This window comes from Pedobacter sp. MC2016-14, from assembly GCF_020991475.1.
Taxonomy (GTDB): domain Bacteria; phylum Bacteroidota; class Bacteroidia; order Sphingobacteriales; family Sphingobacteriaceae; genus Pedobacter.
In genome coordinates this window covers 807,399-865,069 of sequence record NZ_JAJMPA010000001.1, presented here as the reverse complement: position 1 = coordinate 865,069, position 57,671 = coordinate 807,399, and the positions used below count along the sequence as shown (strand labels likewise).

The following is a 57,671-nucleotide window of genomic DNA, read 5'->3' as shown; positions in this document are numbered from 1 at the left end:
AGCATTCTTTTTTCTACTTTTGGGACCTCAATACCGTTTCGTTAAAACCGGGTCAGGCTTTAACGTATTACTTTGAAGTAGCGGACAACGATGGTGTAAACGGGGCAAAGAAAGTACGTTCAGAAATTAAAACCTATCAGGCACTTAGCACGAAACAAGTTGCGGAAAAGATGGAAGAAAGTGCTACAGCCTTAAAAAACAAAATGGAATATACCATTAAACTTGCCAGTGCTTTAGAAAAAGAAAGTAAAAAATTAGCAGAGGGCTTACTGGATAAAAAGCAGATTACCTTTGAAGATAAAAAGCAGATTGAACAACTGCTGCAAAAACAAAGAGACCTTCAGGAAGCAGTAAACGATATTAAAAAGAGGAATGAAAAAAACACCTTTGATAAGCAGGAAAACAAGCAACTAAAGGACGAACTGGCAGAAAAACAAAAGCAAATAGACCAGCTGTTTGACAATGCGCTGGACGAGAAAACCAAGGCATTGTTGCAAAAACTGCAGGCCCTGATGGATAAAAATAATAAAGACCAGACGCAACAGGAACTGTCTAACATGCAATCAGACAATAAATCGCTTAAGAAAGAACTGGACAGAATCCTGGAATTGTATAAACAACTGGAATTTGAACAAAACCTGCAGGATAAAACCACACGTTTAAACGAACTCGCCGCCGAACAAAAAGCCCTGGCTAAACAGACTGCTGCAGATAAATCTGCTGAACCCAAAGCATTAAAATCTTTACAGGAAGCGCAAAATAAGCTCACTGAACAATTTAATGGCCTTAAAAAGGAGATAGAAGACCTCGCTGAGAAAAACCAGCAGCTGGAACGCCCTAATGCTTTTGAAAATCCGGCTCAGGAAACTGAAAAAATACAGCAACAACAAAAGGATAGCGAGCAGCAGCTTAGTAAAAAAGACAAAAGTAAAGCGGCTGAAAGCCAGGAAAAAGCCGCAGAACAAATGGAACAGCTGGCTGATAAAATGAACCAGGAACAACAGGAAGGTGAAGAGAAGGAAACAGACCTGAATGCCCGGGAACTGCGCCATTTGCTGGAAAATCTCTTAAAAGTATCTTTTGAGCAGGAAAAAGTAATGCTTGCCTTGAGAAAAATGAACAGTAATGATCCCTCTTTTACCCCCAACGTTCAGAAACAGCGCGGCATTAAAGACAACATGAAGACCGTAGCGGATAGCCTCTTCTCCTTAAGCAAACGAGTACCGGAAATAGAAAAAACGGTTAATGATGAAATGGAGAAAATCAGGTTTAATATAGACAAAAGCCTGGAAGAGTTGGGAGAAAGACAAATTTCCCTTGCAGCGCGAAACCAGCAATACACCATGACAGCCGTCAATAACCTTGCCCTAATGTTAAATGAAACCCTGGAGCAACTGCAAAATGCGCAAAAAAATGCGAAAAGTGGAAAAGGAAAGGGTAAAAAGCAAAGCATGCAACAGTTGCAACAAATGCAGCAGCAATTAAACAAGGCAATGCAACAAGCCAAAGACAAAATGCAAAAAGAGGGCAATAAAGGTTCCGCTCCAAAAGGCACTATGGGACAGGAATTTGCAAAAATGGCGCAAGAGCAGCAAATGATCAGAGAGGCATTACAAAAGATTAACAGGGAGGACAATAAAAACGGAACCGGAAAAATGGGCAATTTGAACCAGACCATTCAGGACATGAAAACCACTGAAATGGAACTGGTAAATAAAAAAATTGAACAGGCAACACTGAACCGCCAGAAAGAATTACTCACAAAACTCCTTGAAGCAGAAAAAGCAGAACAGGAACAAGAACAGGACGGCAAGAGGGAAAGTAAAAGCGGAAAAGCATTTCCACCCTCTTACCAGAAAAAAATTACCGAGTTTAAAAATCAGCGGCAAAATGAAACTGAATTTCTTCAAAAACTACAGTTGAATTTAAACGACTATTATAAGAATCGGATAACAGAATATTTTAAATTACTAAATTCGGCCCCATAATCTAAGAACATGGGCAAAATTGCAATAAATTTCTATACTGAAGATGTTTCTTATACCCTAAAACATAAGCGGGGAATAAGACAATGGATTTATGATGCCATTATTGCCGAAGGCTATCAATTGGGCGAGCTTAGTTTCATTTTTTGCTCAGACGAGTATTTACTGGCTATAAACCAACAATACCTCAATCATGACACTTATACCGACGTCATCACTTTTGATAACTCAGAGGAGCTTAAAACGATTACAGGAGATATATTTATCAGTATACAGCGAATCCAGGAAAATGCGAAGACTTTTAAGAGCAGCACTTTTCAGGAACTTTGCCGCGTGATGATCCATGGCACTTTGCATTTATTGGGATACCCCGACAAAACAAAAGCAGCAAAAATTGTGATGACTCAAAAGGAAGATCACTTCCTCTTATTGAACACTTATCTAGCTTAAGCGTACCTGGTCCGGAGCAAACGCACAGAGAACGCACAGAGAACGCACACAGAACGCACAGAGAACACACACAGCCTGTGCGTTTGGCCTGGGATTAGTGTGCCTTTGGTTTGGCTTTGGCGTGCTTTTGCTCCCCTTATGGTTGGGAGGAATCCTGAAAGTGTTTGCAACACGTCATTCGTATACCTAATATCGCAGAGTACTCGAATTATTGCTTACTTTTGCAATAATTTCTTATCACACAAATCGTTAAAACTATACTTTGAGTACATTAATTGCAGCTGAAAACTTAGGCCATGCCTATCATGACGAATGGCTTTTTAAAAATTTAACGCTAGGTATCCAGACTGGGCAGCGCGTTGCGTTAGTTGGCATCAATGGTGCCGGAAAAAGCACCTTACTAAAACTTCTGGCCGAGCGTTTCAATCCATTGGAAGGAAAGATTGTAAAAAACAAGGCAGTTAAAATTGGTTTCTTAGACCAAGAACCCTCATTTCCAGATGGTTACAGTATTAGTGACTTTATTTTCTCGCTGGAAAACAAACAACAACAGCTTATTAAAGAGTATGAAGAACTCATAGAAGACCCAAATCCTGATGAAAAAACATTAAATAGGTTATACGAGGAACTAAGCGAGCACAATGCCTGGGAGTATGAGCACGAAATTAAAACAATTTTAAGCCGCATGGGCATTACGCATTTGCAGCAAAAAATAGCTACCCTTTCTGGCGGACAGAAAAAGAGGCTTGCCCTTGCCAAGTTGTTGATTGAAGATCCTGACATTTATGTGTTGGATGAGCCAACCAACCACCTGGACATAGACACCATTGAGTGGCTGGAAAGCTTACTGACTTCTGGCAATAAAACCATATTACTCGTTACCCACGACAGGTATTTTCTGGATAATGTATGCAATAACATTGTAGAACTTGACCGTGGTAAAATGTATACTTATAATGGTAATTATGCTTATTTTCTGGAACGCAAAGCGGAGCGCGAGGCGGCCGATGAAAGCACCTTTCAAAAGAATAAAAATTTATTAAAAAAGGAACTGGAATGGATGCGCAGAATGCCCCAGGCACGTGGCACGAAATCACAATCCAGAATAAATGCCTACTACGATCTTGACGAAAAAACGAAACAGCGATCGGACAACCAAAGCGTAAACTTAAACATGAAGATGGCCCGCCAGGGAGGAAAGATTTTGGAACTTGACCACATTGGTCAATCTTTCGATGGCATAAACATCATCAATGATTTTACCTACACATTTAAACGTGCAGATAGAATTGGTTTGGCCGGCAAAAACGGTACAGGAAAATCTACTTTACTAAATATCATTACTGGCTTTTTGGATCCTGAAAAAGGAAATGTAAGCAAGGGGGAAACGACAGTTTATGGATATTACAAACAAGGCGGTTTAGCCTTTAATGAAAAAGAACGCGTAATTGATATTGTAAAATCGGATGCCGAATATATTAAAATGGCAGATGGTTCTATGATTACAGCTTCGCAGTTGCTTACCCTATTTCTCTTTCCTCCAAAGAAACAACATGGAATGGTAGAGAAGTTAAGTGGTGGAGAAAAGAAACGTTTGCATTTGATGAAGGTCCTAATGCAAAATCCTAACTTCCTTATTCTAGATGAGCCAACGAATGATTTGGATATTGACACTTTAAATGTACTGGAAGAATTTTTAGAAAACTTTCCTGGGGTATTAATTCTTGTATCACATGACAGGTACCTTCTAGATAAAATGAGTGAGCAGTTATTTATCATGGAAGGAAATGGCGAAGTAACTATTTACAATGGAAATTACTCCGAGCACAGGCTTAGTTTAGAAACAGCGAAAGAAAAGCCAGTTTCAAAATCTGCGAAAACAGAAGCACCTGCAGCGACACCATCCCCTAAAAAATTAAGCTATAAGGAGCAGAAAGAGCTGGAAGATGCAGAAGTAAGAATGCAGGAACTAGAAGCTAAAATTGAAGAAATGACTTCTTCCCTATTAACGATTGATAGTGCAGATTATAAAAAAATACAGGAAGTAAGCGAGCAAATAACGACGCTTAAAAGCGATTTAGACCGCGTTATGAGCCGCTGGCTGGAACTTTCTGAAGATGTAGAATAAAACGTTCCACGTGAAACAAAGTACTGAGATCGTCTCTTTGAGGCCTTACGTTTCACGTGAAACATCCTAGATATACTGAATATGTTTAAAGAATATGATGTAATTGTAGTAGGTGCAGGACATGCAGGATGTGAAGCGGCAGCGGCCGCTGCTAACCTTGGATCGTCCGTTTTGCTGATCACAATGAACATGGAAACTATAGCCCAAATGAGTTGCAACCCCGCAATGGGAGGTGTTGCAAAAGGCCAAATTGTAAGGGAAATTGACGCAATGGGCGGCTACTCTGGCGTAATCGCAGATAAAACTACCCTGCAATTTCGGATGTTAAACTTGTCAAAAGGACCTGCAATGTGGAGCCCGCGTGCCCAAAATGATCGGAAAAGATTTGCTGAAGAGTGGAGATTAGCATTAGAAAGAACGCCAAATGTAGATTTTTGGCAAGACATGGTGAGCAGTCTTTTAATCAAAAACAATACCGTTGTGGGTGTAAAAACTTCCATCGGCGTAGAGATAAAAGGTAAAGCTGTGGTCTTGACTAATGGTACCTTTTTAAATGGATTGATCCATATTGGAGAGAAAAAATTCGGTGGCGGTCGTACCGGAGAAAAATCCGCGACAGGTTTAACCGAACAATTGGTATCGCTTGGCTTCGAAGCTGGTAGAATGAAAACCGGGACTCCACCACGAATTGATGGAAGATCCCTCAATTATTCACTGATGGAGGAACAATGGGGCGACGTAAATCCAGGAAGATTTTCTTATCAAAATGTACCGAGGCCAACTGAACAAAGATGTTGCTGGATAACCTACACCAATACTGCAGTTCATGAAACCCTTAAAGAAGGCTTCGAAAAATCACCTATGTTTACGGGTAGAATTAAAGGACTAGGTCCAAGGTATTGTCCATCTATTGAAGATAAAATCAACCGCTTTGCCGAACGCGAACGTCATCAGATTTTTGTAGAGCCAGAAGGATGGAATACTTGCGAAATCTATGTAAATGGATTTTCTACTTCCCTTCCTGAAGATGTACAATATAAAGCCTTAATTCAAATTCCTGGATTTGAAAATGCTAAGATGTTTCGTCCAGGTTATGCCATAGAATATGATTACTTTCCACCTACACAATTGTCATTGACACTGGAAACTAAAAAAATAGCCAATTTATTCTTTGCAGGACAAATTAACGGTACTACAGGCTACGAAGAGGCTGCTAGTCAGGGCTTTATAGCTGGGATTAATGCGCATCAGAAAGTTCATGACCTACATGAACTGATCATGAAACGTTCAGAGTCTTATATAGGTGTTTTAATAGATGATTTGGTTACCAAGGGAACAGAGGAGCCATATAGAATGTTTACATCCAGGGCAGAGCACCGTCTATTGCTTCGTCAGGATAATGCAGATATCCGCCTCTCTCCTATTGGTTTTGAATTGGGTCTGGTAAATCAGGAACGTATGGATCTTGTGAATGCCAAAGTAGAAAATTCTGACGCCATAGTTGCCTTCACAAGAAAACAAGGTGTCGAGATGTCTCAGGCTAATGCCTTGCTGGAAAGTTTAAATACGGCAGCGCTCACACAAAATGTAAAGCTATTTAGTTTATTAAGCAGGCCACAAGTAGGCATCGATGACATCAGATCAGTAAGTCCGCAATTCAATGACCTTCTTAATGCATACGATAAAGAAACCATTGAACAGGCTGAAATAAAAATTAAGTATGAAAGCTATTTTGAAAAAGAACAGGAAATTGTGAACAAAATGCAAAAGATGGAGGATAAAGACATCAATCCAAATTTTGACTATAGTCAGCTCATTTCACTTTCAAAAGAAGCGAGAGAAAAATTATTAAAAATAAAACCGCGAACATTAGGCCAGGCCTCAAGAATTTCTGGTGTTTCTCCTTCAGATATCTCAGTTTTAATGGTCCATATCAGTAAATAATATATAACTAATTAATAATCAATATTCTATATTGTAAAAAACCTCCTCTAAATTAGACCTCAAATAAAGCCATATAAAGCATTTTTAAAAATTGCAAGACATAATCATTAAAAAAGCGACAAAATTAAATAGAGCCCATTTAAATGACCAATACAAGGAACACATACTTTAGACCTACTTTTTTGATGCTATTTTTATGCATCGGCTTATATTATGGTTGTGCGAGCCCCCAAATGGTAGAAGGAGGCCCAAGAGACACCAAACCACCAGTTGTACTGAGCATGACACCAAATAATTTGGTTACCAATTTCAAAGCCAAAAAAGTGGTTATTGAGTTTGACGAATTTTTTAAACTGAATGATCAGTTTAAGGAATTTTCAGTTTCGCCTGATATGGAGCGCCTACCTACGCTCAAAATAAAAAAGAAAACGCTGGAAGTAGAATTTTTAGATACGCTTGAAAAGAATACTACTTACACGCTCAACTTTGGAAAATCTATTGCAGACATCAATGAAAGCAATGCCTTAAAGAATTTTACCTATGTATTTAGTACAGGTCCTCAATTGGATTCTTTGAGTATTACCGGAAAGGTAGTGAATGCCTTAACCGGACTTCCTGAATTGGACGCACTGGCATTCATTATTCCGATTGAACGTGATACCATATTTGGTAAAAGGAAACCCTCTATTTATTCAACCACAGACAGCAGTGGCAACTTCAAACTCAGCAATTTAAGAAAAGGAACCTATAGGGTATATGCCATTAAGGAACAAAGCAGTGATAAAATCTACCAACAGCTCTCAGACGAAGTGGCTTTTATAAAAGATTCTATTGTATTGAACCAAAATATAGATAGTTTAAAACTTAGAATATTTAAAGAAAATGCCACTACATTTAGAATTAATGACAGAAAGTTGAATACTGATGGAAGCATTACCATGAACTTTAATCAACGTTTAAAAAAGCCTTCTATCACCATACTGGAGCCATCAAATATAGATGTATCCAAAAAAATGAAATTCAATAAGACAAATGATTCCGTTAAAATATGGCTGATGGATTTGTCCTTTGATTCTACTAAAGTTAGCATTAGTGATGAGGGCAAATTGCTGCAAACTGTAAAGTTTACAAGGGGTAAAAAAGAAACTTATACCAGAAATATGACTCCTTCAGACAATCTGGAAGGTACCAGGCTTAATCCTAATCAGGCTTTAAAACTAACCTTTCCTATACCAATTGACAGCATAAATTTAAATAAGATTACTCTTTTAGAAGACTCTATTCCTAAAACCGGCCTGCAAATTACAAAAGACAGTACAGATTTACTTTCGGCCTATGTTTACTATCCATGGTTAGCCAAATACAACTATGACATAAAATTTGGCTCAGGAGCCTTCACCGGTATATTTAACGCCAAAAATAAAGAGTTTACTAAGATATTTGAGCTCGCAAACCGTGATGATTATGGTACTTTAAAGGCAAAAATGGTTATTCCGGAGCCTAATAAGAACTACATTTTACAAATCCTGGACGAAAGAAAAAATCTGATAAACAGTACGGTTATTCAAAAAGATACCACCATAACTTTCAGTAACTACAGGGCTGGTAAATACTTTGTAAGAATTGTATACGACCTTAATAAAAACGGAATATGGGATACTGGTAACGTAATCAATAAAACACAGCCTGAACCGATTTTTAATGAACCTAAAGAACTTTCTATCCGTGCCAACTGGGACAGAAACGAAACCATAAACATACCAAAAGAAGCTATCTAAACCAATCCGAATAGTGGATATAATTGTCAGGCAGCTTATTCAATAAAGCCCTTTGCTCTTCAGTAATGGGCTTTATCTTTTTTGCAGGTGCACCAGCGTAAAGATAACCAGACTCACAAATGGTTTGTTCCAGAACAACAGATCCTGCGCCAATAATACAATATTCTTCTACTACGGCATTATCCATAACAATAGCGCCCATCCCAATTAAAACATGGTCTTTTACAATACATCCATGAACAATTGCATTATGTCCCACAGATACCCTGTTACCAATTACTGTAGCATTTTTTAGATAGGTGGCATGTATCACAGCACCATCCTGGATATTTGTATCGTTACCTATGGTAATGGTATTTACATCTCCCCTAACCACTGCATTAAACCATACTGAACAATTATTTCCCATGGTAACATCCCCTACTATGGTTGCATTTGGGGCAATAAAATTATTATCGCCCCAGGCCGGCATTTTGCCTTCTACTGGTAATATCAAAGCCATATGTAACCTTTTAAAAAATGGTGTCAATTAATTCTGGTGCATGTAAAGGATAGTCCGTGGTGTAATGTAAGCCCCTACTCTCCTTGCGCGCTTTTGCAGATTTTATAATAATAAATGCCACTTGTATCACATTACGAAGCTCACAAAGTTTAACAGATACTTTATTTCCTTTATAAAACTCTTCTGTCTCCTCATACAATAAAAACAACCTGCGCATTGCCCTGTCCAGCCTAAAATCAGAACGGACAATTCCAACATAATCACTCATCAACTTCTGCGTTTCCCTAAGGTTATGGGTAACTAAAATATCTTCATTTGATTGTGTTACCCCCAATTCGTTCCATTCCGGAATATCATCAGGAATAATAGATTCATTAAAACGGGCAATTGCGTCTAAATAGATTCTATGTGCAAAAACGGGCGCCTCTAACAGCGAGTTCGATGCCAAACGGTTAGCTCCATGCAAACCAGTTGAAGAACATTCGCCACAGGCATATAAATTATTAATAGATGATCTTCCAAACTCGTCTACCAAAATACCCCCACACATGTAATGCGCTGCAGGAGTAACAGGTATATAATCTTTTGTCATATCTATACCTATGGATAAACATTTAGCATAAATATTAGGAAAATGCGAAAGTATATCTGACTTTTTTCTAGCCGTAATATCAAGATAAACGAAATCATCACCTGATTTTTTCATCTCCGCATCAACAGCCCTTGCTGTAATATCACGTGGTGCTAAGGAGCCTCTCTCATCATACTCGTACATAAATTCTTCCCCATTTCTCCTTCTGAGTACACCTCCAAAACCCCGAACGGCCTCTGATATTAAAAATGCAGGATACTCCCCAGGATTATAAAGCGCTGTAGGATGAAATTGAATAAACTCCATATTTCTAACTTTTCCCTTGGCACGATACACCATAGCCATTCCATCTCCAGTTGCAATTACAGGATTAGTTGTACTGGAATAAACGTGGCCAGCTCCCCCGGATGCCATTACTGTGACCTTTGCTAATATCTTTTCCACATCGTTATGTTCTGTATTAAAGGCATATATACCATAACAGTTGATATCTTTTGTGCTCTTATCCACAAACTCACCCAAATGGTGTTGTGTAATTAGCTCCAAACAGAAGTAATGTGTTAATATCTCTATGTTCGGATCCTCGTGAATTTGTTTCAATAAAACGCTTTCAATTTCATACCCGGTAACATCTTTATAATGGAGTACACGGTGCTCAGAATGCCCACCTTCTTTAGCCAGATCATATACACCGGCATTATCTTTATCAAACTTAATTCCGTAATCTATAATCTCTTGTATGCGCTGAGGTCCCTCTTTTACAACAATATCTACTATATCTTTATCGCATAAACCATCTCCGGCAATTAACGTATCTTCTATATGTTTTTCAAAAGAATCGTCTTTATCCACAACAACTGCAACCCCACCCTGTGCATATTTTGTATTGGATTCGTCTTCATTTGATTTGGTAACAATTAATACTTTTCCATGCCTGGCAGCCTTTAAAGCAAAACTTAAGCCTGCAATACCCGATCCTATAACTAAAAAATCTACTTTCCTCATTTAATCCTGCTAATTAAAGCGCTTTGTTAACAACGTTTATAAAATTGTTAAATACTTGTACAAATAAATAGAACAAATATTTTTGAATGTTTAAAGCTAAGCTAAAATGATAATTGATCAATATATTTTAAGTTATTTTTGAGCAACTTTGTGGAGTTTATTAACTTTTATAGACACAACAAATAATACACATCTTGATATTGATAAGTATTTAGAATGAAAAATATCTGATTGTAAATCAGTACAAAAATTAAAATAAAAAGCACTTTAAATGTTGGTAACTATAGAACAACTCATAAAGTAGACTAAAAAAAATGTACTTACAAACATTATCAACACACTAATAAACAATAGAAATCCATTTATATTAAATAATTATAATTAATTGAACTGTTGAAAGCGCTTACCTTTACACCAGGAAAAAAGAAAAAAAGTTTTGGTCGTGAATGCGACAGAATAATAGTTTAAATCTTTAGTGGTGTATAACCAGAACTAAAGAATAAAAAATACTATGCTGATGAATACAGATACATTAGAAGAATTGAACAGAAAAGGCTTTGTTGAGGAAAACATTGATCCTTCACTTGATCTTTTTGAGGAAATAGAGAAATTAAAGAAAGAAAAAAACGCTATTATCCTGGCGCATTACTATCAGGAACCTGATATTCAGGATATTGCAGATTATATTGGTGATAGTTTAGGCCTTTCTCAAGAGGCAGCTAAAACCGAAGCCGACGTGATTGTATTTGCCGGAGTTCATTTTATGGCAGAAACAGCAAAGATCCTTTCGCCGGATAAAAAGGTATTATTGCCTGACTATAAAGCTGGCTGCTCCCTTGCTGATAGCTGCCCTCCTCACCTATTTAAGATTTTTAAGGAAAAATATCCGGATCATATTGTAATCACTTACGTAAATTGTACGGCTGAACTTAAAGCAATGAGTGATATTGTTTGTACAAGTACAAACGCAGTGCAAATTGTTGAAAGTTTGCCGGCAGATCAGAAGATAATTTTTGGTCCGGATAAAAATCTTGGTGCCTGGGTAGCAAAAAAGACAGGTAGAGATCTTGTTTTATGGAACGGAGCTTGTATGGTTCATGAAATATTCTCCAGAGAAAAGATTACCCGTTTAAAAGAGAGACATCCGACAGCAAAATTTATAGCCCATCCGGAATGTGAAGATCAGGTTTTGCAAATGGCTGATTACATTGGTTCTACAACTGGATTATTAAAATACGCAATCAACAGCGATGCAAAAGAATTTATTGTAGCTACAGAAAGTGGAATTATCCATCAGATGGAAAAGGCCTGTCCGGATAAAACCTTCATCCCTGCTCCGCCAAATAACAATTGTGCTTGTAATGATTGCCCGTACATGAAGAGAAATACTTTGGAAAAACTGTACCTGTGTTTAAAAAATGGATATCCGGAAGTTACTGTTCCGGCTGATATCATTGTAAATGCAAGAAAACCTATTGAAAGAATGCTGGAAATATCAGCTGGTTTAGGCTTGTAAATACTTAAATAAAAAAGAAATTATGTTTGAAAATAGCGGAAGGACGGATCTGGCAGAACTAGGTGAATTTGGATTAATAAAACACCTGACGGAGAATTTTAAAATAAGACACGAAAGTAGCATAAAGGGTGTAGGTGATGATGCTGCCGTATTAAATTTTGATGGTAAGCAGGTTTTAATATCTACAGATCTCCTGCTTGAAGGGATCCATTTTGATTTGGCCTATGTGCCACTTATGCATTTGGGTTATAAGGCTATACAAGTAAATTTAAGTGATATTTACGCGATGAACGGTATTGCCACACAGGTAACTGTTTCTGTGGGTTTATCTAGTAAATTTCCTTTAGAGGCTGTAGAAGAAATTTATAAAGGTATTGAGCTGGCTTGTAATAAATTCAACATTGATCTGATTGGTGGTGATACGTCTACCAGTAAACAAGGGTTGGTGATTAGTGTAACGAGCATTGGCTATGCCGAGAAAGATGAAGTTGTTTACCGTAATGGAGCTGGAGAAGGAGATTTGCTCTGCGTTTCAGGCGATTTAGGTGGTGCATATGTAGGTTTACAAATTTTGGAACGTGAGAAATTGATTTTTCTTGAAAATCCTGATATACAGCCTGATTTAGAAGGAAAAGACTATATCATTGAGCGACAGTTAAAACCTGAAGGACGCAGGGATATTGTAGATTTACTTGCTCAGATTAAAGTATTGCCTACGGCAATGATTGATGTATCAGATGGTTTGGCTTCAGAAATTATGCACATTTGTCAGCAGTCGGACAAAGGCTGTACAATTTATGAAGATAAGCTGCCTATAGATCCTGTAACTTATGAAACTGCACGTGAATTAGGCTTGGACCCAACAATATGTGCACTTAATGGTGGTGAAGATTATGAATTGTTGTTTACAATTAAGCAGTCAGACTATGATAAAATAAAAAATGATGTAGACGTTTCTATCATAGGCCACATCACCGATAAAAATTCGGGATGTAAAATGGTATCTAAATCTAATGTTGTTCATGAGCTAAAAGCTCAGGGATGGAATGCCTTTAAATTATAAAATATCCTCATCAGCTAGGGTTGTATCTATAAATTTGGTGTCAATTTGCTTTGTTGCTTTGGCACCTAATTTTTTTATCTTTTCTGATGTACTGGACAGGTTTCCTGCACCTGTGGATAACTTGTTAATTGCTTTATCATAAGCATCCTGTGATTGTTTAATGTTGCGGCCAATGGCATCCATATCTGCTAAAAAGCCTACAAATTTATCATACATACTTCCGCTTAAACGCGCTATTTCCAGTACATTTCTATTTTGTCTTTCCTGTTTCCAAACACTTGCAATTGTTCTTAGCGTTGCAAGTAAAGTGGAAGGGCTTACAATGACTACTTTTTTATCCCAGGCATAATTGAATAATTCTGCATCATGTTGTACAGCTATGGAAAATGAGGATTCGATAGGAATAAACAACATAACAAAATCAGGAGAATTGATTTGATAAAGATGCTGGTAGTTTTTGAAGGACAATTCCTGAATATGGTTTTTAATGGAAAACAAGTGCTGCCTGATATAGACCTCGCGTTCTTCCTGTGTTGCTGCATTGACCATACGCTCATAAGCCACTAAAGATACTTTTGCATCTACAACCAGGTGTTTATCATCAGGGAGGTCTATGATTACATCTGGTTGAAGTCTGTTACCATTTTCACTGTTTAATGAAGTTTGGATTCGGTACTCCCTTCCTTTTATCAGTCCCGAACGTTCGAGAATACGTTCCAGTATGATTTCTCCCCAGTTTCCCTGTTTTTTATTGTCTCCCTTTAAGGCTTTAGTAAGATTGTTTGCATCTTCCTGGATTTGTTTACTTTGAACCATTAACTCAGAAATTACTCCTTTGAGTATATTCCGCTCGTCTGACTCACTTTTATACACCTTTTCTACCTTAGCCTCAAATGTCTTTATATTTTCTCTTAGCGGGCTTAATATGAGGTCTAAATTAGCTTTATTTTGTGCTGTAAATTTTGAGGTTTTTTCTTCCAGTACTTTGTTGGCTATATTTTCAAATTCGAGCTTAAAGCGAGTTTGTAGTTCTGCAATGTATTTTTCCTGTTGAAGTTGCTTTTCTTGTTGTGCCTGCAGGTTTTCTTCTGCTTTAACTGCCCTGCTGCGCTCATTCATAAAACTAATACGAAGATCAGACAAGTCGTCTTCAATTCTCATTTTCTCTGCTTTATGCCACTCCAATGTTTTTTGATGTTCATTTTCTTTTATTTCCATCAATAACCTGACGTTATTGTCTACTGGTTTTCTTAAAACGAGGTAAATGATAAAAGCCAGGATAATGAGCAGAAATAAGTATATGAGGTAATCCATTAGATTATTTTTTTAGCAAAAATCCATATAATTTAATGTTTTGACAAATAATTTAGTATTTTAAAGTTAATAGGATTGCTGTATTGATTTAAACCCACATTTATTTTTGCATACTGACAGATAATCAGCGAAAAAAATAGGAACAATTATTGATTTGCTTTTTCTAAATGTAGTACTGATGGAAATTTATTTGTTTTTAATTCTTCCTATTCTCCTTTTAAGCTTTTATGTACAGTGGAGATTTAAGCACAAGTTTGCTAAATATGCAGAAATGCAACTGAATTCGGGGTTTTCTGGAAAAGAGGTGGCAGAGCGTATGTTAAGTGATTACGGAATTTATGACGTAAAAGTTATGAGTACGGAGGGACAGCTTTCTGACCATTATCATCCAGGTGATAAAACAGTTAATTTAAGTACGGATGTGTATTATGGAAGAAGTGTTGCGGCTGCGGCTGTAGCTGCTCATGAATGTGGGCATGCAGTACAACATGCTAAATCCTATCATTGGCTTCAACTACGCTCTAAAATGGTACCGGTGGTTAGTATATCTTCTAATTTGCTGCAATGGGTACTAATGATTGGGGTCTTTTTAATTTTATTTACCGGAAATCCCGTAGTTCTTGCTGTTGGTGTGGTTGCGCTTGCAGTAATTACGTTGTTTACAATAGTTACTTTGCCTGTAGAATTTGATGCAAGTAATAGGGCCCTTTTATGGCTTAAAGAAAATCATCAGATTATGCAGACTGCAGAGGAGAACAGGCAGGCTAAAGATGCACTATGGTGGGCCGCAATGACCTATGTAGTGGCAGCATTGGGTGCAGTGGCTAACTTGCTATATTACGCCATGATGCTTTTTGGAAGAGGGCGTGATGACTAATTTAAGCGGTGTGGTGCTATGAGTTCAAATTGAGGAATTTCTACCTGGAAAACAGATTCGTCAGGAAATCTGGTCATTGAATAATAACCTTTCATACTGCCCATATCTGTAGTTAAATTACAGGCAGAAACATAACTGTGGGCATTTCCTGGCGCTATAATAGGCTGTTCACCAACAACACCGCTACCTTCTACTTCTCTCACAGAACCATTAGAATCAAAAATAGTCCAATTTCTTCTTTTTAACTGAATGTATTGATCTGTTAAATTTTGAATTTCAATTTTATATGCGAACAGAAAAACTTCATTCATGGGATTAGAAAACTCATCCTGGAAAACAGTTTCTACTGATATTTTTACGCCTTCTGTAATTCCTGTTACCATCGTATTATTTATTCAAGATGTTAAATTAGACCATTTGATATATGGGCTCAATATACTGAAATTTGTCTGAAATCTCATCCAATATGCTATGAATAATCTCAATATTATCTTCTTTTACAAGTAGCATCCTGTAGCTTTTAAAATCTGGTAGTCCTTTAAAATAATTGGAGTAGTGCCTTCTCATTTCAAATATTCCAACTTTAGGACCCTTCCAGGCAATAGATTTATCCAAATGTGTACGGCATACCGAAACTCTTTCTTCTACTGTCGGGCCTGCGAGTACCTTACCTGTAGCAAAGAAATGTTTAATTTCTCTGAATATCCATGGATAGCCGATAGCTGCTCGTCCAATCATAATGCCATCTACCTCATATTCTAGTCTCCAGTCTGCAGCTTTTCTAATGCTGTCAACATCTCCGTTTCCGAAAATAGGTATCTTAATACGTGGATTTCTTTTGATTTCCCGGATCAATGTCCAATCTGCTTCACCTTTGTATAACTGAGCCCTGGTGCGCCCATGTATGGTTAAAGCCTTAATTCCAATATCTTGTAATCGCTCTGCTACTTCTTCTATATTCTTGGTATTGTCATCCCAACCCAATCTGGTTTTAACGGTAACGGGCAGATGGGTAGCTTTAACTACCGCTTCTGTCATCTTTACCATTTTATCTATGTCTTGTAGTAAGGCAGAACCTGCACCCCTGCAGGCCACCTGTTTAACAGGACAACCATAATTGATATCCATTAAATCTGGCTTTGCCAGCGTAGCAATTTCTGTAGCTTCACGCATGTGGTCTATTTCACTGCCAAAAATTTGAATGCCAATAGGCCTTTCATATTCAAAAATATCAAGCTTGGCCCTACTTTTAGCGGCATCACGGATCAAGCCCTCAGAAGAAATAAACTCTGTATACATCATATCCACTCCTGCTTGTTTACAAACAAAGCGGAAAGGAGGGTCGCTTACATCTTCCATCGGGGCAAGCAATAAAGGGAACTCACCCAAGTCAATATTTCCTATCTTTACAGACATTTAATTATCTTAACCAGTTTATAAGTACAAAGGTACAAATAAAAATATATAAAGAATGGGTATTGGCCGCATGAAGGTTACTGATCATAGTCCTTATTTACAGTTGTTTATGTTAATTGTTTTTGCGGTTTTAGGAGCAATTGTATTTTCAGCTATTGCATTTTTGATTTGTTTTGTAATGTATGGATTTGATCTGTTTAATGCTTACAATGATTTTGTAAGCGGGGATATCCGCTTTCTTAATGGGCTGAAAATCTTTCAAATGGTTAGTACAATGGGATTATTTATTGTACCTCCTTTACTGCTATCCTGTTTTAACGGAAAGCAATTGAACGTATTTTATGGTTTTAAAAAAGCTGAAGCCGACTTGCTCCTGGTAATATTATTATTGGTGATCTTTTCAATGCCTTTAGTAGAATGGACAGCCTTATTAAACCAAAAAATGACACTTCCTGGATTTTTAAAACCCCTGGAAGCCTGGATGCGTGAAAAGGAAGATGCTTCTATGGAGCTTACTGTTGCCTTATTAACGGTTCATAAACCATGGGATATTTTTGTAAATCTATCGATGATTGCGCTATTACCAGCAATCGGCGAAGAATTGTTTTTTCGCGGAGGAATGCAACAAATATTCATCCGTATTTTTAAGAACACCCATATTGGAATATGGGTTACCGCATTTATATTTAGTGCCATACATGTTCAATTTTTTGGGTTTTTACCGAGGTTATTTCTAGGTGCTGCCTTTGGTTATCTGTATGTATGGAGCGGAAGTTTATGGTACCCGATGCTGGCACATTTTATCAATAATGGCTATGTAGTAGCTGTTTCTTTTATTATGCAAAAACACAATCTGCCTTTAAACAGTACAGAACCTACCATTTCATTGCAATGGTATGGCTATATAATTAGCTTTGTGCTCACAATTACATTATTTGAATATTTTAAAAATAAAACAGCAAAAACTAATGGAGAACAATTGGGTTAAGGTATTTACTACAGAGGATCCGCTTACGGCAGAAATTATTAAGCAGGGCTTGATAGCAGAAGAAATTCCTGCTGTGGTATTAAATAAGCAGGATTCAAGTTATAAAGTTTTTGGGTTACTGGACATTATGGTTCATGCAGACCACGTGGAAAAGGCTAACGCTTATATTTTAGAAAATAATATTTGATGAAAACCAGGGCCATAACTGCATTTTTTTTTACCATCGTGATGCTTGGATCCTTCTTTTTTGGAGCGTATACATTCAGCATTTTTTACCTTGCCCTTAGTACTATGGGCTTGATTGAATTTTATAAACTTATTAAAAGTCAGGGTACAAAACCTAACCGCTCACTCGGGGTTCTTTTGAATCTGGTTATCTTTTTAATGTTTATAGGAAATAACCTGTTTGATTGGGGATCTAAATACCTTCTTTTGTTAATTCCGGCGGTTTTTTTGGTATTTATCCTGGAATTGTATAAAAGGGAGAGAGAACCATTTGCAAATGTTGGGTATACTTTTTTGGGAATTATCTATGTAACCATTCCCTTTTGTTTGTTCTATACTATGGGGTTTATGAAGCACAGCTATAATTTTCATTTGCCATTTTCATTTATCCTGATGCTTTGGGCAAGTGATACCGGAGCATACTTGTTTGGAAGAAAGTTAGGTAAAACAAGGCTTTTTGAACGACATTCACCAAAGAAATCCTGGGAAGGATTTTTTGGAGGTGTATTTACAAGTGTGCTGGTTGCCTTTATCGTCTCAATGGTATTTACAGAAATAAATGCCTACATTTTAATGGGTATGGCGGTTTTGGTTGTGAGTTTTGGTACACTTGGAGACCTGGTAGAGTCTATGCTGAAAAGAAGTTTGAATGTAAAGGATTCTGGAACGCTATTACCTGGACATGGGGGTATTCTGGATCGTTTTGACGGCCTTTTAATCGGTGCACCTATGGTTTTTACTTATTTGTACCTGTTGCTCAACTAAGCTAATATCTTTTGGATTTTAAGGGCTGTAAGAGGTATTCTAAGCCATTAAGTTTTATCTCATAGATGGTAGACAGCATTTCACCCAATTTACCAGGAGGAAAGCCTTTACTTTGAAACCAGACAAGATAGGTTTCTGGTAAATCGCAAATTAACTTTCCCTTATATTTCCCGAAGGGCATGGGCATGGTAACCAGGTCTTTTAATAATTGTGGGTTCATGCTTTATTCTTTGGCTACCATTTGCAACATTTCAACGGCTTCATCAATATTGGCAAGGTTTTCAAATGCAATCCTTAAGGAATCTTTAACTTCTTTAAGATTGCATAACCTGGGATGTAGTTGCGCAAAAAGAAGTATTTTATTAAAGGTTACAGAGTCAAAGAACGCAGATTGTTTATCGGATATGAAATAACCTCTCAGCGTACCTTTTTTATAGCTAAGTTTTTCAAATCCAAGCTGTTTTGCCACCCATTGCAGTCGCAATACTTTCATCATTGTTTTTACCGGTCTTGGCACTTCTCCAAAACGGTCTTTCAAAGACAATTCAAATGCCTTTAAGCTATTTTCATCATCAATCTTTGAAAGCTCTGTATAGAGGTTATACCGCTCGGTAATATTGGTAACATAATCATCAGGTATGTAAAGCTCAAGATCTGTATCTACCTGCGTAAAATTGACAAATGGACGTGGGCTTTCATCTTTAAACAATTCTTTGAATTCATCGTCTTTAAGTTCCTGAATGGCTTCATCCAGTATTTTATGGTACATATCAAAGCCGATTTCGGCGATGAAGCCACTTTGCTCGGCACCTAAGAGGTTACCGCTACCCCGGATGTCTAAATCCCTCATGGCGATGTTAAATCCGCTACCAAGGTCTGAAAATTCCTCAATGGCACTCAATCTTTTTCTGGCTTCAGAAGTTAATGTAGAAAGTGGAGGGCTTAATAAATAGCAAAAAGCCTTTTTATTAGATCGGCCTACCCTGCCACGCATTTGGTGTAAGTCACTTAAACCAAACATGTGGGCATGGTTAATGATAATTGTATTTGCATTAGGTATATCCAATCCGGCCTCAATGATGGTGGTAGCTACTAACACATCTTTTTCGCCATTGATAAAATCCAGCATTACGTCTTCAAGCGCATCTCCGTCCAATTGTCCGTGTGCTATTCCTATTCTGGCTCTAGGTACGAGGGTTTGAATAATGCCTCCAAGCTGTGCCAGGTCGTTTACCCTGTTGTGGATAAAGAATACCTGACCACCCCGCTCCAGTTCAAACTGTACCGCCTCTTGTATAAGTTTGTCGTTAAAAACATGAAGTTCTGTATTTACAGCCTGTCTGTTAGGCGGTGGTGTACTCATAATAGACAAATCTCTTGCACCCATTAAAGAGAAATGTAGCGTTCGTGGAATAGGGGTTGCTGTAAGTGTTAAGGTATCTACATTTACTCGCAAAGCACGTAATTTCTCTTTTGAACTTACACCAAACTTTTGCTCTTCATCAATAACCATAATGCCCAGGTCTTTGAACTTTACATCTTTACTCAATAGCCTGTGGGTACCAATTACAATATCTACTTTTCCATCTGCAAGCAGCGCTAAAGTGTCTTTAATCTGCTTGTTGGTTTTAAAACGATTGATGTAATCTACGTTACAAGGGAATTCTTTTAAACGCTGAGAAAACGTTTTAAAGTGCTGTAGGGCCAAAATGGTGGTAGGTACTAGTACTGCCGCCTGTTTGCCATTGGCAACAGCTTTAAATGCTGCCCTAATGGCAATTTCTGTTTTTCCGAAACCTACGTCACCGCAAACCAGCCTATCCATAGGATATGGCGCTTCCATATCTTTTTTTACATCACTGGTGGCCTTAACCTGATCTGGTGTATCTTCATATATAAATGAAGCTTCAAGTTCGGTTTCCAGATAGCCATCGGGATCAAATGCAGTTCCTACCTGGGCTTTTCTTAATGCATATAGCTTAATCAGGTCCCTGGCTATGTCCTTTACTTTTTTTTTTGTAGTCTTTTTAAGTTTATCCCAGGCTTCCGTTCCTAATTTGTTCATTTTAGGCGCAGTTCCATCTTTACCACTGTATTTGGAAATGCGGTTCATGGAGTTGATGTTTACATAAAGTAAATCATTATCAGCATAGATTAAACGGATCATTTCCTGTGTTTTCCCGTTTACTTCCACTTTTTCTAATCCGGCATATTTTCCAATCCCATGATCAATATGGGTAACAAAATCTCCGGATTTTAATTCCCTTAGGTCTTTTAAAGTAATGGCCTGGCTGCGCTGGTAACCTCGTTTAAGTTTATATTTATAAAACCGGTCAAAGATCTGGTGATCGGTATAAAATGCGAGGTTTTGTGTGGCATCAAGGAAACCCTCTCTTAGTGGAAGGTTTACGGGCGTAAATTTAGCAGACTTATCAATATCATCTAAAATGGCATATAAACGTTCCGTTTGCTTGGTAGACGAAGTAAAAATAAAGGTTACTATGCCAGATTTTTCATTCTCTTTAAGGTTATGGATCAGAAGTGTAAAGTCTTTATTAAAAGATGGCTGAGGCTTGGTATCAAAAAGAATGACCTGTTCTGTGTGGTAAAAAAATTGTTTTCCAAACTCTACTATGGCGAAGTCATGCAGCAAATCTCCCAGCATCTTTTCGTCAGAAAAGGCAAATTTTGGATCTATCCATTGTTCATTTTGCTTCTCTGCCAATGAAAGGGCTTTCCAAAGTTCTGTTGCTTTTTTATACCCTCCCTTAACGATATCTAAAGTAAAGGCTACATCCTTGATCCAGATTTGGGTGTCTTTTTCGATGTAATCAAGTAAATTGATGTTGTTTTGTGTAAGATATTTTGACTGAACGTTAGGAATGATCGTAAAGCTCTTTACATCATCAACAGAAAGCTGACTTTCAATTTCAAAGGTCCGGATACTTTCAATTACATCTCCAAAAAATTCAATACGATATGGGAGATCGTGAGAAAAAGAAAAGATATCTACAATACCACCACGAACAGAATACTGTCCGGGTTCATATACAAAATCTGTACGTTCAAAGCTGTAATCAAATAAAAACTCACTGATGAACTCAATATTCAGCTTAGTATTTACATGAATTTCGAGTGTATTTTTCTCCAGCATGCTCCGGTCTATCACCTTTTCTGCCAGTGCTTCCGGATAAGTAACCACAATTTTTCCGTATTCAGAATTATGGTTCAACTCATTAATTACCTCTGCCCTGCCCAATACATTTGCGGTATCTACCTGGGTAAAGTCGAACGCTTTGCGAAAAGATGAAGGAAAGAGTAAGATCTCTTTTTCCAGTATGTTTTCGAGGTCAGATAAAAAATATGCAGCTTCTTCCCGGTCAGGTAAAATAAAAAGCTGAGGTTTGTGGGTTAAAAAATAGCAGGCTGCCGCAATTGTAGCATCAGCAGAGCCAACCAGTCCTTTTAACTGAGTTTTGCTTCCTTTACCCGAGTTGAGGGCTTTAGCCAATGCTTCAACACGCTCATCTGTTTTATACCTATTGATCAGTTCGCGGATGTTCACATCACAAATGTAAGATTATGATCCTTTAAAATGTAACAAAAAGGCGCATTAAACATCTTAAAAATATGAAAAGACTGCATCAAATTCCATTAGAGTTAATTTTTTGGGTTGTGGCGCTGGCTTTATTGGCTACGGCAAAACCCCATGGTTATGAAGATCATTTGTCTTTTACCTGGTGCCCTTTGGCGAATTTGGGTTTGCAGTGGTGCCCTGGTTGTGGACTAGGCAGATCCATCACTCAGTTGTTTCATGGAAACATTGCAGAGAGTTTAAAACTACATTGGTTTGGTATCCCTGCTTTATTAATTATTTGTATGCGTGTGTTTACACTGTTAAAATTGGAATGTAATAGGATATTTAATTTAAAAAATACGGAGGAAGATTATGTTTAATTCACCATTTATGACCTTGCCGGGCATCAGCCCTGAAGAGTATTCGTACCTGCAATCTGCCACTACAGGGTTTAATGAGCAGCAGCTTAGGGGCTTTTTAATGATCTACGGAAGCAAGAGACGTAACCCGGATGATATGGTATTGTATTGTATCCTCGGTTTTTTTGTTCCCGGACTTCCACGATTTTTACTAAATCAGGTGGGTATGGGGATACTTTATTTTTTTACCGGGGGTTTATGCTTTGTAGGGACTATAATTGACCTGATTAATCATAAAAGACTGGCATTTGAATACAATCAAAAAATGGTTTTTGAAAGTTTGCAAATGGTAAAAATGGGAAATATTCAATAGATTTAACCCATGAGATTATCTTTATTGACCAATTTTTTAGAGGAATATGCACCGCTGAATTATCAGGAGGATTATGACAATTCGGGACTGCTGGTGGGGAATGCAGATTTGGATGTAGTTGGTGCATTGGTGGCACTGGATTGCACAGAAGAAATTGTGGATGAAGCAATAGCTTTAAACTGTAATTTGATCATTACGCACCACCCTATTTTATTTAAGGGTCTAAAGAAGCTGAATGGTAAAAGTTATATTGAGCGGGTGGTGATCAAAGCCATTAAGCATAATATTGCCTTATATGCCGTACATACCAATCTTGACCACGTATACAATGGTGTAAATGGAATGATTTGCAAGAAATTGGGTTTAAAAAATCCAAGAATACTGAGCCCTAAGAAAAGCTTGTTAAAGAAACTCGTCACTTTTTGTCCTGTTGCCGAAGCGCCTGCGTTAAGAGAAGCGCTTTTTGATGCAGGTGCTGGAAAAATCTCTAACTACAGTGAATGTAGTTTCAACGCAGAGGGTACCGGAACATTTAATGGCAATGAGCAGTCTAATCCATTTGTTGGCCAAAAAGGGCAGCAACACCATGAACCGGAAATACGTATTGAGACCATTTTTATGGTGCAGGATGAGCGGAAGGTTTTGGTTGCTTTACTTGAAAATCATCCTTATGAAGAGGTGGCTTACGATATTTACGCCCTGGAAAATAAGTTTGATGCTGCAGGCGCAGGAATGGTAGGTTGGTTGGAGGAAGGCATGGAAGCCGGAGAATTTTTGAGGTTTGTGAAAGAAAAAATGCAGGTTAACGTGATCAGGCATACCAAACCCGGCGTAAAAAAAATCAAAAGAGTGGCGGTATGCGGGGGTTCGGGAAGTTTTTTACTCAAAGATGCCATCGCTTCGGGTGCAGATGCTTTTATCACGGCAGATTTTAAATACCACGAGTTCTTTGATGCGGAGCAAAAATTAATGATTACAGATATCGGACACTTTGAAAGTGAACAATTTACATCTCAGTTGTTGATAGATATTATTCGGGAAAAATTTCCTAACTTTGCAATCCGTTTAACGGAGCATAATACAAACCCAATAAATTATTTCTTTTAATGGAACAAACAGTAGAGCAGAAGCTTAAAGCTTTATACGAATTACAAACCCTTCACACAAAGATAGATAAGATACGTCAAATCCGTGGTGAATTACCAATGGAAGTGGCTGATTTGGAAGATGAGGTTGCAGGTTTAGAAACACGTATACAAAAATTCAAAGGAGAATTGGACGATACTGAAGATGCCATCGTAACTCGAAAAAACATGATTAAGGAAGCTCAGAACCTGATCAAGAAATATGAGACTCAGTTAAAAGATGTTAAAAACAACCGTGAGTACGATGCTTTGACTAAAGAAGTTGAAATACAATCATTGGATATTCAGGTTTCTGAGAAAAAAATCAGAGAGTTTGGTTTTGATATTACTAAAAAAACTGAAGTTTACGATAAGGCTTTAGCAGATCTTGAATCACGTAAGAATGATTTAGATATTAAAAAAGGCGAATTAGAAACCATTACTGCTGAAACTGAAAAAGATGAGCAAGGTTTAGCTAAAAAAGCAGAAAAAGCAGAAACGCTAATTGAAGAAAGGCTTTTAGTTGCTTACAATAGGTTAAGAAAAAATGCAAACAATGGTCTTGCTGTTGTAACCATTGAGCGGGATTCTTGTTCAGGATGTTTCAACCAGATTCCACCACAACGCCAGCTTGACGTTCGTCAGCGCAAAAAAGTGATTGTTTGTGAGCATTGCGGAAGAATTTTAGTTGATGAAGCATTGACCTTAGAACTGGCTAATGCCTAATAACTTATAAAGCTATAAATAAGAACGCCTGGGCAATTTGTCCAGGCGTTCTTATTTATAGCCATTTTGCTGAAGATTTATAAAGGGATTTAAAACTTATATACAAATGCATTAATGTGCATTCCTGCACCTACAGAGGCAAAAACTGCATATTGACCATCGTTAACTTTGTAGCCTCTCACCTGCTCTTTTAATACCAGGTCTAGCAACGTTGGGATGGTAGCTACAGAACTATTCCCTAGCCAGGAAATGGTCATTGGAACAAGATTCTCGGGAACAGTATCAAGATCATAAAGCTTAAAAAGGCGTTTCATGATGGCGTGGTCCATTTTTCCGTTAGCTTGATGGATGAAAACGGTCTTAACATCGTTGATGTCTATATGGGCCTTATCTAAGGCCTTTTTTACCACTTGGGGAACATTTAATACGGCGAACTCATATAGTTTCCTGCCGTTCATTTTCAGGTAAGCATTTCCGTTTGTTTCGTTGGGATTAGAGCTGGCACCCATCACCAGCAAGGAGCCAAAATTAGCCGCATAAGTTTGAGTTTTATGAGCGAGAAGCCCTATTGGCTCATCAGACTCTTTTGCTTCAAATATGGTGGCCCCAGCGCCGTCAGAAAAGATCATGCTGTCCCTGTCATGTCCGTCAATAATCCTCGACAGCGTTTCTGCGCCGATTACCAGGATAAGGTTTGCATCTCCGCTTTTGATAACGTAGTTGGCTTGAATGGCACCTTGTACCCAGCCAGGACAACCAAAAATGAGGTCATAAGCAACGCAGTCAGGGTTTAAGATATTTAGCTCTTTTTTTACTTTTGCTGCCAGGGCAGGCAATATATCCATCCTGTTGCTACCGGATTTTATATCCCCAAAGTTATGGCAGAAAATAATTTGATCTAATAATTCTTTGTCAATGCCCGCATCGTCAATTGCTCTTTGAGCAGCTATGGTAGCAATATTACTATTAACCAAAGCTTCATCTATGTACCTGCGTTCCGTGATTTCTGTTATTTCCGAAAACTTTTGGATAATTTCTGCATTTTCCTTTTCTATGATTAACCCATTTTCATAAAAAGTAGCACTTAAAAATGCATCACCAGAGATTACCTTTTCGGGAATATAACTCCCGGTACCTTTAATGACAGAATAGATTTGTTTATTAGTACTCATTTTGAACCGCATACCATTTGGGTATAGAGTATAAAATTAAGACTATTATGCCGAAAATAAAAATTTAAGAAAAGTCATCAATCAAAAAAACGAATAGTTCTTTAGGTCCATGTGCACCCAGAACAAGCGTCTTTTCTATGTCTGCCGTTCTGCTGGGGCCGGTAATGGTACTAATCGTACTCGGTATTTCTGCGCCATATTTATTTTTCAGCAATGAAAAACCGTCCTTCAAATCAAGCACAAGCTGGCCCATTCTGGCAATCACAATATGATAGTGCGGATAAATGCTAAGTCTTCTGCCTGCAGCACTTTTATTGGATACTAAGACAGAGCCGTTGCGGGCAATGAGTGCTTCACAAGAAGTTATACCTACTTCAGCGAGTTCAAAGTCTTTGTCTGTATGATAAAATGGAAATTCATACTGGGAGAGCATTTCCTGTAATTCAGGTTCCCAGCAGTAAATTTTTCTCCAGTTAAATTTATCAGCCAGTTCTAAAATGTTTTCTATAAACTCTATGCCGTCTTCGCAATAGATGAAATTGCCTGATACGGCGGATAACTGCTCCGCAAATAAGACTTCGAGCAGTTCAGTATTGGGTTTGTATAAGGGGCTTTCTTCCAGACTTGGATAAGGATTGTCTCTTTTTTCGAGGAGTGCTTTCCTGATCTTTTTGAGCATCAGCTCTTTTGAAGACACATTTTCTTTCATAACTACTGGATTTGCTGCCGTCCATAAGAACGGCAGCTCCAAATATTTAAATTAAGCTTCAGTCTGCGACGGGTTAACCGGAGCAGCCGGGTCTGTAGTAGCTTCTATTCCTTTGTGAACTAATCCTTCTGCAACAGGTTGTTGATCGCCCGTTCCATTCACAAATTCATCGTAGGTGGTACGGTTGTCAAAAGGACGTTTTCCTAACAGTTCTTCCAGGTCTGATTGGAAAAGGATTTCTTTTTCAATCAGTTTTTCAGCCAGTTTTTCCAGCCCTGCCCTGTTATCCGTCAATAAAGATTTCGTGCGCTCATAGGCATCGTTAATGATCTTACGTACTTCAACGTCAATCATTTCAGCAGTAGTGTCTGAATATGGCTTATTGAAATTATATTCATTGTTTGGGTCATGGAACGATACATTTCCAACCACAGGGCTCATACCATATATGGTTACCATTGAATAAGCTGTTTTAGTGATTCTTTCAAGGTCATTCTGTGCGCCGGTAGATATTTTACCAAAGAAGATATCTTCTGCTACACGGCCGCCGAGCGTCATACACATGCCATCTGTTAACTGCTCAATAGTATACAAGAAATGTTCTTTTGGAAGATATTGTGCGTAACCTAAAGCCGCTACACCACGGGGAACAATTGATACCTTAACCAATGGGTCTGCATGTTCCAAAAACCATCCGGCAATAGCATGTCCGGCTTCGTGGTAAGCAACAATCCGTTTTTCTTCAGGAGAGATGATTTTATTTTTTTTCTCCAGACCACCTATAACACGGTCAATAGCATCCTGGAAGTCCTGCATGTCTACGAATTCTTTGTTTTTGCGCGCGGCAATTAAGGCCGCTTCGTTACAAACATTCGCAATTTCTGCTCCGGCAAAACCTGGGGTTTGTGCAGATAGTTTCTTTGCATCTACAACCTCGTCTGTTTTAATCGGTTTCAAATGTACTTTAAAGATTTGCTCCCTACCTACCAAATCAGGTTTATCGATAGAAATCTGTCTGTCAAACCTTCCCGGGCGAAGCAATGCGCTATCCAATACATCCGGACGGTTGGTAGCAGCAAGAATGATGATTCCTGAATCAGTTCCGAAACCGTCCATTTCTACCAGCAGCTGATTTAGTGTGTTTTCACGCTCATCATTACCGCCCATCATACTGTTTTTTCCACGCGCACGACCAATAGCATCTACCTCATCAATAAAGATGATACAAGGGGCTTTATCTTTCGCTTGTTTAAACAAATCCCTTACACGCGATGCACCTACACCAACAAACATCTCTACGAAGTCTGATCCGGAAAGAGAGAAGAAAGGAACTTGTGCTTCTCCTGCTACGGCTTTGGCAAGCAAGGTTTTTCCTGTTCCCGGAGAACCTACTAAAAGTGCTCCTTTAGGAATTTTACCACCCAGGTTGGTATATTTTTTCGGGTTTTTAAGGAAATCAACAATCTCCATAATCTCTTGCTTCGCTTCTTCCAGTCCGGCAACATCATTGAAAGTTACGTTAACCTGGCTCTCTTTATCAAATAAAGTAGCCTTTGATTTGCCGATATTGAAAATTTGACCACCTGCGCCACCTGCGCCTCCGCCCATTCTGCGCATGATAAAGATCCAGAATGCAACCAGTATGATAAGCGGAAGGATTAAACTTCCTACCCATGACCATAAGGTATTCTGTCTGCTTTCTACAATAACCTCTACACGTTGGTTTTCAGGAAGATTCTTTTGTGATTCTTTAAGTTGTGCGTTTAATGCCTCAATAGTTCCTGCATTAAAATAGACGGTGGGCCCGCCTGCATTTCCAAAGCTGCTTTTGCCAACATAGGGTTTATACTTATCTTGTTTGATGCGGTCTTTCTTGATAAAAACGTCCGCACGAACAATATCTTCAGCTTTATAGGCAACTATTTTTTCCACATCGCCCGTTAAAAGCATTTGCGTTTCAAAAGTGCGGTATTGAATGGGCTTATTATTTTCCGTGCTAAAGAAAAGCTGCAATAAAAATAAACCTAATATAATGGCCGCATAAACCCAGAAAATATTGAATTTAGAGCCTTTTTGTGGTTTTTTTGGAATGTTTGGCATTCTTTTAAGCAGTTTCGGCTTAGTATTTTGGTTATCTTTCATCTTCAATTCAAAAATGTATTTGTATAAAATAATTAGGCACTTTGGTAAGAAGTGCTTTGAGCGTCGCCCCATAAATCTTCAATTCCATAGAAATCGCGCTTTTCGGTTTTAAATATATGAACTACAATGTCAAAATAATCTAAAATAATCCATTCTGCAGATTCCTGGCCTTCTTTCCTCCATGGGTTGGTTTGGGTATTTTTATATATTTCCTCCTCTACGCTATCAGCGATGGCTTTTACCTGCGTAGAGGAATCTGCGTTACAAATGACGAAATAATCTGAAACAGAACTGTTAAGTTCTCTTAAATCCAGGCGGACAATATCATTTCCTTTTTTTTCCTGAATGCCATGAATAGCGATTTCTGAGAGGTATGTGGAGAGGTTTACTATTTTCTTTTTTATCATTAAAATATTTTAGTTTTGATCATAACAACTATAAAATCAACACTTGCAAAATAACACTTTTTCAACATTATTTGTTGGCCAAAATCTTATAAAATTAACTGAGGTTGATTCTACCAATAACTTTATGAAGGCAATGGTGTCAAATTCCGAGCCATTACCCGAGGGAACTGTTATTATGGCAGAGAATCAATTTGCTGGAAGAGGGCAGCAAGGCAATGCCTGGCGGGTAGAGCCAGGTATGAACTTAACTTTTAGTTTGTTTTTAACACCAGGCTTTTTGACTCCTGCACAGCAGTTTTTGCTGAATATGTCTATCAGCTTAGCGGTATGTGAAGTACTGCAAAATTTAATGGGTGCTTTTGTGAAGATAAAGTGGCCAAATGACTTTTATTACCGAGATAAAAAAATAGGAGGAATGTTAATTGAGAATACCATTGCAGGGTTCCGGTACAAATCAGCCATAATTGGCATTGGATTAAATGTGAACCAAGAGCACTTTGATGTAGATTTAGCCCGGCGTGCTACTTCAGTTTACCAGATTTTACAGCAGAAATTTGACGTTCCGGAATTACTTTTAAATTTATGCGGGAGCATAGAAAAAGAATATTTAAAACTTAAATCTGCAAATTATAAATGCCTACAGTCTGCGTATCTTAAAAATCTTTACAGGTACAATGAGAAGGCTTTATATTTAGTTGATGGAAAAACTGTTGATGGACAAATTGAGGACGTTACTTTGGAAGGCTTGTTGGTGCTGCGATCGGCACATTCAGTTCAGCAATATGGTTTCAAAGAAATCGCTTTTGTGAATGTTGATTGATATTAATTTGAAAAGAATTGGTTCAATTGGGAATTGAAAAAAAAAAGTAACTTCACGGCTTTTTACATTTTGACGTAAAAGGCAACGAGCAATAATAATCAGTGTATAATAAAGCAGATCATGACTAAGATTAAAAATATTGGAGTGCTGACTTCCGGAGGAGATGCTCCTGGGATGAATGCTGCCATAAGGGCAGTGGTAAGGGCCGGAATTTATTATGATTTAAACGTAACAGGCATACTGAGGGGTTATGAGGGATTAATTCATGGTGATTTTATTGACATGGACAGGAAATCGGTAGCCAACATCATTCAACGTGGGGGAACTATTCTGAAAACCGCCAGAAGTGATGAGTTTAGAACAGCAGAGGGCAGAAAGAAAGCTTTTGAGCAGTTAAAGAAACATCATATTGACGCCTTAGTGGTTATTGGTGGTGATGGTACTTTTACGGGTGCAAATCTGTTTACCAATGAATATGATTTTCCAGTGGTAGGTTTGCCAGGAACAATAGATAATGATCTTGTTGGAACTGATTTTACCATTGGATATGATACCGCAATAAATACAGTGGTACATGCTGTGGATAAGATAAGGGATACGGCTGAATCCCATGACCGGTTATTTATTGTAGAAGTAATGGGGCGCGATTCTGGGTTGATCGCTTTAAGAAGCGGTATCGGTGTAGGTGCTGAGGCTATTTTGATTCCGGAAGCGAATATGGGTGTAGAAGGCTTGGTAACCAGGTTGGCATCTGGCCGTAAAGATAAATCTTCCAAAATTGTTATTGTAGCAGAGGGAGATGAAGTTGGCGGCGCTTTTAATGTTGGTGAGGTATTAAAGGAGCGTTTTCCTGCGTATGACATCAGGGTGTCTGTTTTGGGTCACATTCAAAGAGGGGGTAAGCCTAGTTGTATGGATAGGGTTTTGGCCAGTCGCTTTGGCGTTGCCGCTGTAGAAGGACTTGTTAATGGCCGTTCAGGAGAAATGGTTGGACAGGTAAACCGGGAAATTTTGTTTACACCATTTGATCATGCCATTAAGCATATAGATGCTGAAGAAGTAAGTCCGGCGTGGTTAAAGTTGGTAGAAATCTTATCATTATAAAAAATGACTGATGCATCTTGCTAATCATTAGTATTTTAATTACTTTTGCAGCCCCGCAAGCATAAAGCTCCGGGATCTATGTTGAATACATAAACTAAAAAACAAATGGCAACTAAAATCAGATTGCAAAGATTCGGTAAAAAAGGGAAACCTTTTTTCCACGTAGTGGTAGCGGATTCCCGTTCACCAAGAGATGGTAAATTTATTGAGCGTTTAGGTTCTTACAACCCAAATACCAATCCTGCTACTATCGAAATTAACTTTGAAAAAGCTTTAGACTGGGTAAACAAAGGTGCTGAACCTACAGATACTTGTCGTGCTATCCTTTCTTACAAAGGTGTTTTATACAAAAAACACTTAGAAGGTGGTGTTAAAAAAGGCGCTTTAACCGAAGAACAAGCAGCAACTAAATTTGCTGAGTGGTTGAGCTCAAAAGGAGAAAAAATTGAAGGCAAAAAAGACAATCTTGTTAAATCTAAGGATGAGGCAAAACAAATTGCGCTTGCTGCTGAATCTAAGAAAAATGCAGATCGCGCTGCCGCTCTGGCAATCAAAAATGCTCCTGTAGCAGAAGAGGTTGTTGAAGAGGAAGCTGTTGAAGAAGCTCCTGAAGCAGAAACTACTGCTGCAGTTGAAGAAACTCCAGCTGATGAAGCATCAGCAGAAGAAAAAGCATAATAATTGTTTTTTTAACATCAATAGCGAAGGTTATTCTTTTGAATTCCTTCGCTATTTTTATTTACAGTAAAAATGAAACAGGAAGAGGCATTCTATATAGGGTACATTACAAAAACTAAAGGGCTAAAAGGAGAACTTCAACTTTTCTTTGAATACGATGCGCCGGATTTGTTAGACCTTGATGTTGTTTTTGTAGAAACCACGGGTAAACTGGTGCCTTATTTTGTTTCTGCCTTTAAACTTCAAAACAATAGTACAGGGAACTTTTATTTCGATGATATAGACCATATAGATAAAGCACAGCCTTTAGTTAAAAAGAAGGTTTATTTGCCATTAAATAAGATGCCAGACAGAAGCGATGAGGATTTTCAATATACAGACTTAAAGGGTTTTGTGGTTTCGGACGAAAATCATGGTGAACTGGGCGAAATACTGGAAGTAAATGAATATCCTCAACAATTTGTAGCAACCATTTCCTATCAGGGCAAAGAAGTTTTATTTCCTTTAAACGAAGATATGATTGTAGAAATTGATGAGGATCAGAAAACGATGTTGGTTGAATTGCCTGATGGTTTGATCGACCTATACTTGTCAAATTAATCTTATCTTCGTCTATGCGTTTTGATATCATTTCCGTTTTACCTGATCTTCTGCAAAGTCCTTTTGCTCATTCCATATTACAGCGTGCGCAAAAAAAGGGAATTGCAGAAATTGTAGTCCATAACCTTAGGGATTATTCTGAGAATAAACAAAAGAGTGTGGACGATTATCCTTACGGAGGTGGAAGCGGGATGGTGATGTCTATTGCGCCATTTGCAAAATGTATTGAATCCTTAAAGCAGGAACGGGAGTACGACGAAATCATTTTCATGAGCCCTGATGGGGTTACACTTAACCAGTCTATTGCAAATGAGCTTTCAGGAAAAGGAAATGTGATGATCCTCTGCGGACATTATAAAGGAATTGACCAGCGCATCAGGGATTTATTTGTAACCCGCGAAATATCTATTGGCGATTATGTCCTTTCTGGTGGAGAATTACCTGCAGCAGTTTTGGTGGATGCAATAATCAGGTTGATTCCTGGTGTTATAGGCGATGAGACTTCTGCCTTATCTGATAGTTTCCAGGGAGAATTACTTGATGCCCCTGTATACACACGTCCGGCAGACTGGAACGGGCATAAAGTTCCTGATATATTATTGAGCGGCCACGAGGCTAAAATCAATGAATGGCGACATGAACAAGCGCTTGACAGAACTAAACAAAGAAGGCCTGATCTCTTAGATTAACTGTCCTTACTGAGCAGTATTATAATCTTTTCTTTATCTTTTATCTGATCTTTCAGTGCAGATACCATTTCCCTGCAATTTTTAAGGTTGCCTTTCAAGTCGCTATATTTAGCTTCTTCCTCTGATAGCATAGGGTAGGTGTCGTTGTTGCCATAGTTAACTACGCTATCAGACTTAAACAGCATCGCAGGATGCACCTCTAAAACCTTCGCCATTAATATCAAGTCTTTATATTTCAAAGTTTCCTTATTTAGGCTAAGCTTTAGCCCGTCAAAAGTTTTCGACATTTCTTTTGACAGCCAGGTTAAAGATCTGTTTTTACTTAATAATAAATCATCAACAATACTTTTTAAAGCCATAGAATAATTGGTAAATCTGGTAAAAACAATAAAAATAATATGTATATTAGCCTTAATATTGTGTGTGTTGGCAATATATTGTGATAAAAATAGATAAAATTTTAAATTAACCGATGAACACGAATGGAAAATGCAGAAAAAAAGTATAGAATTAATGAATGTTTAGACCTTCTTACCATCAAGGAGCACCGTTTTGCAATGAGGATGATTCCCGAGATTCTAAATATAGCGCCTAATACTTTCCATAATTACCGAAGCATAGAAATAGGTGATAAGCAAGATATTCCTTACGAAAAAGTAAAGATGATGGAAATTTTATTTGAGCTCGAGTCTGGAGGCCTTCAGAATTTTAAGCTTACTGGAATAAGTCTTAAAGCAATGGCAAAGCAGTGAAAAGCCTGGGAATGCTTACATGCCCCGATCATTAATTTTAGCACCAAAATGTGGAAAATTAAAATAATGTGGAAAAAAACGAAATTCACTTTTTTTTTTGAAAAAATATTCCTAATATTGCAGTCCGATTTTAAACAACAAAAAGTCGGCTTAATAGCTTAATATCATGGATTTAGTAAAATTTGTTGAAGAGCAGGTAATCGCAAAAAATGAGTTTCCTGCATTCAAATCAGGAGATACAGTTAGTGTTCACTATAAAATACGTGAAGGTAACAAAGAACGTATTCAAATTTATCAAGGTGTAGTACTGCAACGTAACAGTACAGGTGCTAGCGAAACTTTTACAGTTCGTAAAATGTCTAACGGTGTTGGTGTGGAACGTATTTTCCCTATCAACTCTCCAAACATTGACAAAGTAGAAGTAAACAGCCACGGTAAAGTACGCAGGTCGAAATTATTCTACCTACGTGAACTAACTGGTAAAGCTGCTCGTATCAAGTCAAAAAGGGTTTAATTTACCTGTCGATATACGAACCTCACTGATGATATCAGTGGGGTTTTTTTGTTGGCCTAAATTATTTAAAACCAGGTACAAAAAAAAGCGGCCATTTCTGACCGCTTGTCCTTTTTATAAGTTATACTTCGCTAGGATAGTTCTCCAAGAACTGTAATTCCGCCTTTTACTACCTGATTTAACTGTAGGTCTACCTTCGTTCCCAGAGGTAAAAAGAGATCTACTCTAGAGCCGAATTTAATAAATCCAAATTCCTTGCCCTGCTCTACGGCGTCACCTTCTTTAACATACCATACAATACGCCTGGCTAATGCGCCGGCAATTTGCCTGTAAAGTATTGCTGTGCCATTTTCATGCTCTACAACAACGGTTGTACGCTCGTTCTCTGTAGATGATTTCGGATTCCATGCCGCCAGGTATTTTCCCGGATGATATTTGAAAAACTTTACGATACCAGAAATAGGATTTCTATTGATATGCACATTTACTGGTGACATGAATATAGAAACCTGCAGTCTTTTATCTTTAAAATATTCGCCCTCTTCTGTTTCTTCTATAACAACCACTTTACCATCTGCAGGGCAAATAATCTGATTATGAGATAGCGTAAATGATCTGGATGGATTCCTGAAAAACTGTAGTACCGTTACAAATAACACCAGAGAAAGGAGATAAACAAAATAACGAAGCCAGGTAATGTCAGCAAATTTATAATCTATTACAGCGTTTACAATAAAAATAAACAGTACAGATACTGCGATAGTGGTATAGCCCTCTTTATGGATGGTCATTGATTTAAATGTTTGTTAGCTGCAAAAATGTGAAAAATTATTTAAAGAATAGCGCGGTATATTTCTTTCAGATTTCTACCCAGACCATTATAGTCTAGCCCATAGCCTACTACAAAATCGTTCGGAATTTCAAATCCTGTATATTGTAGTTCCTCAACGGGAGCGCGCAGTGCTGCGGGCTTATACAGCAGGCTACAAACTTTTACTGATGCGGGCTTTTGCAGGTAAACTTGATCAATGATGTGTTTTATGGTGATTCCAGTATCCACAATATCTTCAACGATGATCACATCCCGGTTACCCAGGTTTTCAGGAAGGCCTATCACTTCTTTAATTGTTCCTATGCTTTCAGTTCCCCTATAAGAAGATACCTTAATAAATTCCACCTCACAGGGCACTTCAATTTCCTTAAGCAAATCGCCCATGAAGATAAAACTGCCATTAAGTACGCCAATAAATACAGGGCAGCGGTCTTCATAATCTACGTTGAGCTGAATGCCAATCAAACGAATCCTTTTGTTAATCGTTTCATTCTCCATTAAAAGCTCAAATTTTTTATCGGCAATTTGGATGGTGTTCATACTTATGCGCCTAGTTTGCTTTGCTTTTCCATCTCCTTTTGTTTGCGCTTTTCTTCTCTGCGTTCCTGTCTCAATTGCTTTTTGCTCTTTGTGGTATCCGGTCGTACAGATGAATTTGTGGTATCCTTTTTACCAAAAATCCTGTCAAACAAATTTTTAGATTCATCCTGAGTTTGTATGGCGGGCATCTCTTCATCATCAAACCCACTTGTATCCACAGGTGTAGAATCAGGAAGCAGGTATTGTCTCAGCCCTTCCCTCAGCCTCACATTATAAAAGCCATAGCCATTGGTATCAACAGGGGTAAGCCCCCTGCGCGCCATAATATTGCCCATATATTTAAAGTATGGATATAGATAGTCTTTTAAGCCACCATCACCTCTAAACTTATAGAGTGCAATTTTTGGCCGCGGTACAATGTTGGCAAAAAAGATGCCTTCTCCAATGGTTAGGTCAGCCGGATTTTTACTAAAATAATGTCTGGATGCTTCGCCAATTCCATATACATTTTGGCCCATTTCAATAATATTGCAATACACTTCCAGCATTCTTTGCTTACTGATCAGTCTGTTGTTTTCGATTAGCCAGACAATCAGAATCTCTTCTGCCTTACGTGCAAGTGTTTTCTTGCGACTTAAAAACACATTTTTTACCAATTGCATAGAGATTGTACTGCCGCCTCTTACAAACTTTTTCTCTTTTAAATTTACTGCAAAAGACCTCCGGATAGACTCCTGTACAAAGCCTTTATGGGTAAAAAATGAGGGGTCTTCTGAGGTTAACACTGCATTTTTAAAATTTGACGAGATCTGCGACAAAGGTGTGAAATTGGGATTAGAAGGGCCAATGGTGATGTCGCGCATTGGTTTTCCGTATTCATAAGGGGTATATACAAAACTGCTGTTGATTTTCTGGAGGTTTGTTTTTCCCCATTTCAATATCTTCAGGTTTGAAGGGGTAAGGGAAGAGTTGAACTGTACGCTGTCTGGGATTGAGCTATCCAGGTAAAAGTTTAAATCATATTTTACCTTGCCACTTACCTTTAAGCCCTCCAGGGATTCAAATAGTCCCTGCGGAAAAGCATTTAAAAGATTCTGGGCCTCTTGCTCCGCCGCGTGAAGCTTAACCTCATAGATTTTGTTAGGCGAAAGTGTATATTTTAAATAAGGATGAAGCTCTGCCTGCCTCAAAAATATAGTTGAAGTGCTGTCCAGTGCAATGTAATTTTTTCCTACCAGCAAGTCGGCATCAATTTTAGCGTCCGGTACAACAATGTCATTTGATGCAATTTTGGGGTGGTTAATGAGCAGGTTTTTTACAGACCAGGATCCTGTTATTTTAAAATCGCTGCCGCTGTACTCCGCACTTTTCATTTCGGTTCTAATGGTATCGAAATTAAGTTTTACGTGCATCTTCCTTTCCAAAAATGGCAATTCAACTTTTTTGCCATCGGCAAAAAACAACACATCCATCTGTTTTTTGCCTGGCTTAACGGTTCCGTTTAAATGCCAGGTTGATTCGTTTCCATTTACAAGAATGGTAGATTTTAAATCACCGTCATCAATAGTTGCCGTTGTGGTTAGCAGTTTTAACTGAGCTGTGTCATTGTCATTAAGCTGAAACGTCAGGTTTTTGATCTCCATGTTATCGGGGATTTTATACAAAATCTGGTTTAGCACCCTTTCTGCTAAATCACTAAGTTCCAGCTTGGAATTGGTTTCAGTACTGTCTTTCTTTTTTCGTTTTAGTATGAAATCAAGATTTGTTAAAGAATCTTTTAATACCACATTCATTTTTCCTGAATTCAGGTTGATCTCGGAGAGTTTTACATTTCCAAAAGTAAGAGGCAATAGCTTTACGCCTATGGTAAGGTCTGCTATAGTGGTTAAGGTATCTCTGTCTTTTGGCACCACACTAATGGCGGTCATATGAACGGTGCTCAATCCGCTAAAGTTGGCCGATCCAATTTTTACATCAAGGCCATAGTCCCTCTTTGCTTTGGCAATGGCTTTAGCCATCATTTGCCTTAACAGGTTTTCCCTTTTGCTATATGCAATGCTGCCCATAATGAGAAAAACTACCGTTAGAGCGCCTATAATCCAGATTCCGATTTTTATATACTTTTTGGGGACTGTTATTTTTGGGAATTGCATGCTGTAAAATAGATGTTTATAACCTGAAACGTTAATTCCAAATGTTTATTTCGTGTTAAAATTACGCTTAAAAAGCCTAAAATCAATTAATTGTGCCTCGGTTTTGTTAATTTTGGATAATGATAATTAGCAACGAACAAGTTTTAGCAGCCCTAAGAAATGTGGAAGACCCTGATCTTAAAAAAGATCTGGTTACACTCAACATGATCAAAGACCTAAAAATTGAAGATAAAAAAATATCCTTTACACTTGAATTGACTACACCTGCATGTCCTTTAAAAGACATGCTCAAAAACGCCTGCTTTAACGCAATTAAGCATTTTGTAGATCAGGAAGCAGAAATTCAAATTAACATTACGTCAAGGGTAACTAAACCAGTTGATACTACGCAATTGAATAACATCAAAAACATCATTTTAGTTTCTTCAGGAAAAGGAGGAGTTGGAAAATCTACAGTGGCAAGTAACCTGGCCGTCTCTTTGGCTGCAGATGGTGCTAAAACCGGATTAATAGATGCTGATATTTACGGACCTTCGGTACCCATCATGTTTGGGTTAAACGGAGCCAAGCCAAGTGCAAGAGAAACAGCAGGGGGCAAGACTTTAATTCTTCCAATTGAAAAGTTTGGCGTCAAGTTGCTTTCGCTGGGTTTCTTTTCCGATCCGGATCAACCCGTGCCATGGCGTGGGCCTATGGCTTCTAATGCCATAAAACAGCTGTTTAATGATGCAGACTGGGGAGAGTTGGATTATCTTATTGTAGACCTTCCACCGGGAACTGGCGATATTCACATTACCATTACCCAAAGCTTTCCTATTTCCGGAGCTGTTATTGTAACTACACCTCAGCAGGTAGCTTTGGCAGATACCAGAAAAGGCCTTGCCATGTTTAAAATGCCTGGCATTAACATTCCTGTATTGGGGGTTATTGAAAATATGGCCTATTTTACTCCTGAGGAGCTACCGGATAATAAATATTATATTTTTGGCAAAAATGGCGGAAGGGAACTGGCTGAATCTTTCCAGGTGCCATTTTTAGGAGAAATTCCAATTGTGCAGGGTATTACCGAAGCAGGAGATCGTGGTACACCTATTGCTTTAGACAGAGCAAATAAAACTGCGATCGCTTTTGCGGAGATCGCAGGAAGGATAGCACAGCAAGTAGCCGTTAATAATGCGCAAGCGGTTAATTGCTAAAAAATTTGTATTTTTATATTTTAAAACCAAGAAATGAATCTAACAGAAAGAGTTGAGCAAGCTTTGGAAACCATAAGGCCATATTTAATGGCCGATGGGGGAGATGTTGCTATAGAAGAGATTACAGCGGAAAATGTTGTTAAATTGAAGTTATTGGGTAACTGCGGATCTTGTAAAATGAGTTTTATGACGATGAAGGCAGGAATAGAACAAGCAATTGTGAAAGCAGTGCCGGAAATTACTGGCGTTGTAGCCATTAACCTCACAGAGACGGTTTAAATATTTAACAATATTTAACTGCCTGCTGGTGTATTAACCAATACATTTGTGGTATGAAGTACAACCTAACCCTGATATTACTTCTTATTGTAACGGGGGTATTTGCACAACAGATACCTACAGGGAACAGGCTTGTCCAATTTTCGGGCGTAATTACGGATGTAGACAGCAACAATGTTGTACCGTATGTTACCATTACAAATCTTTCTAACAAGGGGCAGATGTATGCGGCCAATTATAAAGGCTATTTTTCCTTTATTGCCCATCCTGGAGATAGTTTATTGTATACTGCTGTTGGTTATTCAAAAACTACCGTAGTAATACCTGCAGGGCTGAAAGAAGATCGGTTTACCGTAATGGTAAAGTTAAAACTGGAGATCAATTATCTTCCGGCAGTGCGTGTTTATCCATGGGCAACAACAGAAGATTTTACCAAAGATTTTTTAGCCATGAAGATTGCAGATGATGATGTAGAAATTGCCAGGAAAAACCTCTCAGGACAAAGCATCAGGACTATGGGCCAAACGTTATCCAGAGATGCCGGAGAAATTTCTAACATCAACTGGCGTTTAAATCACGATAGGGCGCTAAATAAAAACATGGTACAAACCAATCCCCTGTTAAACCCATTTGCATGGGGCAGATTAATGGAGCAAATATTTAGCGGAGACAAAACGCGTCAGGAAAACAATTAATTTGCGCAGTTTACCTTTTCTTGTTCTGCTGCGGAAACTTCATTTTATAATCCGTTTTTACATTTCCTTTTGAGATCCCGTCCAACTTGGATTTTAGCATCCTCTTACGCAGTAAACTTAAAGTGTCTGTAAATAACTTACCTTCAATGTGGTCGTATTCATGTTGTATTACACGGGCAGGCATACCTGTAACCTCATCCTCATGTAAGATCCAGTTCTCATCATAATAGCGGATCAGGACATTAGGTTTCCTAAATACATCTTCCCTAACATCAGGAATACTTAAGCAGCCCTCGTTAAATGCCCAGGGCTCACCAGTTTCATCCAGAATCTCTGCGTTAATAAAAACCTTTTTATAACCATTATTGCCATCCTCATCTTCGCCTGTATCTACAATGAAAAGACGTATAGGCAATCCAATTTGCGGTGCGGCCAAACCAACGCCACTGGCAGCATACATCGTATCAAACATATTACTGATCAGCTGATTCAATTCAGGATAGTTTTTATCGATGTCGGTGCACACTTTTCTTAAAACAGGGTCGCCGTAGGCTACAATTGGTAACTTCATGATGCAAAAGTACAAATATTACAATAAAGGATAAAACGTTAAGGAGCTTAGATTTCTTTCATCAAAGGTTTCTTCAGCTATTTGAGCAATCTCGGTTGGCGTAACGGCATTGATCTTTTTAAATACAGTATCCAGGTCATCAATCTTATCATATTCTATAAGACTTTTAGCCATAGAAATGATCAGGCCAATGCGGTTTTCCTCTCCCAGGGCAATTTGCCCAATGAATTTATTTTTGGCCTTCTGTAGCTGCAATTCCGTTAAAGGGTGTTCCCGAAGTTTTTTCATTTCTTTAAAAATCAAGCTTAGGGCCTTATCAGCTTTTTCTTTATCTGTGCCAAAATAGAGGGTAAAGATCCCGGTATCCGTAAGCGGGCTAAAATTAGACTCAATGGTGTACGCAATACCATGTTTCTCTCTAATCTGCAGGTTCAATACAGAGCTCATGCCGGTTCCTCCAAAATGATTGTTCAATAGCAGTAGTCCGGTTTTAAAAGGGTGGTGCAGAGAATAAGATTGCATCCCCAGAACAGTATGAGATTGCGTAATTGATTTTTTACTTTCTATAGTAAACTTTTCCTGTTTTACGGGAGAGAGGCGTTTTGCCTGGTATAGGTTTTCAGGAATTTCAGCGTAATATTTGCTGCCAATTTTAATCAGGTTCTGCAAACTGTAATTTCCAATTACAGCAATTACCATTTTATCGGTATGGTAATTCTCAGCAATAAATTGTTTCACATCCTGCTGAGTAAGGGATTCTACAGATTCAGCCGTTCCTAAAATATTTCTGCCCAATGTATGTCCGGCAAAAACAAGATCTTCAAAATCGTCGTATATGGCCTCCTCTGGCTGGTCCTGATAAGAGGTTATTTCATCAAGAATTACCCCTTTTTCTTTATCTATCTCCTCTTCTGGAAAGGTAGAATGAAAAACGATATCATTAAATAGTTCTAATGTTCTATCAAGGTAAGGATTTAAAAAAGAAGCATGGATACAGGTATATTCCTTTGTAGTGTATGCATTTAAATCTGCACCCACACTTTCCAGCCTGTTTAAAATTTGGTTGGTGCTTCTTTTCTCTGTGCGTTTAAATACCATGTGCTCAATAAAATGAGCAAGGCCAGATTGGTCTTCTTTTTCGTCTCTTGAACCTGCGTTGATAATGATACAGGCATGAGAGATAGAAAATTCAGAAGGTACATGAAGTAAGCGAATGCCATTTGGCAAAGTGTGAACATTGTATTCCATTGAGTTGCAAAGATACAGAATCGTTTCGCTAAGCGATTGTCATATCTTAATATCCACTACTAGCGCCACCTCCGCCAAAGCTGCCCCCGCCAAACTTGTCGGCACCCGGAGCTGATGTGCCTGAAAATGTTTCTGTGATAAATAGCGACTCTACATTTATTTTATCCATGAGCCTTCCTTCATTAAGGTCTGCTGTGGTGAAGCCCTTTCTGGGTGATTTCAGATATTTCCTTACCGCTACTGCCAGGGCAAGGAATACAAAACCAGCAATCGTTAAAGTTACTTCAATAGGTGCAACATGGTAATAAGCTTTAAATGTAAATACCGCAGCAGCGACAAGAAATAAGCCTGTACGCAGTAATATTACATCTTTTTTACGCAGTCCCAGTCCAATATACATCAGAGGGATTCCTAAGGTCCATATCCAGAAGAATAGCGAAAAAGGAATCGCTGCAGGACTGGTTTCGCTAGTACCATATAATTCGTTACCCAATGCCTGTACCATATAATAATTTCCAGCTGCGTACATGGTTACCAGGCTAAGTGCTTGAAGTAACACCAGACTGTTGTGGTGATATTTTGCTTTTTTGTTCGGTATAACTTTTTTACACAAGAACCAAGCACCAAAAGAGAGGATAATTAATGCAAAAGGCAGGGTTTGCGCGCCGAAACTTCCCGTTTTATACCAGGCCACAGCAAGAAAGGCGAGGGCGGCGAGGTAGCCGATTGCGGCCGTTAGCATGCCAGTAAAGCGGAGGGTATAGAAAAGGCATAGTACCGTAATAAAAGCAGATAAGCCCAAGGCATAATTGGTACCATTGGCAGCATCAGAACCTTCGGTAGCCCAGAGCCATGCTGTAACCAGCAATCCGCCCGATATCCATATCAGGGCATTGTCTACCCCAGAGTTATAATGTTTGCGTGATTTGACTAGCAGCTCCAGCGCTATATAAGCGCATAGCCCAAGAAAAGCGATAAAACCAGGCGTGTTGGCCATGCGAGAATCATAGACAAAGAGCGTAAACAATCCCGAAGAAAAAGACACGATGATGCAGGTAAGTATAAATAGCCCCACGCTCATAAAAATATTAGGGCAGTAGAGGTCTACCGGGTAAGCTGCAACTACTGCTTTAAGTTCTTCGGCCGACAAATTTCCCATCTGATTTGCCTCCTCCACCTGTTGCTGAATGATCAGGTTATCAAGGCTTATTTTAGTGTATATGAGCATCTTTATTTTACCTTTTTGTTTAAATTGATCAAAGTCCTGATGAGTATAATTGCCGTTATGATGAAATATAAAGGCAGCATTATTAGTATACCAAAATTTTCAACCGCAAGCATCATGCGTACTATAAGCGCGCTGATTGCAACATAACTGTAAAGCACAAGTAGCAGTAGGAAATAGAACGACTTGTCTTTGATTGCATCCACATACAGCGGGTAAGCGAGTACGGCTACACCCAATAGCCAGAAAATGGAAGTTCCAAGCTCATAGTAATAAAAATACCCTGAAAGTAGTGTAATAAAGCCCAAGTGGACACCAAAATGGAGGTAATTGAACTTGAAATGCTTTTTAAAGTCAAGCTTTTCAGACAGCCAGGCCATTGCTAGTAATATAAATGCCAATAGGAGATAAGTATAAAGCAGGTCTGGATGAGCAAATATGTCATTTGATAAAAGTTCTCTTGGTGTGGCAGAGATGCCCATAAAAAGGGCCATATTAGTAATCGCTAGTCCTTGAATACCCTGGTGGTCGAATGCATACGCTACGTAATAGAGCACCATCATGGGGATTAATGTGGCTAGTTCATAATGATTACCAAAAACAGTATACTGAAACTGTAGGTAGCCAAGAAAGCTGATGAAGCTGAGGCAGGCCAACAGCAGGATATAGTCGAAAAATGAATCCGGAGATTTCACTTTTGTTTGACTAAAGGGGGCTTTCTTTTTAAAACAGTAAAAGAAACAGACCGTGCTGACTGACGCAATAAGTGTCAGAATAGCTTGATGACCAATAGTATCTATATTCTTATAAATTAATATTCCAAGGCCTGAGCTGAGTAGCATTACCCCAAGATACAGGATTGTTTTTAGCTCCCAGTGTAAAGAAAATAAGGGCTGTGCATACCTCTCTTTTATCTTTTCCGACGATTCTGGCCCAATAAGCCCTTCCTCAAGTAATCTTCTATGTAAATCAAACTCCATAACAGCAGTAATATTTTATGCAATTATGTAATCATACGAAAAAGATCCTATTAAAATTACTATGCTGTCAATTTGACAAAAAAATTAATTGGAACATCCCTTGATATATCAGCGGAGTAATAAAAAAGAGTTATCATATGAGCATAGAAGAAAAGGGAAGTATTTCCATCCACACTGAAAACATTTTTCCCATTATTAAGAAATTCCTTTATTCTGATAATGAGATATTCCTGCGTGAATTAGTTTCCAATGCTGTAGACGCGGTACAAAAAATCAAACGTTTAGCGGCGCTTGGCCAATACAACGGCGAACTAGGAAATCCACTGGTAGAAGTGGCTGTTGATAAGGAGCAGAAAACCATAACCATCACAGACAATGGTTTAGGTATGACTGCAGAAGAAATAAAAAAATACATCAATCAGGTAGCATTTTCTGGTGCCAGTGAGTTTGTAGAGAAATTCAAAGATGCAAAAGATGCCAATGAGATCATTGGTAAGTTTGGTTTGGGTTTTTATTCTGCGTTCATGGTTTCAGATCTTGTTGAAATCCAAACCTTATCTTACCAGGATGGCGCTGAGCCAGCGCGTTGGGTGTGTGACGGAAGTACACAGTATGAAATTTCTGAAGGTAACAGAACTACCCGCGGAACACAAATCACCTTACATGTTAATGCAGAATCTGAAGAATTCCTGGAAACAGGTAAACTGGAAGAAATTCTGGACAAATACGGTAAGTTTTTACCTGTGCCCATTAAGTTTGGAACAAAGACAGAACAGCAGCCTGATGGTGAAGATGAAGAAGGAAAACCAAAAACAATTGGTGTAGAAGTTGACAACATTATCAATACTACAAACCCAATCTGGACTAAGGCTCCTGCAGATTTGTCAGACGAGGACTATCTTGCCTTCTATAAACAACTTTATCCTTTCTCTGAAGATCCATTGTTCTGGATTCACCTTAATGTAGATTATCCTTTCAACCTAACTGGAGTGTTATACTTCCCTAAAGTGAAAAATGATTTTGACATGCAGCGCAATAAAATCAAATTGTACTCACGTCAGGTATTCATCACAGATGAAGTAAAAGATATTGTTCCAGAATTTTTAATGTTGTTGCATGGTGTAATTGATTCACCAGATATTCCATTGAACGTTTCAAGAAGTTTCTTACAGGCAGATAGTAACGTTAAAAAGATCAATAGCTACATTACCAAAAAGGTAGCTGATAAACTGGCTGAGCTTTTCAACAAAGACCGTAAAGCTTACGAAGAGAAATGGAGCGATATCGGATTATTTGTGAAGTACGGTATGGTGAGCGAAGAAAAATTCTACGATAAAGCCAAAGATTTCGCTTTGCTAACCACCACTAAAAAGGAACATTTCACCCTTGATGAATATCGTGAAAAAGTAGCTCCTATTCAAACAGATAAAAACGGACAGGTGGTTTACATTTATGCCAACGATCCTGAAAAACAAGATAGCTTCATTCAATCGGCCAATAAAAAAGATTACGACGTATTGTTGATGAACTCGCCTATTGACAATCATTTTGTAAGTCAGCTGGAGCAGAAACTGGAAAAAACCTTAATGAAACGTGTTGATTCCGGAGTTCCAAGTAAGTTGATTGAAAAGGACGAAAATATCGAGTCTGTTTTAACTGAAGATCAGTCTAAAAAAATTGCAGAAATCTTTGATAAAGCAATTAGCAAACCAGGCTATACTGTTGAAATTGTAGGTCTTAACCCAGAAGAACTGCCGGTAACAGTAACTATGGACGAGTTTATGCGCAGAATGAAAGACATGGCTGCTATGGGTGGCGGTATGAGTTTCTATGGCAGCATGCCAGATAGCTACAAGGTAGCCATTAATGGAAACCATAAATTAATCAATAAGATTCTTAGTACAGAAGATGATGCTGCACAAAGTACGCTGGCTAAACAAGCAGTAGATTTGGCTTTGTTGTCTCAAGGGATGCTAACCGGAGCTGAGCTCACCGCTTTTGTAACCAGAAGTGTAGAATTAATATAACTTTTTTGTGGCTGGCTTTTCCTGGCCAGCCACTATTTTTAGAATATGCAACAACCATTTGACATCACCATCGGCAGCGTTGACTATGCTGTATTTCCTGAAGGAAATGAGATCTATACTATTTTTAAAGATGGTAAGGAATACATACAGATTCAAAAAGACACAGATTTGCAGTGGTTAAAGCTAGATGCTGAAACGGCACTTCCGTTGTTTGAAACAGACGAGGAAGTGGCTAAAATTGGTGCACAAATTCTGGCCTATGTGCCAGAAGAAGATGATGAAGAAGAAAGTTACGATGGAGAACTTGATCAGGATGACGAACTGGATGGATAATTATCCGGTCCAGCTGTCCCTGTCCAGGCTCCTGTAATGTATGGCCTCCGCCAGGTGTTCCAGTTTAATTTCTTCGCTATTCTCCAAATCTGCAATGGTTCTGGAAACTTTCAATATCCTATCATAGGCCCGGGCAGAAAGCCCAAGTTTTTCCATTGCAGCTTTAATTAAGGTTTTTCCAGCCTCATTGATTTTGCAAATCGACTTCACCATATTAGGGCTCATTTGTGCATTATAATGTATGGTGGTTAAGTCTTTAAACCTAATGTCCTGCAATGCCCTCGCTTTAATTACCCTTTCCCGTATTACGGCGCTCTTTTCTGTTGCCTCGGTTGATGACAGCTCATTAAATTTTACAGGAGTTACTTCTACATGAAGATCTATACGGTCTAGCAAGGGCCCGGAGATTTTACTGAGGTATTTTTGTACCGCCCCTCCCGGGCAGGTGCATTCCTTTTCAGGATGGTTGTGAAAACCACAAGGGCAGGGGTTCATCGATGCAATGAGCATAAAGCTGGCGGGGTAATCTACACTTAACCTGGACCGGGATATATTAACCTGCCGATCTTCCAGGGGCTGGCGCATCACCTCAAGCACAGCACGCTTAAACTCCGGAAGTTCATCTAAAAACAAGACACCGTTGTGGGCAAGTGAAATTTCGCCTGGCTGCGGATTGCTGCCACCACCCACCAGGGCCACATCAGAAATCGTGTGATGCGGGCTGCGGTATGGTCTTTCAGTCATTAAAGATTCCTTTGCATTTAATTTGCCTGCTACAGAATGGATTTTTGTGGTTTCTAAAGCTTCGTGAAGGTTTAATGGCGGCAAAATTGTAGGTAGTCGCTTTGCCAGCATGGTTTTGCCCGCACCCGGCGGACCAATTAATATCAGGTTATGCCCACCTGCTGCGGCAATTTCTAATGCCCTTTTGATATTTTGCTGGCCCTTAACATCAGAAAAATCCTGCTCATAGCTGTTTACATTGTTGTAAAATTCATTTCTCGTATCTACGATCACAGGTTTGAGTGCTTGGGTACCATTAAAAAAATCGACTACCTCTTTCAGCGTTTTTACCCCAAAAATATCCAGTTCATTTACAATCGCAGCTTCTCTGGAATTGTCTTCCGGTAAAATAAATCCAGCAAAACCAGCATTGCGTGCCTGTATAGAGATTGGCAATGCCCCTCTTATCGATTGTAAGCCGCCATCAAGCGAAAGTTCGCCCATAATCAGGTATTTGCTCAGTGCTGCGGTTTCTACCTGCCCAGAAGCCGCTAAAATAGCTATGGCTATGGGGAGGTCGTATGATGAGCCCTCTTTCCTAATGTCCGCAGGAGCTAAATTAATTACAATTTTTTGGCGGGGCATTCGTAATCCAGAAGTCTGGATGGCACTTTCTATCCTTTTCAGACTTTCTTTAATGGCATTGTCAGGTAAGCCCACAATGTGGTACTTATTTCCACCCCCAATACTTACTTCAATTGTAATGGTCAATGCGTTAACGCCAAACACTGCACTTCCAAAAGTTTTTACCAGCATAATATATCTATTTTGATAATTATGTCTTTTTATTTCATAAAGTGCGAATAAAAGGTAAAAAAAAAGCCCCGCCAAAAAGCAGGGCCTTCAAAAAAGTATATCAATTTACATTCTTCCTTGTGGCATTTTAGGCATCCCTTTCATCATTTTAGCCGCAGCCATCGGATTAGACATTTGTTTCATCACCTTACGCATGTCTTCAAACTGTTTAATCAGTTTACTCACATCTTCAACCTTATTTCCAGAGCCTTTAGCAATGCGTAAACGACGGCTTTGTACAATGCTGTCGGGATTTTCCCGCTCGTACTTTGTCATCGATTGGATAATTGATTCCACACCTTTAAAAGCATCATCCTCAATTTCCACGTTTTTCATCATTTTGCTTACGCCAGGTATCATGCCCATAAGGTCTTTCATGTTACCCATTTTTTTAATTTGCTGGATCTGGTTGTAAAAATCGTTGAAGTCGAATTTATTTTTACGGATTTTCTTTTGAAGTTCAGCAGCTTCTTTTTCATTAAACTGCTCTTGTGCACGCTCAACAAGGGAAACCACATCACCCATACCCAAAATCCTTGAAGCCATCCTGTCCGGATAAAAAACATCAAGGGCTTCCATTTTCTCTCCTGTACCAATAAATTTAATCGGTTTATCAACTACAGATTTAATAGAAAGGGCTGCACCACCACGGGTATCACCATCCAATTTGGTTAATACTACCCCTGTAAAATCCAGGCGATCGTTAAATGCCTTTGCGGTATTAACCGCATCCTGACCTGTCATGGCATCTACCACAAACAAAATTTCATGAGGTTTGGTGCCTGCTTTTACAGCAGCAATCTCATCCATCATTTGCTCATCAATAGCCAAACGGCCGGCCGTATCTATAATGATGACGTTGTTTTGCTGTTTTTTACCCTCAGCAATCCCTTCAAGTGCAATCCCTACAGGATCTTTAGAGTCTTTATTAGCATAAACAGGAACGCCAATTTGCGCACCCAAAATCTGGAGTTGGTCAACTGCCGCCGGACGGTAAACGTCACCAGCAATCAGTAATGGTTTTTTACCTTTACTTTTCAGGTAATTTGCCAGTTTACCGGTAAAAGTAGTTTTACCAGCTCCGTTTAAACCTGCAATTAGTATAATTGTTGGGTTACTTTTAAGATCAAGCTCCGAAACATTGCCTCCCATCAGGGCAGCAAGCTCATCGTTCATTATTTTAGTCAGCAACTGACCCGGAGAAACGGCTGTTAAAACATTTGCCCCAAGTGCTTTTTCCTTTACATCATCTGTAAAAGCCTTAGCTGTTTTATAATTTACATCGGCATCAAGCAAAGCCTTACGGATTTCCTTCATGGTTTCTGCCACGTTAATCTCTGTGATGCTTCCCTGGCCTTTTAAAACTTTAAATGCGCGGTCTAGTTTATCCTGTAAATTTTCAAACATTGTTTTTAATGCTTAGTGTTCAATTGTTGTGAGTACAAAGTTATTAATTTTTGCCCGAAAGCCTGTTAATATCCAACCTTTATCGAGGAAAAACAAAAACCAAGCCCAAAGCAAGGGTTTGACTGGCTTGTATTTTTGCAGGGGTGTTCTTATTGATGGTGATATTTTTATCATATAGCCCAACACCAGCAACAGATACGTTCATAAACCTGTTTACTTTCGCGGTTATCATCACGTCAAGCCTGTAATTTGTATAGCTCAAATCGTCATATGGAATAAACATCAGGTATTTGGTTTTCAGGTTAACGTTTTGAAAAATATCTTTTTCAAAGCTGGATACCAGCTGAAAGGCCAGGTCATTTCTGAATTTATCACCAATTGGCACCCCAAAGTTGTCTGCCTTATTAGGGTTTCCACTCGCTTCAAGCAGCTTCATATTATCCAGCACAAAAGTTTGTCTGGCCGTTCCTGTGCCTATACGTGTAGAGAAGTATTTTGAAGGCTTATACTCAAAACCCAGTGATTCTGTAAGGTATCCGGGAGACATGAAGGTTGATATTAACCTGGATTGTTCGTCTCCATTTGCATCTCTGTAATAGGAATAACCATTGTCAAATTGAGACTCAAAACTTACAGATCCAAAGAAGTACCAGTTTTTAGAGAGCTGTATCGCTGCTTTATTATCCCAAAAAATACGATCTACCGTTTTCTTTTGCAGCTGGTTCTTGTTTTTAACTTTTCCGTAATTTAAAATTACTTCTGATATGTAACTATAATTCTCTTTACTGTATTCCGCTTTATGATTAATTAAACCCGCAAGGGCAAGAGAGTTTACCCCACCACCACTCCAGTTGTCGCTAAAAGCAGCCTGGTTAACGTTTAAACCTACGCTTGTTTTGGTTTTCCAGTAATTTACTTTAGCATTAACCACTATTGGGGTTAATTGTACCGGCTTAAAAAGGAGGGTTCCCATTCTTGAAGGAAGAGGGCTTCTTTTGAGTTTAATGTTTAAATCTTTGGTATTGATAGGAATTGTGTCAACTTCCTGAGCCTTTAGCACCGTTGATCCTACACTTAAAAATAGCAAAAAAACGTAAAAACACTTCATTACTACAAAGAAAAACAAAATTGTGGCGTAATCGAAAGTTTATCTAAAATTTCTCGATAGTTACTTTCGGGAGCGGAGGAAGTCTAAAGGCTTTAGGATTTCTTTTGTAGGCCGCATAGTTGTTCTTCAGAAAAACAATAAAAGCATATTCCGAGGCCGACAATACAAAATCATAAGTTGGCCGGTATTGCTGCATAAAATCTGTTATTTCCTCTTTGCCAATAGGGATAACATGTTTAATATAGTCTTTTCTAAATCGGTAATCAATAATCGATTCCCTGTAATCTCTTTCCAGGATTTCCTGAAGGTGACGGGCATTTTTTCCTTTACGGCTAAGCAAATTATAAATAGCATCAATCCCTAATCCAGCCCCTGCAGAGCCTATAGTAAGCAAATCCCGGGAGCTGCCTCTATCCAATGCATATTTGTATTCTTTTTGAAGTTTGTCCTTTTGCTCTTCAGGTGTAATCATCCTCCCCAAAATGGCTACCTCTCTTAATCGTATCGATAAGGGCCTCAATTGAAAATAGATTGCTGTCTGTCCTTTAAATATTACCGTATCCAGGGCGTAACCTTGCAGCGCGGCAAATAAGGTGTCACCAACAAGGGCCTCAGTTTTAAATTCTCCCTTAGTGGTATTGTATAAGCCCTCGTCGTTCCGGGAGTTATAGATGTATACTTTAGCCAGCCTTTGCTTAGAAACCTTATCTATAACAAAGCCCAGCACAGGTTTTTCCTGAGCAAGTGCGTTAAATGACAGGATACTAAAAAAAGCCAAAAAATAAAGTCTCATGAATAACAAAGCTACTATTTAAGTGTTCAGGGGCATAATCATTAACATTATTTAACTAACGTTTGCCGCTTATAAAAGTATACTTTTTTCCCACTTATGTGCACTGTTTTTAATAGAAATGAAGCTGTCATGATGATAAAAGGCTTGTTTTGCTTAGCAGGATAGTTCATGACTTTAGTTGGATTGTCTATTTAAAAGACTTAGCGTATATGCTACTTTTACCCTGCCAAGTGTATTCCAATATGAAAGTTCAAATTCATTTACCATTCTTTTCTGCGTGTAATTTAAAATCTGTTAGATTTTGGTTTTTTGCAGCCGTTCTCTTACAAAATGCAGTTGCTCATGAAGCATCCGCACAACTGGTTACTATACCTGTCGAAACCCAGCATAATGCACTTATTTTACAGGCAGGTGCAAAGAAGGATCTTAAAATTATCTATTTCGGTAAAAAACTGGCCAATCAAAAAGAGTATGAATTGATCCCTTCCGGCAGCAAACAAATAGAAGACGGTACTGAATTGCTCAACTCTGCTTATACGCCGGCAGGCTCAAGAAATCTTTTTGAACCAGCAATTTCTGTTACTCATGCAGATGGTAACAATTCTCTTGATCTTCGTTATGTAAAACATGATTTCCAATCAATAAGTGATGGTGTTTCCTTACTTACCATTTTGCTTAAAGATCCGGTTTACAATTTTGAAGTAACGCTGTTTTACAAATCTTACTTTAAAGAAGATGTTATGGAACAATGGGCGGTAATCCGTCATCAGGAAAAAGGGGATGTAGTTCTTCAAAAATATGCTTCCGCAAATCTGCATTTAAAAGCAGGTAGCTATTGGTTAAAACAGTACCATGGAGATTGGGCGAAGGAAATGCAGCCAGAAGAGACAAAGATTACACACGGCATAAAAACATTAGACTCTAAATTAGGAACCCGGGCTAACCTATTCCAGCCTTCAGTTTTTATGGTTTCATTAGACAAACCAGCAACTGAAGATGAAGGCACAATACTCTATGGAGCGGTAGAATGGAGTGGTAATTTCAGGGTAGACCTTGAGGTAGATCAGCAAGATAACCTGAGGATTCTTGCAGGAATGAACAATTATGCTTCAGCCTATACTTTAAAAGCAAATCAGGATTTCGTAACCCCGGCATTTTTATATACGTTATCCAGTCAAGGCAAAGGTCTGGCCAGTCGTAATCTGCAGCAGTGGGCACGTAATTACAAATTGCTGGACGGAAAAGGAACCAGACTAACCCTTTTAAATAACTGGGAAGCCACTTATTTTGATTTTAACGAGGATAAACTGGCAGGATTGCTAAAAGACACCAGGAAACTAGGCGTTGACCTGTTCCTTCTTGATGATGGATGGTTTGCCAACAAGTATCCGCGAAATGATGATCATGCAGGTTTAGGAGATTGGCAAGAGAATAAGCAGAAGCTGCCCAATGGCATCTCCTCATTGGTAAAAGAAGCACAAGGTAACCGCGTAAAATTCGGCATTTGGTTAGAGCCCGAAATGGTAAATCCAAAAAGTGAATTGTACGAAAAGCATCCAGATTGGATTTTAAAGCAACCCCAACGGGCAGAGCATTATTTCAGGAATCAATTGGTGCTGGATCTTAGTAATCCAAAAGTGCAGGATTTTGTCTATCAAATTGTTGATGGTCTTTTTACCAAAAATCCAGATTTGGCATATATCAAATGGGATTGTAATGCTGTGGTCTATAATATATATAGTGCGCATTTAAAAAATCAAAATCATAGCTATATTGAATATGTAAGAGGGCTTTATAAAGTGCTCGAAAAAATACGTGCTAAGTATCCGCTGGTGCCAATGATGCTGTGTTCTGGTGGTGGTGGGCGTGTAGACTACGCAGCCTTAAAATACTTTACTGAATTTTGGCCAAGTGATAATACAGACCCAATAGAACGTATTTTTATGCAATGGGAGTATTCTTATTTCTATCCCGCAATTAGCAGTGCTAACCACGTTACCGACTGGGGTAAGCAGCCCATAAAATTCCGTACAGATGTAGCCATGATGGGGAAACTTGGATTTGACATCGTGGTGAGTAAACTAAGCGCTACCGATCTTGAATTTTGTCAGCAAGCCATTAAAACGTATAATGAAGTTAAACCTATTATTTGGCAAGGTTCACAATACCGGCTTTCCGACCCCCGCGAAAACAGTGTTGCGTCAATGTTTTACATCAATCCAGAACAGTCTGCGGGCATCATTTTCAATTACCTTGTAAATAACCGGTACGATGAGGGTAGTAAACTGCCCATTCGGTTAAAAGGATTAGACGCCGCTAAAAAGTACAGGTTAAAGGAAATTAATCTTTATCCAGGTACAAACCCAGGTATTGATGAAGGTAAGACCTATAGCGGAGATTACCTCATGAAAATTGGGTTTAACCCTGTGGTAAATGCCTCAAGGGCGAGTGTTGTTTTGAAGCTCGAGGCACTATAGCAAGCCACTAAGCAACTTCTTCTTTTTTTCTCCTTTGGTTGCGGTATTGATTGGGCGAAACATTCATATTTTTCTTAAACAATCTCGAAAAATGAAAGGGGTCATCATAGCCAAGGTTAAGCGATATTTCCTTTACCTTGGTTTCTGTGGTGTACAACATTACGCAGGCCTTCTGTAGTTTAAGGTGGATGAAGTAATCAAGAGGAGACATCCCTGTAGATTTTTTAAACAAACTGGAAAAGTGCGAGGAAGATAAATTGTTTTTTGTGGCCATTTCCTCTACAGATAACTTTTCATTTAAGTTGTTTTGCATGTAAACAATGGTTTCTTTAATCATGTCTTTTTCGTCCTGAACCTTCTCGTTGGTATGTTTGTCCGGGAAAAGAAATGTTGCCAGAAAGTGATATAAGCAAAGATTCGTGTTGATCAGGTTCTCGCTACTGTAGCCTAATTCGAGGTTTTTGTACATAGATTCCCACAAATCAAGGCCTTTTTGGTTGTATAAAATTTCCCTTGCCCCATCGTATAAGCCAATGTTAAAGCCGCGGTTAAAAGCATCCATATCATGGCCGGTAAAATGTACCCAATAAATACTCCATGGATCCTTTTCATCAGCACCGTAACACATAAACTCTTTGGTACTTGGAACAATAATAAATTCATTAGGCCCCACCTCAAAGCGCCTGTTGTTCAAAATAAACCAGCCCCGGCCACGTGTGCAGTAAATAAGGATGTTGTCTTCACATCCTTTCAATCGTTCGCGATAATGGTAAGTTGCTTTCGGGAAATAGCCAATATAGGTAATATATAACTGGCTCATTATAGGGTTCTCCTTTGCCGCACGTTTCCATGCTGCATCCGGAATGCAAATGTACTTTTCACCTTCAAATCCATCTTGTCTTTTAATATCGCCCATAATCTCAATTTAATCCATGTAGTTGTAGTTCGTGCTAATTCATTATAAATGTAAAGCTAATTTTTGATGGATTGTAAAAATATTGATAAGCGAATAATTCATGTTAATAAAGGGATGCACTATTTTTATCAGCTAAATGATGTAGTAGTTTTGAATCATGCCAGCAGTTTTATCGGGATGATGAATACTGTACTTTACATTATCTTAATCCACAAGAGCTGGTTAACCAAATAAAATCGAATTCAGTATGAACAAAATGCTACAAAAACATTGTAAGAATTTTAGTTGTCTGGCCGTTCTATTGCTTTTTTTTGGCAGTAGCGCCTTCTCCCAGGCACAGCCTAAAAAAACAATTACCGGATCTGTTGCCGATACCTCTGGGATAGGTATCCAGGGCGTGAGTGTTGTAGTTGAGAATAAGGCTAAAGCTGGTACCTCAACAGACCGAAATGGAAAGTTCGTATTGGACGTGGAGCCCGGTACCATATTAAGGGTTTCCTTTATCGGTTTCAAAACTCAACTAGTTAATGTCACCGCACAAAAACAAAGTTATTCAATTGTTTTAAAGGAAGACAACCTGCTGAATGACGTTGTAATTACCGCAATGGGACAAAAACAACGGAAAGAAGCCATCGTTGGCTCGGTAACCACGGTTAGACCTGGCGATTTAAAAACCCCATCCAGTAACTTAACCGGTGCATTGGCGGGAAAAGTCGCAGGAGTAATTGCTTTTCAACCAAGTGGTCAGCCCGGGCAGGACAATTCAAACTTCTTTATCAGGGGTGTAACTACTTTCGGCTACAGGAAAGAGCCATTAATATTAATTGATAACGTAGAGATGACCAGTTCAGACCTGGCACGTTTGCAGGTTGATGATTTAGAGAGCTTTTCCATCTTGAAAGATGCCAGTGCTACTGCACTTTATGGCGCCCGTGGAGGAAATGGAGTAATCCTTGTTAAAACTAAAGAGGGAAAGAACGGAAAGGCCCAGATCAATGTTAGATTAGAGCGCTCCGCATCCGAAGCCGTAAGGTCTCTTGAAATTGCTGATCCAATTACCTACATGCGGTTGTTCAATGAAGCTACTTTAACCAGAGGTACTTCATCAATTGCACCATACACCCCAAACAAAATTATGAATACCCAGGCAACGCTAAACGGTACGCCGGGTAGCAACGCTTTTGTCTATCCGGCAGTTAACTGGATGGACATGCTCTTTAAAAAGAGGACCAATACACAGCGGGCCAATTTAAATATTTCTGGTGGCGGTGGTGTGGCACGCTACTATATTGCCGGGTCTTACTCTGACGATAAGGGGATTTTAAGAACAGATATCAGGAACAATAACAACAACAATGTTAGTTTTAAAAACTACCAATTAAGGTCAAATGTAAATATAGACCTAACAAGCAGCACTGAACTTATTGTACGCTTGTCCGGTAACTTCAATGAATATACAGGTCCTATGACCAATGACCCATCATTTGCCACAGATCTTTATAATATAGCCTTACATACCAGCCCCGTAGATTTTCCAGCCTATTATGAGCCAGATGCTGCAAATGCAGGGGTACAGCATATTCTTTTTGGAAACAATATTGATGGCACCATTTTACCTGATGGTACATCAACGGGAAGCTCTACATCAGTAAAGAACATCAATCCCTATGCAGCACTTTTAAGGGGAAACAGAAGATATTCTGAGTCCCGGATGCTGGCGCAGCTCGAGGTAAACCAGAAGCTGAACTTTTTGACCAAAGGATTAAATTTCAAGGGAATCTTCAGCACAAACAGATATGCTAGATTCGAGTCACAACTTGCTTACGCACCATATTTTTACAATGTTTCCGCTTACGACAAAGGCACAAATCAATACCAGCTAAATTGGATCAACAGAGATGTAGACCAGGCGCGGGAATACCTGAATTACTATGCCGGAAAAAGTCAGCTAAATACCTTCCTTTATCTGCAGGGCGTCTTAGACTATTCGGCTGATCTAAACGAGAACCACAACGTCAGTGCAGCTTTAATTGGAACCCAACAACAATTGGTAAATGCCAATGCCGAGACCTTGTTTACCTCCTTGCCTTATCGAAATCTGGGCTTATCAGGTCGGGCTACCTACGCTTACAAAAGCCGGTATTTCCTGGAATTTAACTTTGGATACAATGGGTCTGAACGGTTTTCAGAAAATCACCGTTATGGCTTCTTTCCAACCATCGGTGCCTCCTGGATTGTATCTGGCGAGAAATTCTATGGCAATGTGGCTAACGTAATTGACAGGATGAAGTTGAGGGGAAGTTATGGTCTGGTAGGAAATGATGCCATCAGTGACAGAAGATTTTTCTACCTGTCCGATGTTAACCTCAATGGCGGTAAGCCTGCCACATTTGGTACCAATAACAGCTATTCTCATAATGGTGTTACGATCAATAATTACGAAAATACAGATGTTACCTGGGAGATTTCGAGGCAAATTAACCTGGGCATGGAATTAACATTCCTTAAAGATTTTCGATTTATAGCAGAAGTCTATAAAAACTTTAAATCAGACATCTTACAAAACAGAGAGTTTATCCCCACAACAATGGGATTGGAATCGGGTATTTCCGCAAACGTAGGTAAGGTAGAATCAAAAGGTATCGAGTTCTCATTAGATGGTAAAAAACAGCTGAGCCGAGATTTTAGTATATCATCCCTTGCCAATTTTACCTTTACCAGAAGTAAATATACCCAGTTTGAAGAGCCTGCATATGCAGAGCAATATCGTTCTCACCAAGGTGTAACGTTGAATAGAAATTATGGCTATATCGCCGAGCGTCTATTTGTAGATGATAATGAGGCTAGAAATTCTCCAAGGCAGATATTTAGTAATAATGGCATCGCTCCTATGGGCGGCGACATCAAATATCGTGACCTAAATCTTGACGGCGTAATAGACGCTAATGACCAGACCTGGCTGGGCAACCCAACAATACCAGAAATTGTGTATGGGTTTGGACTGACCACCGCCTTCAAA

General features: G+C 38.7%; 53 protein-coding genes (2 of these 53 cut by a window edge). 29 read left to right on the top strand and 24 right to left on the bottom strand.

The annotated features are described in order from the left end of the window. The 5 genes from LPB86_RS03620 to LPB86_RS03600 form a co-directional block, all read left to right on the top strand. Positions 1–1,988: the 3' portion of a DUF4175 family protein gene (locus LPB86_RS03620; RefSeq protein WP_230641179.1), read on the top strand. Its footprint begins 1,339 nt before the window's first position; only the last 1,988 of its 3,327 coding nucleotides appear in the window; its start codon lies beyond the left edge, outside the window; the stop codon is at positions 1,986–1,988. A 9-nt stretch (positions 1,989–1,997) separates the two neighbouring features. Continuing rightward, positions 1,998–2,435 carry an rRNA maturation RNase YbeY gene (ybeY, locus tag LPB86_RS03615; RefSeq protein WP_230641178.1) on the top strand — a complete coding sequence of 146 codons (438 nt, stop codon included), beginning with the start codon at positions 1,998–2,000 and terminating at the stop codon, positions 2,433–2,435. Positions 2,436–2,697: 262 nt separating this feature from the next. After that, positions 2,698–4,563 (top strand): ABC-F family ATP-binding cassette domain-containing protein, encoded by a 1,866-nt coding sequence (locus LPB86_RS03610; RefSeq protein ID WP_230641177.1) that lies wholly within the window; start codon positions 2,698–2,700, stop codon positions 4,561–4,563. 81 nt (positions 4,564–4,644) lie between these two features. Continuing rightward, entirely contained in the window at positions 4,645–6,507 is a 1,863-nt protein-coding gene (mnmG, locus tag LPB86_RS03605; protein ID WP_230641176.1) for a tRNA uridine-5-carboxymethylaminomethyl(34) synthesis enzyme MnmG, read from the top strand. A gap of 185 nt (positions 6,508–6,692) precedes the next feature. Next, the gene (locus tag LPB86_RS03600; RefSeq protein ID WP_230641175.1) at positions 6,693–8,285 is read left to right on the top strand and encodes an Ig-like domain-containing domain; all 1,593 of its coding nucleotides are present in this window, start codon (positions 6,693–6,695) and stop codon (positions 8,283–8,285) included. Here the strand turns inward: LPB86_RS03600 and LPB86_RS03595 are convergent. Both LPB86_RS03595 and nadB read right to left on the bottom strand, forming a co-directional pair. After that, positions 8,278–8,787: a gamma carbonic anhydrase family protein gene (locus tag LPB86_RS03595; protein ID WP_230641174.1), complete on the bottom strand. Its 510-nt coding sequence runs from the start codon at positions 8,785–8,787 to the stop codon at positions 8,278–8,280. The two genes, LPB86_RS03600 and LPB86_RS03595, sit on opposite strands and share 8 nt — an antisense overlap. 10 nt (positions 8,788–8,797) lie before the next feature. Further along, entirely contained in the window at positions 8,798–10,384 is a 1,587-nt protein-coding gene (gene nadB / locus LPB86_RS03590) for an L-aspartate oxidase (protein ID WP_230641173.1), read from the bottom strand. Positions 10,385–10,901: 517 nt separating this feature from the next. On the opposite strand from nadB, the gene nadA reads away from it, so the two are divergent. Together nadA and thiL are read left to right on the top strand one after the other, a co-directional pair. Next, positions 10,902–11,900 (top strand): quinolinate synthase NadA, encoded by a 999-nt coding sequence (gene nadA / locus LPB86_RS03585; protein WP_230641172.1) that lies wholly within the window; start codon positions 10,902–10,904, stop codon positions 11,898–11,900. A 22-nt stretch (positions 11,901–11,922) separates the two neighbouring features. After that, positions 11,923–12,963 carry a thiamine-phosphate kinase gene (gene thiL / locus LPB86_RS03580; protein ID WP_230641171.1) on the top strand — a complete coding sequence of 347 codons (1,041 nt, stop codon included), beginning with the start codon at positions 11,923–11,925 and terminating at the stop codon, positions 12,961–12,963. Here the strand turns inward: thiL and LPB86_RS03575 are convergent. Beyond that, positions 12,958–14,277 carry a DNA recombination protein RmuC gene (locus tag LPB86_RS03575; protein ID WP_230641170.1) on the bottom strand — a complete coding sequence of 440 codons (1,320 nt, stop codon included), beginning with the start codon at positions 14,275–14,277 and terminating at the stop codon, positions 12,958–12,960. The genes thiL and LPB86_RS03575 overlap by 6 nt on opposite strands. Positions 14,278–14,455: 178 nt before the next feature. Here LPB86_RS03575 and LPB86_RS03570 point away from each other — a divergent pair, with 178 nt between their 5' ends. Continuing rightward, positions 14,456–15,154 carry a zinc metallopeptidase gene (locus tag LPB86_RS03570; RefSeq protein WP_230641169.1) on the top strand — a complete coding sequence of 233 codons (699 nt, stop codon included), beginning with the start codon at positions 14,456–14,458 and terminating at the stop codon, positions 15,152–15,154. Here LPB86_RS03570 and apaG read toward each other — a convergent pair. Then, positions 15,151–15,537, bottom strand: a complete 387-nt coding sequence (apaG, locus tag LPB86_RS03565) for a Co2+/Mg2+ efflux protein ApaG (RefSeq protein ID WP_230641168.1) — start codon at positions 15,535–15,537, stop codon at positions 15,151–15,153. The genes LPB86_RS03570 and apaG overlap by 4 nt on opposite strands. 25 nt (positions 15,538–15,562) lie before the next feature. After that, on the bottom strand, positions 15,563–16,570 hold the full coding sequence (dusB, locus tag LPB86_RS03560) for a tRNA dihydrouridine synthase DusB (RefSeq protein ID WP_230641167.1): 1,008 nt from the start codon (positions 16,568–16,570) through the stop codon (positions 15,563–15,565). Positions 16,571–16,625: 55 nt separating this feature from the next. On the opposite strand from dusB, the gene LPB86_RS03555 reads away from it, so the two are divergent. From LPB86_RS03555 to LPB86_RS03545, 3 genes are read left to right on the top strand one after another with little or no spacing between them, the layout of a single operon-like run. Then, positions 16,626–17,558, top strand: coding sequence for a CPBP family intramembrane glutamic endopeptidase (locus LPB86_RS03555; RefSeq protein ID WP_230641166.1), 933 nt, complete (start codon positions 16,626–16,628; stop codon positions 17,556–17,558). Continuing rightward, positions 17,539–17,745 (top strand): DUF2007 domain-containing protein, encoded by a 207-nt coding sequence (locus tag LPB86_RS03550; RefSeq protein ID WP_230641165.1) that lies wholly within the window; start codon positions 17,539–17,541, stop codon positions 17,743–17,745. The genes LPB86_RS03555 and LPB86_RS03550 overlap by 20 nt, the downstream gene beginning before the upstream one ends. Then, positions 17,745–18,548: a phosphatidate cytidylyltransferase gene (locus LPB86_RS03545; RefSeq protein WP_230644288.1), complete on the top strand. Its 804-nt coding sequence runs from the start codon at positions 17,745–17,747 to the stop codon at positions 18,546–18,548. Before LPB86_RS03550 ends, LPB86_RS03545 begins: the two co-directional genes overlap by 1 nt. Before the next feature lies 1 nt (position 18,549). On the opposite strand, the gene LPB86_RS03540 is transcribed toward LPB86_RS03545, so the two are convergent. Beyond that, the gene (locus LPB86_RS03540) at positions 18,550–18,768 is read right to left on the bottom strand and encodes a DUF3820 family protein (RefSeq protein WP_230641164.1); all 219 of its coding nucleotides are present in this window, start codon (positions 18,766–18,768) and stop codon (positions 18,550–18,552) included. 3 nt (positions 18,769–18,771) lie between these two features. Beyond that, entirely contained in the window at positions 18,772–22,113 is a 3,342-nt protein-coding gene (gene mfd, locus LPB86_RS03535; protein WP_230641163.1) for a transcription-repair coupling factor, read from the bottom strand. Between the two features lie 65 nt (positions 22,114–22,178). Between mfd and LPB86_RS03530 the strand changes: the two genes are divergently transcribed. The 4 genes from LPB86_RS03530 to LPB86_RS03515 are packed head-to-tail and all read left to right on the top strand — an operon-like array spanning position 22,179 to position 24,707. After that, positions 22,179–22,505, top strand: coding sequence for a DUF2752 domain-containing protein (locus tag LPB86_RS03530; RefSeq protein WP_230641162.1), 327 nt, complete (start codon positions 22,179–22,181; stop codon positions 22,503–22,505). Continuing rightward, the gene (locus LPB86_RS03525; protein WP_230641161.1) at positions 22,498–22,857 is read left to right on the top strand and encodes a TM2 domain-containing protein; all 360 of its coding nucleotides are present in this window, start codon (positions 22,498–22,500) and stop codon (positions 22,855–22,857) included. The genes LPB86_RS03530 and LPB86_RS03525 overlap by 8 nt, the downstream gene beginning before the upstream one ends. Before the next feature lie 9 nt (positions 22,858–22,866). After that, the gene (locus LPB86_RS03520) at positions 22,867–23,964 is read left to right on the top strand and encodes a Nif3-like dinuclear metal center hexameric protein (protein WP_230641160.1); all 1,098 of its coding nucleotides are present in this window, start codon (positions 22,867–22,869) and stop codon (positions 23,962–23,964) included. Then, entirely contained in the window at positions 23,964–24,707 is a 744-nt protein-coding gene (locus LPB86_RS03515; RefSeq protein ID WP_230641159.1) for a zinc ribbon domain-containing protein, read from the top strand. Before LPB86_RS03520 ends, LPB86_RS03515 begins: the two co-directional genes overlap by 1 nt. Before the next feature lie 89 nt (positions 24,708–24,796). On the opposite strand, the gene LPB86_RS03510 is transcribed toward LPB86_RS03515, so the two are convergent. The 4 genes from LPB86_RS03510 to rsfS all read right to left on the bottom strand — a co-directional run bounded on the left by LPB86_RS03510 (position 24,797) and on the right by rsfS (position 29,137). Beyond that, a complete protein-coding gene (locus LPB86_RS03510) occupies positions 24,797–25,879 on the bottom strand; it encodes a 3-oxoacyl-ACP synthase III family protein (protein WP_230641158.1) in 1,083 nt (360 codons plus the stop codon). A gap of 64 nt (positions 25,880–25,943) precedes the next feature. Beyond that, complete coding sequence (locus LPB86_RS03505; RefSeq protein WP_230641157.1) at positions 25,944–26,588, bottom strand: lactate utilization protein; 645 nt, start codon at positions 26,586–26,588, stop codon at positions 25,944–25,946. A 51-nt stretch (positions 26,589–26,639) separates the two neighbouring features. After that, positions 26,640–28,730 carry an ATP-dependent zinc metalloprotease FtsH gene (gene ftsH / locus LPB86_RS03500; protein ID WP_230641156.1) on the bottom strand — a complete coding sequence of 697 codons (2,091 nt, stop codon included), beginning with the start codon at positions 28,728–28,730 and terminating at the stop codon, positions 26,640–26,642. Between the two features lie 32 nt (positions 28,731–28,762). Continuing rightward, complete coding sequence (gene rsfS, locus LPB86_RS03495) at positions 28,763–29,137, bottom strand: ribosome silencing factor (RefSeq protein WP_230641155.1); 375 nt, start codon at positions 29,135–29,137, stop codon at positions 28,763–28,765. A 43-nt stretch (positions 29,138–29,180) separates the two neighbouring features. Between rsfS and LPB86_RS03490 the strand changes: the two genes are divergently transcribed. From LPB86_RS03490 to trmD, 5 genes are all read left to right on the top strand, one after another. Further along, positions 29,181–29,957 carry a biotin--[acetyl-CoA-carboxylase] ligase gene (locus tag LPB86_RS03490; protein ID WP_255695478.1) on the top strand — a complete coding sequence of 259 codons (777 nt, stop codon included), beginning with the start codon at positions 29,181–29,183 and terminating at the stop codon, positions 29,955–29,957. A gap of 120 nt (positions 29,958–30,077) precedes the next feature. Beyond that, positions 30,078–31,061, top strand: coding sequence for a 6-phosphofructokinase (pfkA, locus tag LPB86_RS03485; RefSeq protein WP_230641153.1), 984 nt, complete (start codon positions 30,078–30,080; stop codon positions 31,059–31,061). A gap of 105 nt (positions 31,062–31,166) precedes the next feature. After that, positions 31,167–31,739 (top strand): 30S ribosomal protein S16, encoded by a 573-nt coding sequence (locus tag LPB86_RS03480; protein ID WP_230641152.1) that lies wholly within the window; start codon positions 31,167–31,169, stop codon positions 31,737–31,739. 72 nt (positions 31,740–31,811) lie between these two features. After that, the gene (gene rimM, locus LPB86_RS03475; RefSeq protein ID WP_230641151.1) at positions 31,812–32,339 is read left to right on the top strand and encodes a ribosome maturation factor RimM; all 528 of its coding nucleotides are present in this window, start codon (positions 31,812–31,814) and stop codon (positions 32,337–32,339) included. 14 nt (positions 32,340–32,353) lie between these two features. Beyond that, a complete protein-coding gene (gene trmD, locus LPB86_RS03470; protein WP_230641150.1) occupies positions 32,354–33,028 on the top strand; it encodes a tRNA (guanosine(37)-N1)-methyltransferase TrmD in 675 nt (224 codons plus the stop codon). Here the strand turns inward: trmD and LPB86_RS03465 are convergent. After that, a complete protein-coding gene (locus LPB86_RS03465; RefSeq protein WP_230641149.1) occupies positions 33,025–33,387 on the bottom strand; it encodes a hypothetical protein in 363 nt (120 codons plus the stop codon). The genes trmD and LPB86_RS03465 overlap by 4 nt on opposite strands. A gap of 123 nt (positions 33,388–33,510) precedes the next feature. Between LPB86_RS03465 and LPB86_RS03460 the strand changes: the two genes are divergently transcribed. Both LPB86_RS03460 and rplS read left to right on the top strand, forming a co-directional pair. Next, complete coding sequence (locus tag LPB86_RS03460; protein WP_230641148.1) at positions 33,511–33,780, top strand: hypothetical protein; 270 nt, start codon at positions 33,511–33,513, stop codon at positions 33,778–33,780. A 166-nt stretch (positions 33,781–33,946) separates the two neighbouring features. Further along, positions 33,947–34,294, top strand: coding sequence for a 50S ribosomal protein L19 (rplS, locus tag LPB86_RS03455; protein WP_255695477.1), 348 nt, complete (start codon positions 33,947–33,949; stop codon positions 34,292–34,294). Between the two features lie 131 nt (positions 34,295–34,425). On the opposite strand, the gene LPB86_RS03450 is transcribed toward rplS, so the two are convergent. Genes LPB86_RS03450 through LPB86_RS03440 form a run of 3 tightly spaced genes read right to left on the bottom strand, consistent with a single transcriptional unit; the run spans position 34,426 to position 37,819 of the window. Continuing rightward, entirely contained in the window at positions 34,426–35,085 is a 660-nt protein-coding gene (locus tag LPB86_RS03450; RefSeq protein WP_230641147.1) for a phosphatidylserine decarboxylase family protein, read from the bottom strand. Between the two features lie 41 nt (positions 35,086–35,126). After that, positions 35,127–35,666: a hypoxanthine phosphoribosyltransferase gene (gene hpt / locus LPB86_RS03445; RefSeq protein WP_230641146.1), complete on the bottom strand. Its 540-nt coding sequence runs from the start codon at positions 35,664–35,666 to the stop codon at positions 35,127–35,129. A 2-nt stretch (positions 35,667–35,668) separates the two neighbouring features. Beyond that, positions 35,669–37,819, bottom strand: coding sequence for a transglycosylase domain-containing protein (locus tag LPB86_RS03440; protein ID WP_230641145.1), 2,151 nt, complete (start codon positions 37,817–37,819; stop codon positions 35,669–35,671). 119 nt (positions 37,820–37,938) lie between these two features. On the opposite strand from LPB86_RS03440, the gene LPB86_RS03435 reads away from it, so the two are divergent. Genes LPB86_RS03435 through LPB86_RS03425 form a run of 3 tightly spaced genes read left to right on the top strand, consistent with a single transcriptional unit; the run spans position 37,939 to position 39,989 of the window. Next, a complete protein-coding gene (locus tag LPB86_RS03435; RefSeq protein ID WP_230641144.1) occupies positions 37,939–39,015 on the top strand; it encodes an Mrp/NBP35 family ATP-binding protein in 1,077 nt (358 codons plus the stop codon). A 33-nt stretch (positions 39,016–39,048) separates the two neighbouring features. Continuing rightward, a complete protein-coding gene (locus LPB86_RS03430; RefSeq protein ID WP_230641143.1) occupies positions 39,049–39,294 on the top strand; it encodes a NifU family protein in 246 nt (81 codons plus the stop codon). A gap of 53 nt (positions 39,295–39,347) precedes the next feature. Further along, positions 39,348–39,989: a hypothetical protein gene (locus LPB86_RS03425; RefSeq protein WP_230641142.1), complete on the top strand. Its 642-nt coding sequence runs from the start codon at positions 39,348–39,350 to the stop codon at positions 39,987–39,989. A 10-nt stretch (positions 39,990–39,999) separates the two neighbouring features. Here LPB86_RS03425 and def read toward each other — a convergent pair whose 3' ends face one another. The 4 genes from def to LPB86_RS03405 are packed head-to-tail and all read right to left on the bottom strand — an operon-like array spanning position 40,000 to position 44,013. After that, a complete protein-coding gene (def, locus tag LPB86_RS03420; protein ID WP_230641141.1) occupies positions 40,000–40,560 on the bottom strand; it encodes a peptide deformylase in 561 nt (186 codons plus the stop codon). 18 nt (positions 40,561–40,578) lie between these two features. After that, the gene (locus LPB86_RS03415) at positions 40,579–41,808 is read right to left on the bottom strand and encodes a pitrilysin family protein (protein WP_230641140.1); all 1,230 of its coding nucleotides are present in this window, start codon (positions 41,806–41,808) and stop codon (positions 40,579–40,581) included. A gap of 46 nt (positions 41,809–41,854) precedes the next feature. Next, the gene (locus LPB86_RS03410; RefSeq protein ID WP_230641139.1) at positions 41,855–43,036 is read right to left on the bottom strand and encodes a hypothetical protein; all 1,182 of its coding nucleotides are present in this window, start codon (positions 43,034–43,036) and stop codon (positions 41,855–41,857) included. A 2-nt stretch (positions 43,037–43,038) separates the two neighbouring features. Beyond that, on the bottom strand, positions 43,039–44,013 hold the full coding sequence (locus LPB86_RS03405; RefSeq protein ID WP_230641138.1) for a DUF2157 domain-containing protein: 975 nt from the start codon (positions 44,011–44,013) through the stop codon (positions 43,039–43,041). 137 nt (positions 44,014–44,150) lie between these two features. Here LPB86_RS03405 and htpG point away from each other — a divergent pair, with 137 nt between their 5' ends. Together htpG and LPB86_RS03395 are read left to right on the top strand one after the other, a co-directional pair. Further along, positions 44,151–46,040, top strand: a complete 1,890-nt coding sequence (gene htpG, locus LPB86_RS03400) for a molecular chaperone HtpG (RefSeq protein ID WP_230641137.1) — start codon at positions 44,151–44,153, stop codon at positions 46,038–46,040. A gap of 45 nt (positions 46,041–46,085) precedes the next feature. Further along, a complete protein-coding gene (locus LPB86_RS03395) occupies positions 46,086–46,373 on the top strand; it encodes a hypothetical protein (RefSeq protein ID WP_230641136.1) in 288 nt (95 codons plus the stop codon). Here the strand turns inward: LPB86_RS03395 and LPB86_RS03390 are convergent, their stop codons facing one another. The 4 genes from LPB86_RS03390 to LPB86_RS03375 all read right to left on the bottom strand — a co-directional run bounded on the left by LPB86_RS03390 (position 46,374) and on the right by LPB86_RS03375 (position 51,259). Beyond that, positions 46,374–47,912: a YifB family Mg chelatase-like AAA ATPase gene (locus LPB86_RS03390; RefSeq protein WP_230641135.1), complete on the bottom strand. Its 1,539-nt coding sequence runs from the start codon at positions 47,910–47,912 to the stop codon at positions 46,374–46,376. 105 nt (positions 47,913–48,017) lie between these two features. Then, positions 48,018–49,358 (bottom strand): signal recognition particle protein, encoded by a 1,341-nt coding sequence (gene ffh / locus LPB86_RS03385; RefSeq protein WP_230641134.1) that lies wholly within the window; start codon positions 49,356–49,358, stop codon positions 48,018–48,020. A 79-nt stretch (positions 49,359–49,437) separates the two neighbouring features. Continuing rightward, the gene (locus tag LPB86_RS03380; RefSeq protein ID WP_230641133.1) at positions 49,438–50,466 is read right to left on the bottom strand and encodes a DUF3078 domain-containing protein; all 1,029 of its coding nucleotides are present in this window, start codon (positions 50,464–50,466) and stop codon (positions 49,438–49,440) included. 43 nt (positions 50,467–50,509) lie between these two features. Next, positions 50,510–51,259 (bottom strand): hypothetical protein, encoded by a 750-nt coding sequence (locus LPB86_RS03375; RefSeq protein WP_230641132.1) that lies wholly within the window; start codon positions 51,257–51,259, stop codon positions 50,510–50,512. Between the two features lie 242 nt (positions 51,260–51,501). Here LPB86_RS03375 and LPB86_RS03370 point away from each other — a divergent pair, with 242 nt between their 5' ends. Then, positions 51,502–53,736, top strand: coding sequence for an alpha-galactosidase (locus tag LPB86_RS03370; protein ID WP_230641131.1), 2,235 nt, complete (start codon positions 51,502–51,504; stop codon positions 53,734–53,736). A gap of 7 nt (positions 53,737–53,743) precedes the next feature. Here the strand turns inward: LPB86_RS03370 and LPB86_RS03365 are convergent, their stop codons facing one another. Continuing rightward, the gene (locus tag LPB86_RS03365; RefSeq protein ID WP_230641130.1) at positions 53,744–54,652 is read right to left on the bottom strand and encodes an AraC family transcriptional regulator; all 909 of its coding nucleotides are present in this window, start codon (positions 54,650–54,652) and stop codon (positions 53,744–53,746) included. 247 nt (positions 54,653–54,899) lie between these two features. On the opposite strand from LPB86_RS03365, the gene LPB86_RS03360 reads away from it, so the two are divergent. Further along, positions 54,900–57,671: the 5' portion of a TonB-dependent receptor gene (locus LPB86_RS03360; RefSeq protein WP_230641129.1), read on the top strand. 465 nt of this gene lie beyond the right edge of the window; 2,772 of the gene's 3,237 nt are visible here — the first part of the coding sequence; its start codon is at positions 54,900–54,902; its stop codon lies beyond the right edge, outside the window.

Excerpts from the sequence above, each read along its gene's own strand:
- ybeY (WP_230641178.1), top strand. The coding sequence starts at position 1,998 with ATGGGCAAAATTGCAATAAATTTCTATACTGAAGATGTTTCTTATACC.
- mnmG (WP_230641176.1), top strand. The coding sequence starts at position 4,645 with ATGTTTAAAGAATATGATGTAATTGTAGTAGGTGCAGGACATGCAGGA.
- LPB86_RS03600 (WP_230641175.1), top strand. The coding sequence starts at position 6,693 with ATGCTATTTTTATGCATCGGCTTATATTATGGTTGTGCGAGCCCCCAA.
- LPB86_RS03595 (WP_230641174.1), bottom strand. The coding sequence starts at position 8,787 with ATGGCTTTGATATTACCAGTAGAAGGCAAAATGCCGGCCTGGGGCGAT.
- nadB (WP_230641173.1), bottom strand. The coding sequence starts at position 10,384 with ATGAGGAAAGTAGATTTTTTAGTTATAGGATCGGGTATTGCAGGCTTA.
- nadA (WP_230641172.1), top strand. The coding sequence starts at position 10,902 with ATGAATACAGATACATTAGAAGAATTGAACAGAAAAGGCTTTGTTGAG.
- thiL (WP_230641171.1), top strand. The coding sequence starts at position 11,923 with ATGTTTGAAAATAGCGGAAGGACGGATCTGGCAGAACTAGGTGAATTT.
- LPB86_RS03575 (WP_230641170.1), bottom strand. The coding sequence starts at position 14,277 with ATGGATTACCTCATATACTTATTTCTGCTCATTATCCTGGCTTTTATC.
- LPB86_RS03570 (WP_230641169.1), top strand. The coding sequence starts at position 14,456 with ATGGAAATTTATTTGTTTTTAATTCTTCCTATTCTCCTTTTAAGCTTT.
- apaG (WP_230641168.1), bottom strand. The coding sequence starts at position 15,537 with ATGGTAACAGGAATTACAGAAGGCGTAAAAATATCAGTAGAAACTGTT.
- dusB (WP_230641167.1), bottom strand. The coding sequence starts at position 16,570 with ATGTCTGTAAAGATAGGAAATATTGACTTGGGTGAGTTCCCTTTATTG.
- LPB86_RS03555 (WP_230641166.1), top strand. The coding sequence starts at position 16,626 with ATGGGTATTGGCCGCATGAAGGTTACTGATCATAGTCCTTATTTACAG.
- LPB86_RS03550 (WP_230641165.1), top strand. The coding sequence starts at position 17,539 with ATGGAGAACAATTGGGTTAAGGTATTTACTACAGAGGATCCGCTTACG.
- LPB86_RS03545 (WP_230644288.1), top strand. The coding sequence starts at position 17,745 with ATGAAAACCAGGGCCATAACTGCATTTTTTTTTACCATCGTGATGCTT.
- LPB86_RS03540 (WP_230641164.1), bottom strand. The coding sequence starts at position 18,768 with ATGAACCCACAATTATTAAAAGACCTGGTTACCATGCCCATGCCCTTC.
- LPB86_RS03530 (WP_230641162.1), top strand. The coding sequence starts at position 22,179 with ATGAAAAGACTGCATCAAATTCCATTAGAGTTAATTTTTTGGGTTGTG.
- LPB86_RS03525 (WP_230641161.1), top strand. The coding sequence starts at position 22,498 with ATGTTTAATTCACCATTTATGACCTTGCCGGGCATCAGCCCTGAAGAG.
- LPB86_RS03520 (WP_230641160.1), top strand. The coding sequence starts at position 22,867 with ATGAGATTATCTTTATTGACCAATTTTTTAGAGGAATATGCACCGCTG.
- LPB86_RS03515 (WP_230641159.1), top strand. The coding sequence starts at position 23,964 with ATGGAACAAACAGTAGAGCAGAAGCTTAAAGCTTTATACGAATTACAA.
- LPB86_RS03510 (WP_230641158.1), bottom strand. The coding sequence starts at position 25,879 with ATGAGTACTAATAAACAAATCTATTCTGTCATTAAAGGTACCGGGAGT.
- LPB86_RS03505 (WP_230641157.1), bottom strand. The coding sequence starts at position 26,588 with ATGAAAGAAAATGTGTCTTCAAAAGAGCTGATGCTCAAAAAGATCAGG.
- ftsH (WP_230641156.1), bottom strand. The coding sequence starts at position 28,730 with ATGAAAGATAACCAAAATACTAAGCCGAAACTGCTTAAAAGAATGCCA.
- rsfS (WP_230641155.1), bottom strand. The coding sequence starts at position 29,137 with ATGATAAAAAAGAAAATAGTAAACCTCTCCACATACCTCTCAGAAATC.
- pfkA (WP_230641153.1), top strand. The coding sequence starts at position 30,078 with ATGACTAAGATTAAAAATATTGGAGTGCTGACTTCCGGAGGAGATGCT.
- LPB86_RS03480 (WP_230641152.1), top strand. The coding sequence starts at position 31,167 with ATGGCAACTAAAATCAGATTGCAAAGATTCGGTAAAAAAGGGAAACCT.
- rimM (WP_230641151.1), top strand. The coding sequence starts at position 31,812 with ATGAAACAGGAAGAGGCATTCTATATAGGGTACATTACAAAAACTAAA.
- trmD (WP_230641150.1), top strand. The coding sequence starts at position 32,354 with ATGCGTTTTGATATCATTTCCGTTTTACCTGATCTTCTGCAAAGTCCT.
- LPB86_RS03465 (WP_230641149.1), bottom strand. The coding sequence starts at position 33,387 with ATGGCTTTAAAAAGTATTGTTGATGATTTATTATTAAGTAAAAACAGA.
- LPB86_RS03460 (WP_230641148.1), top strand. The coding sequence starts at position 33,511 with ATGGAAAATGCAGAAAAAAAGTATAGAATTAATGAATGTTTAGACCTT.
- rplS (WP_255695477.1), top strand. The coding sequence starts at position 33,947 with ATGGATTTAGTAAAATTTGTTGAAGAGCAGGTAATCGCAAAAAATGAG.
- LPB86_RS03450 (WP_230641147.1), bottom strand. The coding sequence starts at position 35,085 with ATGACCATCCATAAAGAGGGCTATACCACTATCGCAGTATCTGTACTG.
- hpt (WP_230641146.1), bottom strand. The coding sequence starts at position 35,666 with ATGAACACCATCCAAATTGCCGATAAAAAATTTGAGCTTTTAATGGAG.
- LPB86_RS03440 (WP_230641145.1), bottom strand. The coding sequence starts at position 37,819 with ATGCAATTCCCAAAAATAACAGTCCCCAAAAAGTATATAAAAATCGGA.
- LPB86_RS03435 (WP_230641144.1), top strand. The coding sequence starts at position 37,939 with ATGATAATTAGCAACGAACAAGTTTTAGCAGCCCTAAGAAATGTGGAA.
- LPB86_RS03430 (WP_230641143.1), top strand. The coding sequence starts at position 39,049 with ATGAATCTAACAGAAAGAGTTGAGCAAGCTTTGGAAACCATAAGGCCA.
- LPB86_RS03425 (WP_230641142.1), top strand. The coding sequence starts at position 39,348 with ATGAAGTACAACCTAACCCTGATATTACTTCTTATTGTAACGGGGGTA.
- def (WP_230641141.1), bottom strand. The coding sequence starts at position 40,560 with ATGAAGTTACCAATTGTAGCCTACGGCGACCCTGTTTTAAGAAAAGTG.
- LPB86_RS03415 (WP_230641140.1), bottom strand. The coding sequence starts at position 41,808 with ATGGAATACAATGTTCACACTTTGCCAAATGGCATTCGCTTACTTCAT.
- LPB86_RS03410 (WP_230641139.1), bottom strand. The coding sequence starts at position 43,036 with ATGCTCATATACACTAAAATAAGCCTTGATAACCTGATCATTCAGCAA.
- LPB86_RS03405 (WP_230641138.1), bottom strand. The coding sequence starts at position 44,013 with ATGGAGTTTGATTTACATAGAAGATTACTTGAGGAAGGGCTTATTGGG.
- htpG (WP_230641137.1), top strand. The coding sequence starts at position 44,151 with ATGAGCATAGAAGAAAAGGGAAGTATTTCCATCCACACTGAAAACATT.
- LPB86_RS03395 (WP_230641136.1), top strand. The coding sequence starts at position 46,086 with ATGCAACAACCATTTGACATCACCATCGGCAGCGTTGACTATGCTGTA.
- LPB86_RS03390 (WP_230641135.1), bottom strand. The coding sequence starts at position 47,912 with ATGCTGGTAAAAACTTTTGGAAGTGCAGTGTTTGGCGTTAACGCATTG.
- ffh (WP_230641134.1), bottom strand. The coding sequence starts at position 49,358 with ATGTTTGAAAATTTACAGGATAAACTAGACCGCGCATTTAAAGTTTTA.
- LPB86_RS03380 (WP_230641133.1), bottom strand. The coding sequence starts at position 50,466 with ATGAAGTGTTTTTACGTTTTTTTGCTATTTTTAAGTGTAGGATCAACG.
- LPB86_RS03375 (WP_230641132.1), bottom strand. The coding sequence starts at position 51,259 with ATGAGACTTTATTTTTTGGCTTTTTTTAGTATCCTGTCATTTAACGCA.
- LPB86_RS03370 (WP_230641131.1), top strand. The coding sequence starts at position 51,502 with ATGAAAGTTCAAATTCATTTACCATTCTTTTCTGCGTGTAATTTAAAA.
- LPB86_RS03365 (WP_230641130.1), bottom strand. The coding sequence starts at position 54,652 with ATGGGCGATATTAAAAGACAAGATGGATTTGAAGGTGAAAAGTACATT.